This is a genomic window from Lactobacillus hominis DSM 23910 = CRBIP 24.179 (genome assembly GCF_000296835.1).
Lineage (GTDB): Bacteria > Bacillota > Bacilli > Lactobacillales > Lactobacillaceae > Lactobacillus > Lactobacillus hominis.
Genome location: NZ_CAKE01000002.1, coordinates 287017 through 344687, shown reverse-complemented (window position 1 = coordinate 344687; position 57671 = coordinate 287017). Strand labels below are relative to the sequence as shown.

The window sequence follows — 57671 nt, the reverse complement described above, 5'->3', positions numbered from 1 at the left end:
TTGCGACTTGGCACCAGCGATGGCGTTGTTTAATTGTGCATCACTGTAACCATTTTTATCTTTATTTTGCTGGGTAATTTTGCTCAAAGTATTCATTTCATTTTGAGCAGCGTTAATTTGATCTTGATTTAACTTATCGCCATTTTTAGCATATGCAGCATATACGCCAGCAAGTGCCCCTGATCCATCAATTGGAGTGGCACTAGTAACGTAGATATCGGCATCGCTAATACCAGCAGTTAAAGCGGCGTTTTTATACTGATTAGCTGTAATAGTGGTAATATTGTTGCGACCGTTGTAAGGTAAAATATGGACGTTGATACCACTGCCTGAAGATGCCTTTTGAATCATTGCGCTAGACCAAACGCCAGAATCGTTAGTAAAGTCAGCTCCAGATGGATTTAAATATTTTACTAAGTCGCTACCAGTAATAGTAATAGTTTGGTAATTACTTGAATTTAAAGAAGCAGTTAAAGTGTTAATGGTACCTTGTCTTTGAGAGCTAGTTAATGAAGTTCCCAAAGTTACAACTGGAGTATCATCAGCTTTGACCATTTGGGTATTAGGTAAAGCAAAAATACTAAAGATCCCACTGACAATAAATGCACTAAGTGCAGTCAATAATTTCTTCATTTACGCATTCTCCTTATATATTCCTATGTGGATGGAATATATTATAACCTAATTTTCACGAACTATTATGTAAATAAGTGTTAAGATGCTATAATCAATTGCAAAGGAGGCTAGAGCTTGTGTTACGCCAGCCATTATTAACTGTTATTATGCCGGTCTATAATATGGAAAAGTATCTAGGCCGTGCGCTTGATGCATTGATGAATCAAGAAGACAAAAATTTTAAGTTATTGATTATTAATGACGGTTCTAAAGATAAGACACGCGAGATTGCGGAATCTTATCGTGATAAATTTTTATACTTTACTTTAATAAATAAGAAAAATGGGGGACTTTCTGACGCACGTAATGTCGGAATGAATCATGTTGATACGCCATATTTCACTTTCCATGATGGGGATGACTGGGTTGATCCAGGCTACACTTCATTTTTTGTGAAAGCTTTTGCGAAGTATCCTAAAGTCGCTATGGTTTCATGTGGATTTTGGATTGACTCTCAGCGTCGTAATGAAAGTCATCCAGTTGATCCTAAAAAAGAAAGCGGCCTACTTGATAAACGGCAAGTTTATCAAAAAATGACCAATATTTTTACATCGCCAGTCAAAGGCTACACTTGGAATAAGGGCTATCGCACTGAAGTAGTGAGAAAACACCATATGGCTTTTGTTAAAGATTTAGCATTTATGGAAGATCAAATTTTTAACGTTAAGTATGTTTCTTTAACAGATGGTTTTTATTTTGACTCTGTTCCTTTATATCATTACTGGCAACGTAGCGACAGTATGGTTCACGATCTTAACCCAAAGAAGATTCCGGATAATTTTAGAGCTAATTATCGCGTTTGGCATCAAATTATAAAGAGTTTGATGGCTGAGCGTGCAAAGCAAAAACCAAATAAAAAAGCTGCCAAAAAAGCAGCTTTAGGTGATTTGGATATGAAGAATTAGAGACTATCTTTAATGTGATGAGGCGCACCAACACCAAGTGGTGTGCTTTTTGCGTCAGATGCATAGTAAATTGCAAATTCGCCGTTTTTATCATTTTCGGCAATGACGATTTTACCAGCAGTTGGCTTTTCAGCTTTGAAAATTTGCGCGCTGCGTCTTGCCTCTTTGAAGTCATGCGAAGAAGCAATTGCATCTCCGGGATTAAAAAATACGGATTCATTATTCATTGTTAACAGCTCCTTATTTAAAGATTTACTTTAATTTTAACAAGTAAATATGAATTTTATGCAAAGGAAAAGATATGAAAATAAAAGTTAATGGTGTTGAACTTTACTATCAAAAATTAGGTCAAGGCCATCCTTTAATATTGATTCATGGTCACCACCAAGATGGGGCTATTTTTGATAAATTAGTAGCGCCCCTGTCTCTTTATTACACAGTTTATGTACCAGATATGAGAGGACATGGCTTAAGTTCAGGTCAGCCAAGCGAGCATTATCAAACCGAAGTCCAAGATTTAGCAGCTTTTATTAGAAAGCTTGATCTAAAAAGACCTTATATTTTGGGATATGGTGCAGGCGGCGTTGATGCATTGTCTTTAGCTTATCAATATCCTAATTTAATTAAAAAATTAATTGTTGCGGGAACTTACGTTAATGGCAATGGCGTTAGCGCTAGTCACATTACCTTAAATAGTATGCGTAGCATTTTAATTGGTGATCGCGATAGTCGCGTTGCTTTAAAAGAAACGTACATTTCTCCTGAAAAACTAAAACAAATCAAAATTCCGACATTATGCGTAGTTGGAGAAAAAGATTGGGTAAAAGTGGCGCATGTACGCTGGTATAGCGAGATTTTACCTGATAGTAGGTTGATTATTATGCCGCGTCAAAGTCATGAAAGTTATGTGGAACATAGTTTGAAACTATTAGATTTAATTAAAGAGTTTTGCAAGGACTAATTTTTGCGATTACGAGCTTTTAAAACGTTTTTTAGTTATAATAGCTTTGGTATAAGCTAATTTTAAAGAAGGACAGGAAATAATGAATAAAGAAGAACTGCACGAAATGTTGCATCCAATGAAGTTAATTGGTCTTGGTGGCAATCAAGCTTTAGCAGAAAGAATTGCTGCTGCGTTAGATAAGCCATTGCTTGAAACTACAGTGCATCACTTTAGCGACGGAGAAATTCAGGTAAATATTACTGAAAGTGTTAGAGGATGCGACGTTTATGTCATTCAATCAATTCAAGATCCCGTGAATGAGAACTTCATGGAATTGATGATTGTTTTAGATGCTCTTCATAGAGCTTCTGCTCATTCAATTAATGTTGTTATTCCATATATGGCATATTCAAGACAAGATACTAAGAATCGTTCACGTGAGCCAATTACTGCTAAGTTAATTGCTAACTTATTGCAATTAAACAAGATTGATGACTTGATTGCTGTTGATTTGCATGCTTCACAAATTCAAGGCTTCTACAACATTCCAGTTGACCACTTGCATGCAATGCCAATTTTAGCTCAATATTTCTTAGATAACGGTATTGCAAGCAAGGATAGCGATGATGTTGTAGTAGTATCTCCAGATCACTCTGGTGCAAAATTAGCACGTAATTTTGGTTCATATTTCGACGCTCCAATTGCAATTGTTGATCAACGTGGAGAACGCTATGATACTGAAGTTCATGACATGATTGGGGATGTCAAAGATAAAACTGTCATTATCGTTGATGACTTAATTGACACTGGTTCTAGAATTGCATCTTCTACTAAGTCAGTTTTAGCTGCTGGTGCAAAGAAAGTTTATGTTGCAGCAACTCATGCTTTGCTTTCTCAAAATGCTACAGAAGTTTTAAATGAGCTTCCAGTTGAACAAATTGTAGTGACTGATACAATTAAGCATTCTAAGTATCCAGACAGAATGGTACGTTTATCTGTATCACGTTTACTTGCAAAGGGTATTGATTATATTTATAACGATAAGTCAATTCACAAAATTTTTGATGAACAAAATAGAATTCAAGGCTAAATATTAATTATATCTAGCGATATTTAATAAAAGATCTTTAAAAAGTTCTGAAACCTTTTAAAGATCTTTTTTATTTATTTGGTCTCATATGTAGCGCTAATCTAGGTCTTATTGCTATAATTAGAAAAAGCTAGACTTATGGTCATATATTTGCATTTTTTAATTTTTTTCGATAAGGTGTAAAAAGATTAAATATGCGTATAAGTATACAAACATATAATATGTTGTTATAATAGGTGTGCTTTGAGAGATAGGGGAGATCCTAAAAATGGCAAGACAAAAAAATATGCAAAGACGTAGAACAATTTTAAAGAATACATTCTTGCTTTTACGCGAAGATGGAATGGATAATGTCTCGTTGCAAATGATTGCTGATAAGTCAGGAATCTCAAAATCATTATTGCAATCATACTATCCACATAAAAACAAATTAATTATTGAGATTGTTTCTAATTTCATGACAACAATATTAAACGCTTTATCGCAAGATGAACTAAAAAATACCAACGAATATGCTCGAATGAAGGTGTTCATTTATTTAATTCTTGAAATGGGAATTATGGATGATGGTACTTCAAGGGTATTAGAGAGTATTTTAAAAGACAACGCATCCCTAGAAAAATGGGGCCAATTATTAGATGAATGGCTTAAAGATGAGGGTGTCAAAGATGAACTTGGCAGCAATCGTCAAGTTCAAACTGGTTTAACTTACATTATTGCTGGCGGTGGCAGTTTATATCTAAAACGTTACGATTTAGGTTTAGGTGCAGAGCAAATTTCTGATATAATGGTAAAAACCTTTATGTCAACATTCTTAGATCAACCTGCTGCAAAAGTTGAAGCAGCATTGCAAGAAGGTCATCAAGTTATTGAAGACTTTAGAATGGAAAAGATATTTGGTCTAGTTGAAACAATGTTTGACGAAAAGGGGCAAGGAAAGGATCAATAAAATTATGGTCGAAGGCTCCCGGACGACAATGCGACGCATTGATCAAGCCCAAACTACCCATTATAAACGTTCATTAACTTTTATAATTTTTACGGTTATAACTTTAACGTTCAGTTTATTCACTTTTATGAATCCTAGCTTTATGAAAAAGCAAATTGCCAAGGAAAGTAATAGTGTTGTAGCTGAACGTTTTGTTAACCAGCGTTTTGATAATTTTGCAGAAACTATCGGTGCTGAGCGCCAAGGAAGCGTCAGCAACTTATTAACTGTTAATCAAACTAAGCCAATTGCAGATGCAATGATTGATTATACACTTGGCCTGCATTGGTTTAGAGCTGAGAATGCAAGCTTAGCTAAGCAAATTAGAAAAGTTGTTTTAACTAAAATTGATGATAATTCTTCTGCAGAAGCGCAATCTGTTCAAACTAAGCTAAAAAAATATAGTCAAAGCGGTATCTATTCTGTGATTACTGGTTTTGAATTATCTAACACTACGCTAGCTGCTAATATTGAAACTTTATTTTTAGTAATTAATATTGTAGTAATTGCGATGTGCTTACTAGCTGCATATTCAATTCTGAGAGAAATGAATGAGCTAGTTACGCGCAGGCGTTTTATCCATCTATTAGCATCCAGCGGGATGTGGTCAGGCAGTTTGTTAATTATAATTTTTACGCTTTTAGCTTTAATTCCGTTAATCTTTAATGTTGAAGGATTAATTTTGAATATCGGTTATTTTCTAGAAATTGCCAGTGGAATTTTCTTAGAGTTAGTAATTATCGGTGCGATTGTATTTATTGTCAGTACCATTGTGTGGCAAATTACAGCTACTGAATAAATTAATTAAATAGTAAACAAAAGAGCTCTAGTTTTTTAACTAGAGCTCTTTTTTGTAGAAATGGCACCGGATTGGATGATCTTAATTGTATTCAAGTAAGTATAAAGTAGTTAGGGTATAAAATAATTGTGAAAACACACAAAATCAAGGGGTTTGTGTGTCATATCCTTTACCATTTCTCTGTACATATTCTTGCAGTCTTGATTATTAAAATCAAGGAGAAAATTACAAATATTCCATAATAATATAATTGTTTATTAGATCACAATCCGCGTATTGGCTTAGTATTTTTGAATGGATTTTTTACTGATGTGTTGGTGAATCCACTTGCCAGGTCCTAAGTAAAACCAACGATCTTTGCCAATTGTAACAGTTTGACCATAAGCATAGCTTTGTCCCTTCGATACTTTAGTAATAGTTGGTTTTTGTAATCTTAAATATGGACTAGAATAAATATTTGTGTCAACAGCGGTATCGCTAATATCGATCACGCCAGCATCTAATTCGGGATTTTGAACTACGTAGAAACTGTGGAACCATTGATCTGAGCCTAAATTATAAAAAGAATGACCATCTTGATAAGATCGACCAAAAATTAGTGGGTTTGTTAAACGATTTGATTTAAGAGAATCACGTAATTTTTCAGCTTGTAAAAGTAAAGCTGATTTTATTTTAACGTCTTTAGTTTCGCCAGCTGCATTATTAGATTCTGAAATATCTGTGCTACTAGTGACTTTTTGAGAATTGGTATTATCTTTCTTGGTTTCAGTTTGAAGGGCTACTTGGTTTGCAGCGATTTCGTTAAATAGTTTGAAACTGTAGTTAGTAATTCCTGCGATATCGACTATATATTGGTGACCAGAAACTAAGTTCAAGTTAGCTGGAGAGTATGTAATTACTGAGGCAAAATTACCGTAACCTTTGCTTGAGTAATTATGAACGTTAGTTGCGTTAACTTTTTGTCCAGTATCTAAGTCGGTAATAGTTATTTGCGGAGTAGAAGTTACGATTTGATCAGAAAGATAAATCGACCAAGCTACATTTCCTCCTTGCAATAGTTCAATTGGAAATACGCCGCTGCTTGGATAGGTTACACTAGCCTTGCTGGCGCTCTTAAAACTATCGCTTGGATAAGCGACTTGCTGTACAGAGTAGCGATAGCCATTTGCTCCATAAGCAGCCCCAATACCAGTTGTAGTTAAACGAGTAGATAAAAGCCATGCTCTATGTCCAGTGTCCGTGCCATCTAGGTTATAACGGTCAGTTAATAAGTCAGTGATTACATCACCAGCAGACTGATTAGCGACGTTAAAGTTTAAATTAGCACCAGCAGAAACGTTTTTAGCAATGCTCCAATACATGTCATTAATAAAATTGGGCCTAGTTTCACTTGGCAGACCGTGTTGGTTAACAAATGGGTTAGCTTTAATAGCGGCCATTACGCTGGCTGTGATTTGCGCATTATCATTATCCGTAGCATTAGCGCTAATAGACATTAAACCAAATAAGCGGCGATAATAATTGATATAAGCGAGCTGACTATTAATATAGTTATCGCTTAATTTTCCCACTGAAAATGGTTCAGTTAAATGGGGAGCGACGCTGTATAAATTAGCTTGACTATAAGATAATTTAGGTAAAGCCGCATATTCATTTTGGATGCGTTGCACTTCACTTATTTCACTACTAGTAAAAGTAGCAGCTTGAACTTGACTAGCTGCAAAGCTACACGGCAATATTAGTGTTAAACTTGCAACCAGTGTATTGATTTGGCGGTGAAAACGCATGTTATTCCTCCTTTTCATTGCTTATATTATAGCCAAACTTCCAGTGGATTTTTAGAGATTTTACTTATATTTTTACAAAATTTTTACAAAAATTACCCCATAGTTGCTGGCTTTGTTTATAATAAGGTTTCGAGGACTAAAAGGAGATAAAATAATGACTAAAAAAACGAGCGTGGGTTTGATTTTTGGTGGAAATTCATCTGAATATGAAGTTTCAATTATGTCAGCTCACAATATTTATAACGCTATTGATACTAACAAATTTGATGTTTATCCAATGTGGATTACTAATGACGGCTACTTAGCAAGCGATGAAGATTCGCGCAAGGTTTTAAACGACCCTAAGTTAGCTGTTTCTAACCCTCATAAAGTCGCTAACATCTCTAATATTATTGAATTAAAAGATCGTCCAGAAATCGACGTTTTCTTCCCAATCGTTCACGGAAATTTGGGTGAAGACGGTTGTTTACAAGGTTTGTTCAGAATCTTAGATAAGCCATTTGTTGGTGATGACGTTTTAGCTGCCGCTGTCACTATGGATAAAGAAATGACTAAGATTCTGGCACAACGTGCTGGCGTTTTAGTTGCTGATTGGATCTCAATTAAGCGCTTTGAATATGACGATGCAAATAATGAAAAACGCGATTATGAATTTGTTGCTAAAAAATTAGGCCACGACTTATTTGTAAAGCCATCTAACCAAGGATCTTCAGTTGGTGTTAGCCATGTAACTAACGCTCAGGAATATGAACAAGCTTTAAAAGAAGCCTTTAAATACGACGATAAAGTTTTAGTTGAAGAAACTGTTCATGGCTCAGAAGTTGAAACTGCAGTGCTAGGTAATGATAAGCCTATCGTTGCTGGCGTAGGTCAAATTACCAATGCTAAAGGTTCATTTTACACTTATGAAAATAAATACGACGATAATTCAACTTCTACGCTTCAAATTCCAGCTGACTTGCCGGAAGGTATTGTTGAAAAGGTTAGAAGTAATGCTTTGAAAGTTTACCAAGCTACTGAATGTTCTGGCTTAGCTAGAATTGACTCTATGCTTAGAGATGGGGATCATGAAATTGTTTTAACTGAAGTTAATGCTCTGCCAGGTTTCACTAACATCAGTATGTATCCAAAGCTTTTTGAAGAAGTAGGTATTCCTTATACTGATTTGATTACTAAGTTGATTGAATACGGTATGGAGCGTTACGACCACAAGAAGACTTTGCTTCATAAGCACGATTAAGTAGCGGGCTAGGAGTAAGTTAAATGGTGGAACGTGATTTTGAAGAATTAGTTTCAAGTACACAAGCTGCTAAAAAGTTGGATATTAGTGCAGCCACTCTTAGGAAATACTCAGTAATTGTTGAAAAAGTTACTGCTAATCCGAAGTATTATCAAAGAAATAAGCAAAAGGCACGTCTTTATTCTGAAAAAGATATTTCTGATTTAGAGAATTTTAGAAATCTTTTCAAAAAAGAAGAATTGACGCTAGACCAAGCGGCTCAGCGTATATTTGCAATTAGTAATGTGCAAGAAAAGACAGATGGTAAACAAATTGATGCAGCAGTAGTTAATCCTGATCAAGTAGTAAAATTACTTAATTTACTTCAGCAAACTATTGCCCATCAAAATGAAGCAATTGCTCAGCTGCAAGAGCAAGTGGCACGTGTCGAAGCACAAAATAAAGAATTAATTGATAATGCGCATCGATTAAAAGCGCCAGAAGATAAAAAAGTTGATCCTAAAATTGAATCGATGTCCGATATTTCAGAAATTGTGGCAGAAAGCAGTTTGACTGAAGAACAAAAAAAGCAAAAACTGGCTCAGCAAGTTGAATCTGATAAAAAGAAGTCTAGTCACCAGGTGCACGAGGAAATTTTAAACAAGGCTCGTGAAAACCAAGAAAAAAAGGCTCGGCAAAATATTCACCGTACTTTAGCTGATATGCAAATACCAACTAAGAAAAAACACTGGTGGAATAGATTTATTAAATAAAGCAAAAAGAGAATCTAACTCATTATCATAATGATAGTGAATAGATTCTCTTTTTTTACTTTTAGTCGTCGCTTTCTTCAGGTTCAATAATCAATGATTCAGCAAGCAAAACATCATTGTAAAGTGAAAGGATATATTTACGATAGCGTATTTCTTTTTGACCGATCATTTCTAAATATTCACGTTCAACTTCAAAAGCGCGGTAAAAAGCCATCCTTTGCAAATATTGTTCCTGTGGAGTAAACTCGGGATAATTAATTGTTTTGAGCAAAGTCTTGATTGACTCTTTAAAAGGAATAGCTTTCTTTTGCGTTAAGAGCATATAAATGACATATTTTTTAACTCTTTGTGGCAGATACATATAGTGAATTTCCTTGATAGCGCGCTTAACCATTTCTTGCCTAACGCGTTCAATCGTCTGCAGCGCTACTTGATCAGTAATTTGATGAGGCAAGATAAACTGAAAAACAATTGTTGGTACCATCATACTTAGTAAAATTAATGTCGCTTCAGACATGATAATCAAATTATAGTTGTCTCGTCCTAAAAATGTCCCAGATAATGTTAAAGCCAAAGATAAAGTAACAGCTCCGTGAATACCGCCTAAGGCAAATACGGTTGCTTCATGATGGTCATATTTTAAAGCTAATAAGCTATAAAGGTAGCGAACAATGACATTTGCCAGATAAATTGTGATACCCACTAAGATCCATTGCCAAGCAAAGTGATTGCCTAAACGATTGCGAGATATTCTAACCATTAGTATACCTAAAATTACGAAGACCATACTGTTGAAAATTTCCGAAATTAATGATTGCAAATCACGTCCCATATGTATTTGTCTTGAATTAAGCAAGATACTTTGTTGGGTTTCGGCATTGTGTAAAAGTCCGGCAACCACAACGGCAATAATGCCAGATAAATTAAATTCCTCAGCTAAGGCATAAATAATTAAAGGCGTTAAAACATAAAGCAAATTTTGCGCGTTTAAAGAATTCAAGGTTGAGCGCATTAAAAGCTGACGAAAGATAATAATTGCCCAGCCTAAGATTAATCCTAAAATGGCTCCGCCAACTGAAGAGTAAATAAAATCGCCTATTGTTTGCCCGTAATTGATATAGCCGTTTGTAAACCACAAAATGGCCATGTTGAGTAAGATAATACCGGAAGCGTCGTTGAATAAAGATTCAGCTTGCAAAGATGCATTAACTCGGCGCGGCATTTTTAAGCCATCAGTCACTGCACTAGTAGCTGTGGCATCAGTGGGAGTACTGATACTGGCGATAATAAAAGCTACTGGTAAACTGACATTGCCCACCCAGCTTGCACCAAATCCAGCCGCAATTAAAATTAAGACGATCATAACTACAGTGATGCTGATGATCTTTTTAAGATTGCTGCGGACATTGTGAAAGCGAGTTTTTTGTCCTTCAAAAAAGAGCAGCGGAGCTACGATTAGTTCCATAAAAATCTCAGAATCAAATGCCGCAACTTGCCTATTTAAAAACGGAATTAGAGCAATAATAATGCCGATAATCATACTGATGTAGTTGACTGAAACGCGGTTAAAAGCCTGGGCAATGATAATGCTTAAAGCAGAAGTAATTGCCAAGGTGAAAGTTGAAACCATTAATTCCATAAAATCATTCCTATACTTAAGTTAACTTTAAGATTTTGATGTTATTATAGTAACATATACTTTTAGAGAAAAAGGGTACGACATGCATATTAAAAATAAGACGATAGCTAGTTTAATAGTTCTACTATTGGGAATTATTATTTCAGTTTTTGTTTATTTTTCAACTTCATTTTCAGCTAATCCAATTGGAAAAGTCGAAGATACTCATATTAAAGATGTTTTAGTAAATAAAACACAAGATAGCTATGACAATAAAGATGAGGTACGCAAGCAAACTTTACATGTAAAAATGCTCTCGGGATCGCACAAGGGAAAAACATTTATTGTTAGAAATAGCTATTCCCCTTCTCAGGCAATGACGCAAAAATATTACCCTCATCAAAGAATAATTATGACCTTTATTAAGAAAAAAGCTAAGATTTTAAGTCCAAAAAGAGATTGGGTAGTAGTTTTCAGCCTTGCATTAGTTTTGAGTTTGTTAATTTATATTAGTGGTCCACATTCGATTTTATTAGTTTTGTCGATGCTTTTAAATTCTATCATCTTTTATTTTGTTATTCGCTTAGATATTGCTGAAAATGGAACGCAAATTTTTGCTATTTATGGGACAGCGGTAATTTTGTTTACGCTGGTTTCGCTGATAATCGTGCAAGGCTTTAATCAAAAGATGCTAATGACGGCGCTAGCGACTTTATTAGGAGTCTTTGTTTCATTTGGGATCTGCTATTTAATTATGCGCGTAACTCATGAAAGTGGCATAAAATATGAAGCAGTGGATTATGCGACACAGGATCCACGCTCATTATTTTTAGCGCAAACTTTATTAGGCGTCTTGGGAGCGGTCATGGACGAAGCAACGGACATTGTTTCAAGTTTGTATGCCTTGTGTGACCGCCACAAAGACCTGACTTTTAAGGAGCTTTTTATGAGCGGGCGGACTTTAGGCCAAGAAATTATGGGTCCATTAATTAATGTTTTAGTTTTAATTTTTATGGCAGAGGCTTTGCCGATGACGATTTTATATTTAAGAGACAATAATACTTTGGTTTATACATTTGAATTTGCTCTGTCTTTGGGCGTAATTCAAAGTTTAATTTCAGCTGTTGGCATTGTATTAACCGTGATTTTTGCGACGTTAGCTAGTAGCGTCTTTTTAACAAAAGTTACTAAGAAAGTAGGCGATTAACGTGAATACCTTGACTGCTTTACTGCTTTTATTATTCGTCTTAATGCTTTTAGTTGGTGGAAAAACTGGACTTAAATCTTACCTAAGCGTAGTAATCAATGCTTGTTTGGTTATTTTGGTAGCTTTGTTAATTTCTTGGGGCGTGAATATTATTGGCGTGGCTTTAGTATTTATTCCGTTGAAGTTATTGACCATTATTTACTTAGGAACGCATGACTATACAGTAGCGAGAAATTCATTTTTGACTGCTTTAATAGTTAGTGCGATTGTTATTTGCTTAATTGTACTAATTCAATTCTTTGCTCAAACAGGTGGTTTTGGCGATCAAGCTGGCGAAGAACTGGTTGGTTTATCGCTAGTAGCTGGGATTAGTTTCCCGCAGATTGCAATTGTTGTTGCAATTTTTTCTACTTTAGGTGCGATTGCTGAAGCAAGCGTTGCAATGACGGCGGGGCTATTAGAATTAAAGCACCACGATCCTTTAATTACTAAAAAGCAGCTTGAAGAAAGTGCCTTACAAATGGGGAGCGATATCTTAGGAACAGCTATGAATACGATTCTTTTTGGCTTTTTCGGCAGTTTTTTACCATTATTTATTTGGTATATGAGGTTACATTACTCACTTTTTGAGGTATTAAATGATAAACTTTTTGTAGGGGAATGTTTAATTATCATGTACTCATTTATTGGAGTACTATTGACAATACCACTGACTACTGTCTTTTTAACCCGTAGTTTGACCCATGAAAGCAAAAATATAAAAAATAAGAAAGAATGAGGAAATTCAAATGGATGTACGTCACTTAACATTAAAGAATTTCAACAATCGTGAATTTAAAGTTACATATTATGGGTTACAAGATAATCCTAACTTGGTAATGCAAAAGCGCCCATTGATTATCGTCTTTCCAGGTGGTAGTTTTGACCATTTAGCTTTACGTGAAGGCGAACCAGTTGCCTTAGCTTATGCAAGTCGGGGCTTTGATGCGGCAGTAGTAAGCTATAATTTAACTACTGATCCAGGTAAAATTTATCCCGATGCTTCTTTGTCAGGATTAACTGCCTTAAAATATTTCAGAGATAACAGTCAGCGTTTAGGAATAGATCCACAAAAGATAACTACTATCGGCTTTTCTGCTGGCGGTCACGTCGTTAGTGCGATGAATGTCATGGCAGAAAGCCGAAAGTGGCAAAAAGAATTTAACTTTAAGCATGATGAAGTTGCACCAAATGCGACAATTTTAGGCTATCCATTAATTGATATTACTAAAATTGGCTTTAGCTTAAATGAAGAAGATAAGTCAAAAATGCCGACTGAAACTGAATTGCTTAATACCGCAGCTGGCGTAACTGATCAAACGCCGCCAACTTTTATTTTCCAAACTGACGACGATCCAACAGTCTTGATTGATAATTCATTAGAATACTTGATGGCTCTGCGTAAGCATAAAATTGCTTTTGAAGCACACTTATTTGACCGTGGCGGTCATGGTTACTCTTTGGGGCTACCTGAATTAGTAACTAAGAACTGTGCTTGGCAATTAAACCCACACGTAGCTCATTGGTTCAATTTGAGTATTGAATGGTTAGAGCATTTAAAGATTGCTGCATAACGAATGAAATAAAAAAGAAAATGAGATAGTGATTTTGAATTTGAATCGCTATCTCATTTTTATATATTTATAAAATTATTTATTAATTAGTCTTTAGCAACAAAGAAAAGAATTTCTTTAGCAGAAGCTAAGTTATCGCTGCTTGCTAGAATCTTTAGCTTAATTGCTTTGGCGACCACATCTCTTAAGCCGATAACTTTGTTTTTGCTATCATTTGGCCAGTTGTAGTTATCAGAATATTCACTAAAGTTCTCACCATCTTTAGAAATAGCAATTTGCGCTCTTAAGATGTGACCCTTGCGATCTCGTGATCTTGGAACATAAACCATGCGGCTTAATTTATAAGCTTGATCAAAGGTGAAAGTTAAAACCAATTCTTTATCTTTACTAAATTCTTCTTTAGTAAGCCATTCTGAAGCTAAAGTATGATCAACTAAATTTTGTACCGGCATTTGGGCGTCACTTTTAAGCGTGCTGGTTACGTGAATATTGTTAATGGCATAATCCATTTGATCAGGTTTGGTCTTAGTGCCAAAATATTCTGACCAATCAGAAACTTTGTTGCCAACTTTATTTCTAATTCTAAAGCGATAACGCGTATTTGGCGTTAAATCGTGGAAGGTAAAACCGTAGCCATCAATATTAGTATGGATTAACCCATTTACTTCAATGTCGGCTTTAATGTTATGGTTAGCTAAAGCTACTGGATTAGTCCAGTTTACGGTAATGCTTCTAGAAGTTAAACGATCAGTTAAAATAGATGCACTTCTTGGTGAACTAATTGCGGAATCGGTAATTGAGTGCTTGGCAATTTGATCGCAGTAGTGATAGTTTTCAACGATAATTTCATACTTATTAGAATGAATTTCAGCTTTAGGCAATTTAATTTGCAAAGCTGGTTGAAGTTGACCAGTAAATTTGCCAAATTGTTGGGCAGGCATGAAGTCTTGGTTGAAGAAAAATCCTGCGTCAGCTTGTTCAAATTCATTGCGACTGCCAAATTCTGGCAAGCTTGCTACTTGATCGTTAATTTTCAAGGTTAATCTGCCTGGATATTGGTCAGACATGATGTTTAAAACTGTCTTTTGTTCATTTTCTAAGCCATGATAATTGCCGTTAGTTGGATGAACCGTGACTGATAATTTACCGTCATCTAAACTGGAAGTTATCTTGGTAGTAGCAGACTTGCCGCTTTCGTATTCATTGCTCTTGCCGTCATCACTGTATAAAACAGCGCTAGTTTTTCCTTGAGGGAAAATATCAGCTTTACGCAAGCCTTTTTCAATGATACTGCCGCTTCTGACATAAACAGGCAGGTGCCAAAGCGGGTATTGAAGGCGGTCGTAAACGCGGCCACCAATTAATTTTTGACCGGTGAATAAATCAATCCAAATTGTGCGATGGTCAGGCAAGTAAAGATTATCTTTAACGGAATTACCTTTTTGATCTTCACGTCCGTTAGTAATTGGTGCAACTAGGAGGCTATCGCCTAGCATGAATTCATGGTGAACTTGTTCAGTGTAGTTAACTTTTTCATGGGGAAAGGCTAAAAATAATGGTCGAATAATTGGTTCGCCTTTTTGAGCTCTTTGGGCTAGGCTATAAAGATATGGTGTCAGCTGGTGTCTCAGTTCAAGATAAGCGCGGTTAATGCGGCTGATTTTTGAGTTAAAGGCAAATGGAGTCTTTTGGCCTGCGCCAAAGCCATCAATTGAATATAGTAATGGTGTAAATGTCTTCCATTCAAAGTCACGTACGCTAAATTGGGCATTGCCACCACTTTCAAGTCCATCAACGCTAGAGCCAAAGTTGGCTTGACCGGATAAGGATAAACCTAAAAAGCTGGCTATTTGAGTGCCAATTTCGTCCCATTCACCGCCGACATTGCTAGTAGCAGTTGCGCTTAAAGTTTGAATTGCACTCCAGCCGTTAGCTGCGGTAGTCCAAGGACGCAGAGCTTTGTTTTTGCTTACTAAAGGATCGCTATCTGCAGCGATGTTTTTAATAATTTTGGCATTGCCGCTATTAGCAGGCAGAGTCTTATTAACTAAGAAATTAGCTGGTGCATTTTCAGGTAATTGTCCATAAAAACCAAGCTTGATGTTTTGTTCATCAGCAAAACTTGCCAAATTTTCTACTGAAGTAGGAGCTAATTGAGCGTCGCTGTTAAAGTTAGGTACCATCCAACTGAGTGGAAAATGATTCTTGTGGAAACGTTCGATCATTGCTCGTGCTGAGAATTGATATTTTTCTTCACCATTAAATGAAGATTTAGCGTAGACGTTTTCAGGATCATGAGTGATTTCATAGCTGTTGCCATCTTCAAACTTGATAGCTCTTGAATGCTGAGGATCAGCTTCTTTCCAAGAAGTATTGACAAAGTTTGCCATGTAGCCTAGACCTAAAGTATATTTTGGTAAAAATAGCGGCTGGCCAGTTAATTTGTAGTATTGGCTAATGATTGCGCTTGGAGAATCGCCAATTAAGTAGAAGTTGTCGAAAATCGGGCTTTCATGGCTGATGATAGTTTGACTTGGATCTTTACTACCAAAGTCGTAATTACCATTTTGCCAAGTGTTGCGCAATTCGCCAAAGCCAGCATTAGACCAAAAGAAACTAATTGGGCATGCAACTGCTCCTTGACCAGTTAAGTTGGTATTTTTAATTTCGATTTCTTGACCTTTATGGCTGAAGCGACCGTTTTGCTGGCCTCCACCATAGTAGAATTCGTTTTTATTTTGTACTAAAATTTCGCTACTGTGGCTAGCTCCTAATTCTAATGGGGCCTTTTGCATCATACGGTAGCGATGTAAGTTGTCATCAAAAATACTAAAAATTGCGGGATGGCGCTGCAGGCGAATTGAGTATTGACCGCTTTTAACTGTGAAAGTTTCGTCAGTAACTAAAAGTCGAGATTGCTCAAAAGTATCTAAGCTGAAGTTAGAAAGTGGAATGGTTAATTCGGGATTCAATGGTTCAAATAATCTGCTTGGATCCACAATCAAACGAAAGATACCATCAGCTACGATAAATAAACGTGCCCTTTCGCCACTCGCAAACTCTAATTCATAAAAGCGCGTGCCTTTAGCAACCTTGATTAAACGATTTAAATGATGTGTTTGTTGAGCATTTGTATTTTCTGTCATAATAATTCTCTATTTAATAAAACAATTTAAAAACTAGTTAATCTATTTTAACTTATTTTCTTCATTATAACGAAAAAAGAGGCCTCTTGTCTGTTTGTATTTGACAATAGATGGATTTCCACCATTTTATTTTGAATAAAATGATAGCGAAGAGCTCATAATGTAGTAAATTCATGAGATAATTATCATACAAAGCGCCTTGAAGTTATAAAAATATGACAATGAAGGAGATAAATCTGTATGGTTAAAATAAAAAATATTATTTCAGACGAAAAAAGAAGCAAATTTACCAATTAAAAAATGCAGTTATTACTCCAACTATTAATGATAAAGGCGTATTAGTCTTTTCGTGTGATGTTCCAGATGATGTTCCAGATGATGTAAAAGAATGGATTGAAAAAGGATAATTGGTTTGAGGTATAGTGGATAATAAAAAAGCAGAGAACATTTGGTTCTTTGCTTTTCTGAGTAGTATTTCAAAATTCGGAGCGGGATGTTTTATTTTTATAAAGATACTTATTAATTAAGTTGTAAATAAAAAATAGTCCGAAGCAATAGAGGGGCTATAAATATTAAACAATATTGAAAAAATGAATTAGCTCTTTGGCAGATTATGGCTAAAAAAATCATGGAAGATATATAGATTATTAATACTAAAGTTTCAACTAAGAATAAAGAGTAAGAAAGTGAGAAAAGTGATAGATGGACTGTTAAAATTAAATATAAAAAAACGTGGAATTGATGAAAATATGTCCGAAGTCTATTATGCCAATTGAGCTGACGTATGCCAATTTCATTTTTTAAGTGAAGAATATCAGATTTGAAAAATGTAAATCCACTAATATCATAAATTACGATTAACCACGATAATAATAAAGTTTTATAGCTATTACAATTCCAAGAAAAATTTGTTTTTATTAAAGAAATAGGAGATAATCTCCAGTTAAAACGAACATTAAAAATTAGAACAATAATTATTATTGAAAAAAGTGTAAAACTTTTCTTTTTATTCATGCACTAACAGTCCTTTTTCAAGCCTGTAGGTTGCATCGTATTTAAGATCTGGCAGAAGGTCATGACTAGCAATAATAATACTTTTATTTTGATTTCTTAGTTTATTAAGTAAATCAACAAACTGTTCAATGCTTTCTGGATCGAGACCTCGTGTAGGTTCGTCTAGGAGAATCAAATTTTGATCTTCCATAATTGCTTGAATAATACCTATTTTTTGTCTCATTCCGATAGAATATTTGGATACAGGCGAATTATCGTTAGGATTTAAATAGAAACTTTCCATCAAATTAGAAACAGTAGATAAATCAAAAGCATTGTTTAAATTTGCGAGAAATTTCAAATTAGTTAAGGCTGATTCATATTCAATAAAGCCAGGATTCTCAATTAGAGCTCCGATTTTTACATTAGAGTCTAAAGTGATGGTGCCAGATGTTGGCTTTATTAAGTGGGTAATTATTTTAAAAAGAGTTGATTTTCCAGAACCATTGCGGCCGGCAATATGTACAATCTGTCCTGGATAAATTTGAAATGAAATATTGTTTAATACCTGATTCTTTTTGAAATTTTTAGAGATATTTTTAACTTGTAACATAAGAACTCCTATCCATAAATATGATGTTTAGCACGCCATAGAGGATCAAAAAATTGACTATAAAGCGGTAATAATATTCTTTTTTCGATGCTAAAGTGGTATGTAGTAATAATTAAAATTACTAAGAATAATAAAAAGTATGGATTACTTGATTCATAAACTTTAATTAACAGCAAGCTTAAAATTAAAACGATGAAAATATGTATTAAGACTATAAATATACCGTCATTAATTTTGCCTAAGATAAAAAAAGGTTTATTTAAAAACATAAAGGGTAAAAGTAAAGAAGTATATAGCAATAGCCAATTTAGAATTATTAAGGCTATTAATTTTGTGAGTATTTTATGATTCTGGTTACGAATGATAGCGTAATTTCTAATAGGATTTAGCCATACTATTTCTGCAGTTGTTAAAATAAAGAAAAAAGGTTCTATATACAGAGATATCAGATTACTATCAAAGTAAAGATTAATAAAATCTGGAGTATGGGCATGTCGAATCAAAGAAAAGCCGCCCAATAGTCCTATTAGAATGATTAGAATTGAAATAAAAAGGATTCTATTTCGTGTTCTCATGCATAGCCGCCTTGCTTTCTTTTAGACCAACTAGTAATTAATAAAAGGGCAATCGAAATGTATAAAGCAATTCCTATAAAGTATGCAAAAATAAAGTTAATAGGAGGCGCCATGCTGTTAAAAGTCATTTGACCGGGTGCAATTATAGTTGGCAAAAACCAGATAAAGGATATTATTCTCCAAATAGAATTTTGCATATTTCCTACTAAGGGACTGATAATAAGAATTAAAGCGACTAAAACTCCCGTCAGCAGACAAATTATATTTTTGGGTATAAATAAAGAAATTGAAAATACTAAAATTGAAAAGATGCCCCAACCTATAGAAGATAAAAGGATAGAAGAAGCTAATTCCAATCCAGTATTTAAAGAAAAGTATTGTATTCCCATATCGGCTAAGTGTGGATCTACATAAAATACAATAGGTGCACAAAAGATGGTAATTAAGGCAAGTTGCAAAAGATAGGTTAATAACATAATTATTGCGCCACCGATAAAGGAAAAAAGTATGCCTGTTATAAGGAAGTTGCGATAACCAGTTCGTTGTTGGATAGCAATAAAACTGTTATTATTCTTTAAATAGATGAATAGACCGCTATTCAACAGTGGAATTAGTATAAATTGAATTATTTGAAGAATAATATTATTGTAAGCGCCACCTATTTGTAGGCTTAAAAATGTAGTTAGACCAGTACTAGGTCCTTTTTTTAGTTGGTTAACTTGTTGGATAGAAATAAGGGTAAAAATAGTTATTATTATAAAATAGATAACAAGAAGCGCTAAAATTATTTTTTTGGTGTTCTTGAACATAATTAAATCCTTTCCCAATTAAGTTGGATAAAGAAAAAAGAGGAGTGACCCTCTTTTTCTTTATTTATAGTCTGAACTGAAGTGTAATTTTACATAACTAGAATGAGGTTCATATGTTTGTGAACGTACATCAGCATAGTAATAATAATTTCTCTTACCAGTATTATTACCTGCATGAGTTGTTGTATCTTTAACTAAGCCTACATAATTAGAACGACCTGCAGCATTTCCGTTGATTAAACGAACGTTATATCCAAATGAATTAGGTAATACATCGCCGTTAAATGAGGCAGAGTTGGAGTTACTTTGTTTTACGTTAGCACTACCATATGAGCTCCAACGTCCACGCTCTGAAACTGATTCAGATGATACGGTCCAATAAGCCGCTGATGCCACTCCAGTTCCACCTAAGCCTAAAAGTGCACTTCCAATAATGGCACCTCTTTTTAAAAATTTAAACATTTATATTCCTCCTTAAATGAATTATGAAAATAATTATAGGGAAGAAATTCAGTGTATTTAAAAACGTTGCAAATATAAAAACAAAATCGCAAATAAGGTGGTTTTATCGGCTTCCTTTATAAGCTTGTTTCATTTTTGCAACGCATTGATAAATATTGGACAATTAATGATTTAATTTAGTTTGGATTTCGACAAATAAAGAATAGAAATCAGAGTAGTATTCTTCTAATCCTAAAATTTTAGTAGCTTCGATCATATTATATATACTTTCTTCACCAGTTTGGTTAATTTGGTATCTGAAAAGGGCTTCTAAAAATTTCTTTCTGAAACGAATAGATACTAAACTAGAAGAGATCGAAAGATTTTTAATCCTTTTATATAATTTTTTAACAAAAGGAGACTGGTCTTTCAGAAGTATAGCGAAGGAATTTAAAATAGTTGTCCAAGCTACTAATGTGAGCTCTAGTCCACTATCTTTTATTTCCTCTAGATCATTAATGATAAGATTAGTTAAACCAAATACTAATCGGTCTGATAACAATGGGATAGTATTTCCAAAAATACCTAGGTAGTAATGACTCCAATATGTGACTGAAGAAAGATAAGCTGCTAATTTATTTATATAAAGTTGGGGTAATAATTTAGTTTTTGTAAGTTCGAAGTAAAAACTCGAAGCAATTCCAGCTATAAAAAGATTATGAGGATTAGCTTTTTGCTTATATTGTTGGAAAAAATCATTGAAAAGAAGTTTTAACGTTATTATATCTTTTTTGAAATAAGCTTCATTCATTTTAACTATTTCAAGTGAGTATGACTGTATATGGGCATAATTAATAAATTCATATGGAGAAACATGGATTTGCTGAAGAAGTTTTACGATGATATTAAAATTAGGAGTAATTTCGTCATTTTCCCAACGTGATAGAGTTGAAGGCGATACTACATCGGTCGCGACTTGTCTAATAGACAAATTTCTTTTTTGCCGTAATTCTTTAAAATATTTACCATACATAGAAAGGCCTCCGAATAAGTATGAAAAGAAAATTTAAAAATAAAATTATAACGCTATTGATTGGTGGATTGATCCCAATATTAATCCCCACTGCGCAACAACTTGCTTGTTTATCAAAATGGGGATAGAACAATAGCTAGATGACTATCAATATAATGAATCATAACAAAAAGCGAAGTTCATTTGAACCTCGCTTTTTCTACACTTTAATATACAGCGCCTTCGTAGAAGCTAAACTTAGGTTGGTTGAAGTTAAAGTCCTTCAAATCGCTCATCTTAATTACGCTGTCAGCAACGCCCCAACTCATTAAGTTGATTGGCTGACCAAATTGTTCATCAGGAACAACCAATAAAACAAACTTACCTTGTGACATTGCGTAACCTAATTCCATCCCTAAACCAACGTCTTCTTCTTTAGGAACGTATACGCCGAGCATAATATCGCTTGTTTTAATGCCAATTAAATCGCCACTGTAAGTAGCTTGAGCCCATTCTTTGTCGTGCAAATATTCAGGATGTTCGTCAACGCGGATGCCTTTGTATTGGTTTTGAAGAGGAACATAGCTGTTTTCAAGATCAATAGTTGGATTTTGCTCTAAAGCTTTCATAGCATCTTTGTAAGCTTTGTTTTGAGTTTCAGTAAACCAGCCAGCACCAAAATAAACGGTTTTTTGTTTAGTCATAATCAAGGTCCTTTCATAAAAAATGATTACTTGTCTAACTTTAACAAAAAATGCTAAAACGTTACAGTAGCATCGGTGTTTTTGAAACCGGTTTTAAGATATAATTGATTTATGAATTCAACGACTAGGAAGGAATCGACGCGTATGTCAATTGATAAGAAAAAACTTTTTAATAAAAAAGCCGTATTTGTAACTGATAAAACAGATCGTAATGAAATCTTTAGGGACGTTTACCAAGAATTGCTTGATCTAGGCTATGTTAAAGGCGATTTTATTCAAAATATTATTGAACGTGAAGATAAATATCCTACTGGTATTTCAACTCGTCCTTTATCTCATGATTTACCCAATGTCGCTATTCCTCATACAGAAGGTAAGTTTGTAAACAAGCAAATGATTGTGCCCATTGCGTTAAAGCAACCTGTTAAATTTAATAACATGGTCAATCCGACTGAAACATTGGAAGTAAAATTCTTATTTATGATCTTGAATGACAATCCTGATCTGCACTCCAATATTTTAGCCAATATTATGGACTTTTTAGCTCAAACTGATGTTGAAGATTTAAATGATTTATTTAATGAAACTGATCCTGAGCAAATTTATGATTTTTTAGAAACTAATTTTTAATTGAGTGTAAAAAAACTAGCCTTTTGGGCTAGTTTTTTGTCTTAAATTTCTGGATAATCAGGAGTAGTGAAGGAAACTTCAGTGTAGTCAACTTTTTTGTAGTTAACCCTGTAAAGAAGTACTTCCGCATTTTTAGAAGAAACAATTTTCTTTTCTTGTTTAACAACGTAGGCATCATCGCTCAAGTTTAATGCGTTAGCAACTTCTTTTGGTGCATTTACTACGCTATCTTTTTCTTTAAATGGTTCATCTAAAAGATAGATGTTGGAGTCTTCGCGAATGCGTACATAAATATTTTGAAAGTTTGCTTGCAGGTCTTTGAGTTTACGATAATTAATAAATTTAGGTGCAAAGTAGGCTTGGTAATACAAAAATGGCTCATTGTTAACGCTGCGCACTTGAGTTAAGTGATAGTGGAATGTATTTTTGTTGATTCCAAGTTCACGGTTAATGTCCGCATCGTCTTCTTTTTCTAAGCTGAGAACTTTAATGCTTTCCTTATTTGCGCTTTCTTTGTTAGGGAAACGATTTAATTCTTGATAGCGAACTAAGCGTTGGTGAGGAGAGTGGGAAACGAAAGTACCTTTACCTTGATAACGAACAAGATAACCTGCTTTTACTAGATCTTTAACTGAACGAATAACAGTAATTGAAGAAACATTGAATTTGTCTTTTAATTCTTTTTCACTGTAAAATTTATCAGCGTATTGAAATTGTCCAGATAAAATTTCTTCTTTTAATTCATTTTCAATTTGTAAATATTTCGGTTCAACCATTTTTAACTCCCCTTATCCTTCAAGATATATTCTTCTTAAATCCATAATGTCACCAACTGATAAATGCATGCTATTACGCAAGTATTCGTTGATACCACCATATTCTTCATTAAGCACTTTAACTGCATGATCAAGATATTCTGGATAAACAGATTGAATATCTTTGATAGATTGTAAAACTCTGGCGCTAGCTCCGTCACTTGCAGCTTCTTTAAGCATGTTGTCTACAAAATCTTTTGTTGTAACGTTAGTTAAGACGTAATCGTATTTAATAGTTGAAAAAGGTACGCCAAGTGCTGATAAAACTAATAATGCACCATATCCTGTACGATCTTTTCCAGCTGTGCAGTGAAAAAGCAATGCTTCATGTTCATTACTGTTAGTTAAAAGTAAATCAAAAAATTTGCGATATGCTTTTTGAGCTGTTTCGCCTTTAATCATGTCTTCATAAGCAAAGTACATATGCTTAAAGCCATAGGTTGGATCTTTTTCCGCATTTTCTTCTAAAGCAAAGATGCCCTTAGATGCATTGGTTAAGTCATCGCTAAAAACTGGATCGAATTCATAAATAGCACCATCTGGCACACGATCAGGATGCTCTTGTTTTTCTTTAGCCGTTCTAAAGTCAACGTCATATTTAACGCCATAATTGTGCAGTAAGTCTAGATCTTGTCTTGAAAGATCTGCTAAGTTACCAGTTCGTAATAGTTTATTGTACTTTATTTTTTGACCACTAATTGTTTCATAGCCACCTAGTTCGCGGAAATTTCGGCCAGAGGTGACACCAATCAGTTTAGTCTTATAATTTTCGCTCATAAATGTAGTTCCTTATCTATATACTTGCAGCCGCTGTACAGCTGAGTGCATGGAGTAGTAGTTAATATAGTAATAAAATAGCATTTAGATTTTAACACTAATTACGTGCGTGTGCTAGATCATTTAGTTTTCTAAATACTAATTTTGCATAGAATTATGGTAAAATAATTATGTTAGAAATTCGCCGGAAAGCTGGAGATGATACAAATGATGGAAGATTACAATAATATTTTGGTACCTGTCGATGGATCAGAAACTGCCGAAAGAGCTTTTGATAAGGCTGTTCAAATTGCAATTGATAATAATGCCCATTTAGATGTTTTAAATGTCATTGATACTCGTCAATTTATGGGAGAAATGCAAGATACGCTTATTTCAGGTGATACTATTTATCAAATGACTCAAGATTCAGAAGAGTATTTAAAGAGCCTTAAGAAATGGGCTCAAGAAAAGATGGACTTTTCTGATGTTAGTTATCATATTCGCTATGGCTCGCCTAAGAGAATTATTGCTGTTGATTTCATTAATGACCACCACAATGATTTAATCGTGATGGGAGCTACTGGAATGAACGCAGTTGAAAGAATGTTAATGGGTAGTGTCACTGAATACGTTAACCAACATGCTTTGTCTGATGTTTTGATCGTTAAGACAGATTTAGAAAACAAAGAAGTTCCTAAGAAAAAGAAAAGAAGATTTTAGTTAAATCCGAACATTTTCAGGCTGGCCTAAATAATCAAAAGATCGGCTTTTTTGTTTGTAATTGGACCGCTCCAATTAGTACTTTTTAGAAAAAAATGGTTTTTTTGGCAAAATATATGTTCAACTCCGAATATTTCTGGTATTATACTTAAGAACAAACGCCAGTTGATATTGAAAGGAGTCATAGATGTTTTTGTTACACTTAAGTAAATCTTGTCGTATTACATCCGTGGCTCGTTTAAAGGCTGTTTCTGACATAGAAGCAGTCTTAGTTCGCGTTTTTGTTTTAATTTCATCGTGGTTTTTAAAGGCTTAATTAGTCGTCGCCTTTTTGACGTCTGATTAAGCTTTTTTTGTACCATGAAGTATGTGTATGTTGTGTTGTTATCGTTGTTTTACTTTTTGATGTCGTAGGAGGACACAAGATGAAAAAGTTCAAAAAAGTGCTGTTTGGCCTTTTTACAATCTTGCTTGCAGTAGCAGCTACTGCCTGCTCAAATAAAAAATCAAACTCAAGTGCGGGTTATACCCCAAAAGAATTAAACGTGCAATTTGTACCAAGTCAAGCTGCCGACAAGCTTGAAGGGCGCGCAAAACCATTAGAAAAAATGCTTTCTAAAAAGCTGGGTATCCCTGTTAAAGTTACAATGTCAACTGACTACAACACAGTTGTCGAAGCTATGAAGTCAAAGAAAGTTGATGTTGGCTTTTTGCCACCAGATGGATATGTCTTAGCTCATAAGCAAGGTGCTGCTGATGTGTTGCTGCAAGCTCAGCGTTACGGCGTCAAGCAACCAAACGGTGAGGCTACTAAGGATTTAGTGGATTCATATCGCGCTGAAATCGTTGTTAAAAAAGGTTCTAAGATTAAGAACTGGAAAGATTTAAAAGGTAAGAGCATTTCAGTTCAAAACCCAACTTCTTCAGCCGGTTACGTTTTCCCAATTGCGGAATTAAAGCAAAAAGGCTTAGATGTGCCAAAGAGCTGTAAGTTAGTTACTGTTACTGGACATGACCAAGCTATCTTGAACGTCTTAAATGGTGATACTGATGCAGCCTTTGTCTTTGAAGATGCACGTAACATTGTGAAGAAAGATCAACCTAACATTATGAAGAAGGTTGTGCCAATTTACTTCACTAAGCCAATTCCAAACGATACTGTTTCTGTAAGAAGCGATATGTCAAAAGCATTCCAAAAGAAACTTGCTAAGGCATTTATTGAAGTAGGCGAATCTAAGAAGGGTAAGAAGTTGATTGAATCAATTTACAGCCATGAAGGTTACGTTCGTTCAAATGACAGTAAATTTGCTATTGTACGTAAGTACGATAAGATTATTGAATCTACCAAAAAATAAAAAATGAATAAATATTAAACGTGTGCTAAATAATCTAGATAATTGAGTATTAATGGAGATAAAAATGAAATATATAAAAAAGGTTTTCGTTGCTGCCTTTTTGTTCCTAATTGCAATTGCTAGTGTGGCTTGCTCAAATAAGAGTGCCAAAGATAAATCAGGCTATACACCGAAGTCTTTGTCAATTCAGTTTGTACCAAGTCAAAATGCTCAGACACTTGAAACTCGCGCAAAACCATTAGAAAAAATGCTTTCTAAACGTTTAGGTATTCCGGTAAAAGTTACAACTTCGACTAGTTTTAATGCTCCAATTGAAGCATTGTCTTCTAAAAAAATTGATGTAGCCTTTCTGCCACCTGATGGCTATGTTTTAGCTCACAAACGCGGCGTAGCTGATGTATTATTGCAAGCTGAGCGTTACGGCGTAAAACAGCCAAATGGTGAGGCTACTAAGAACTTAGTTAAGTCTTATCGTGCAGAAATTTTAGTTAAAAAGGGCTCTAAGATTAAGAGCTGGAAAGACTTAAAAGGTAAGAGCATTTCGATTCAAGACCCCACTTCTTCTTCTGGTTACTTATTCCCGGTAGCTGAATTAAAGCAAAAGGGTTTAGATGTAACTAAAGATAGTAAGCTTGTAACAGTTACTGGACATGATCAAGCTGTCTTGAATGTTTTAAATGGTGATACTGATGCAGCTTTTGTATTTGAAGATGCACGTAATGCCGTTAAAAAGGATAAGCCAAATATCATGAGTAAGGTTGTGCCAATTTACTTTACTCACGAAATTCCAAACGACACTATTTCTGTAAGAAGCGATATGTCAAAGGCCTTTCGTAAGAAGTTAGCCAAAGCATTTATTGATATTGCTCATACTAAAAACGGACGTAAAGTTATCGAACAAGTTTATACCCATGAAGGTTACGCCTATGCAAAAGATAGCGACTTTAACGTAATTCGTCGCTACCAAAAGATTGTAGGTCAAAATAGTAAATAAAAGTTAGGAGTATTATTAATGGCAAATCAGCCAATGATCCAATTAAAGGACGTTACCAAGGTCTATGACAATGGTACTGTAGGTTTAAAAGATATTAATTTAGAAATCGATAAGGGCGAATTCGTTGTAGTTGTTGGTTTATCTGGTGCTGGAAAATCAACTTTGCTTCGTTCAATTAATCGCTTGCAAGATATTTCTGAAGGAGATATTTTGATTGATGGCAAGTCTATTACTAAGGCAAAAGGTAAGGACTTACGCTTGATTCGCCGCGATATTGGAATGATTTTCCAAAGCTTTAACTTGGTTAAGCGCTCTAGCGTATTGCGTAACGTTTTAACTGGTAGAGTTGCTTATTATCCAACTTGGAAGACAACTTTCAATTTGTTTTCTAAAGAAGATAAGCAGAAAGCTTATGAAGCTTTGCAAAGGGTTGACTTGGCAGACAAGGTTTATACGCGTGCTGATCAATTATCTGGTGGTCAGCAGCAACGTGTGGCTATTGCCCGCGTTTTAACTCAAAATCCTAAGATTATTTTGGCTGATGAACCAACTGCTTCGCTTGACCCGCAAACTTCACGCCGTGTAATGCATGACTTGAAGATGCTTAATGAAGAATATGGCATGACCGTTCTTGCTAACTTGCACAGCGTGGAATTGGCCCGTGAATTCGGTGATCGCGTTATTGGTGTTCGCGCAGGTCAAATTGTTTACGACGGCAAGATGAGCGAAACTCCACAATCAGTCTTTGATGATATTTATGGTGGTAAAAAAGATGTAGAGATGGGGGCTGAAAATGAGTAATTCACAAACTCCCAATCATGAATTGCCTAAGAAAAAGTTAAAGGTAATGAATATCGTTTGGGTGTTAGTGTTAGTTATTGGCTTTTTCTTATCTGTAAATACAACTAATGCCCATATTAGCGTTTTGCTTGCTCCGCAAAACTTTAGCCAATTTGCCGACATCTTTGTGCAAATGTGTCACCCAGATTGGTCTTATGCATCAACTGCAATTCCTTTAGTTATTGAAACTATCAAGATGGCAGTTTTAGGAACTGTAATTGGTTCAATTGTGGCATTTATTTATTCTTTATTAATTGCTCGCAACATCATTAAAAATAAAGCTGTTACTGGTGTGCTTCGTTTTATCATGAACATCATCAGAACTTTGCCTGACCTTCTTTTGGGTGCAATCTTTGTGGCTATTGTTGGTATTGGTCCGGTAGCTGGTGTGTTTGCCTTATCAGTCTTTACTTTTGGTGTAGTTGTAAAACTATTTTATGAAGCAATTGAAACGATTGATCCAGGTCCAATTGAGGCTCTAACTGCAGTAGGTGCAAACAAATTCCAAATTATTTGTTTTGCCGTATTGCCACAAATTATCACTTACTTCATTTCTTATGTTTTATATGCATTTGAAATAAATGTCAGAGCATCAACAGTTCTTGGTTATATCGGTGCTGGTGGTATTGGTCTTTACTTACAACAAACTTTGCAGGTCTTTGCTTACGACAAGACTGGAACCATCATTATCGTAATTATTATTGTGGTTGTCTTAATTGACTACATTTCATCTAAATCACGGGAGGCGTTAATGAAATAATGGATAATACTATGAAACAATTACCTGCTAAACCCGTCGATTTAAAAAAACGTATCTATCACTGGGCAATTGCAATCGTTACTGTCGCTGTGATTGTTTGGTCATGTACCGGAATTAACTTTGGCGGAATTAAAGATAGTGCAGCTCAAATTACTGGCGCTATTTTCGCCGGAATTTTTCACCCAGATTGGTCTTATGTTTATAACGGTACAGGCGAAGACTTGATCTCTCAATTATGGGAAACTATCTGTATTGCCTTCTTAGGTACATTTATTTCAGCTATTATTTCTTTACCATTTGCCTTTTGGGCAGCTCATACTAAACATAAGAAATGGTATGTTTCGAGAACTGGAAAATTGGTTTTGGCAATTATCCGTTCATTCCCAGAAATTGTTTTAGCATTGATGTTTATTAAAGCAGTCGGCCCTGGATCGGCAGCCGGTGTGTTTGCCTTAGGTTTTCACTCTGTTGGGATGCTGGCTAAGCTGTTTTCTGAAGCAATTGAAAACTTGGAAACTGGTGCAAACGAAGCTGTTGCTTCTGCTGGTGGTTCTAAGTGGAACATTATCACTTTTGCGACAATGCCAAACTTAATGCCAGAATTGATTTCTAATACCTTATATCGTTTTGATGTTTCAATTCGTTCCGCATCAATTCTTGGTTTGGTTGGTGCCGGAGGTATCGGTTACCCATTGATTATTGCCTTGCAGTATCGTCAATGGAATCGTGTTGGTATTATCTTATTAGGTATTATCATCATGGTGGTTATTATCGATTGGATTTCTGGCTGGATCAGAAAGAAATTAGTTTAATTAAAAAAATAAAACGAACAGTGATTTTTCCTGAAAGAAATTTTACTGTTCGTTTTTTTGTATTGTAATTAGTATTTTATCTAAGTAAATTTGCCAAATTGCGAAGTTACTGGCATCTTTACTCAATTTTTTAGACATTTGATGGCCGCGTCGATACATTAAAGTAGCAACAATAATTAAGATAATGCCTAAAATGATGTATAAAAATCGTGGGATTTGCGGATTGGTAATTCCCATTAAAAATAAGACAGGAACGATAATAAATATGCCACTAAAGAATGTTCCAAAATAAATCACATAAGGAGCTGCAGCAATTGATTTGGATTTTTTATCGTATTTATAGAATCTAAAAGTTCTATATAATTCAAAAAATCCAGCTCCCATAGCAATCAGACAACTAATAGTTAGAGGCCAATCTTGCATTTTAATCACGCTTTCTGATATTTACATTATTTATTTAATTATGAAGAAAGTTATCTCATTTGTAGCAATTATATTATCCCGTTTTTGGAAAAATAAAATCATTTTATTAGAATGAATATTTATCAAAAAAGTCAGCTTCTGAAAGCTGATCTTTTCTTTTTCAAAAGAAAGTTTTAATATCCTATTAAATAGAGCCCAAAATCGCAATAAATACAACTTTTTTGCTATAATGGAACATGTATTTCGAGGAGGAAATTATGGAAAACTTAACAACCATGACTCTGGCCGATGATTTGGCTTTATCACAAGATCAAATTATTAGTGGTCAACAAGACCTAGATACTGAAAAAATTCATAAGGAAATTGATAGCTTGGGTGTTTTAGATAAGCCAATTAAGGACTATTTCTCAATGACTCAAGATGAATACTACAACAGTGAATCTGATGGTAAGTTAACTTTGCTTCATTTAAATGAGCCAATGAGCGCACTTCATGATCGTATTTTGACTAATCATGTGGATGGCTACGTTGATAAAGATGAAATTAATTTAACTTACAACCACGAAGATCCATTTGAAGATGACAATTATGATCGTACAACAGATGTGCACGTTTTGCTTTACAGTTTAAAGGTAATTGGTGCAGTTCGTGCGATTGATGCGAGTGATTTGAAAAAGGTTTTATCTAAAGATGCTGTTGTATCTTTAGGCTTAGCTGCAAACGCTTTGGCAAATAATTAATTCTTAGGGGCCAGACGAGCAATTGGTCCCTTTTGTATTGAAATAGAAGTGATTCTAACCATGAATATAATTAAGAAGACTCAAGGGGTATTAGATCAGCTTTCAGGGATGAGTAAAAAATGGCGTCAAAAAAGGCGCGATATACCTTTTGATGAGATGCAGCAATACATGACTGTTGGCGAGTATCAAGTGGGATCTGCGCAAGATACTCCTAATGGTGAAGATTATGACTTAATTGTTTATAAAGATGATGAGGGAACTCTTCATCAAGCTTTGCGTCCAGTAGATGCTTCAGATTTAGCTCCTGAATATGTGAGAAAATTTGATAAACGTTTGGATCGATATCAAGCCTTTGTTAACAAAAAGACAGGTCGACGCTATATTGTTGAAAGGCAATTAGATGATTTTGTCGATTATGTAAATAGACATATACGTAAAGGCAATAATTCCGTTAATATCGGAGTCTTAACCGATACCCACTACAAAGAAAGCGACAGTATCGATTTTTATGGTCATAATGGACTCACTCATGTTAAAGAATTTAATTATTTAGAAGATAAGAATATCCTCGATCTTAAAGCTCACTTGGGCGATTGGATGGATCTGATCCAGGATTAGTTGATGAACAAGAATTAATTTCTTTAAGAAAAGCCTTCAGGTCAAATAAGACTAATTTTGCGATTATCAAGGGCAATCATGATGAAAATGATAAATTCGACGAGCACCATGATTTAAAAGCCTCGTTTCCTGAAAACGAATTTGAAGATATCATGTGGCCAACCATGTATTTTCAAAAAGGAATCCATTACATTTCTCGTAAACATGGCGTAGCTTACTTTGACAAAGATAATATCCGCGTGATTACGGTTAATACATCTGACGTACCTTATATTTTGGATAAACAAGGTAAAAAGAAGTACGACACTAAGATCACGCTGGCAATTCGCGAAGATCAGATGCAAGAAATTATCGAAATTTTGGAGCAATCTAGCGATAAGAAAATTATCTTTATGAGTCACGCTAATCCAATTAACCGTAAAGGCGGTAACGCCCTGAAGTATAATGGACGTTCGCTGCATGAATTATTAGTGGCCTTTAACCAACGAGAAAAAGGCTACTTGAATTCGCGCGATGTTCCAGCGGAATTTTCATTAGCCAATAGTTTTGACTTTACTAAGATTCAAAACGCCAAAGTGGTCGCATACTTTTGCGGACACCGTCATACTGAAGATCAATATCGCATTAACGGTATTCAGTATGTACTATTTAATTGCTCGGCTTTAATGGGACCAAATCATGCTTTGACTACTCAATACAATAAACGTTGGAACCGTAAATATGACCATCCTAATGAATCAGCTGGTTATATTGTAAATATTGATCCTAATCGTCATTTGATGCAGGTATTTGGCTATGGTGCAAGTTCACGCCGACGCTTATATCGTATCTAGTAATTAAAAATAAAAATTAAGGAGAAAGCTTTTTATGTGTGGAATCTGTGCAATTGTAGATCCGAAATTAAAGGATAAAGATCATGCAATTCAATCAATGATGGATACTATTAAACACCGTGGACCTTCTTCAGATGGAAAATTTGTTAATGATGAAGTAGCGCTCGGATTTAGAAGATTATCAATCATTGACTTAAGAGGCGGCGCTCAACCAATTTGGAATGAAGATCACAGCCGCGCAATTATTTTTAATGGTGAAATTTATAATTTTAAGCCATTAAGAAAGGAATTAATTGAAAAAGGTCATACTTTTTCTACGAAGGCCGATACTGAAGTTTTGCTTCATGGATATGAAGAGTGGGGCATGGATGGCTTATTAAAGCGTGTCCGTGGAATGTTTGGTTTTGCAATTTGGGATGATAATAACAAGACCTTATACGGAGCACGCGATTTCTTTGGAATTAAGCCATTATATTATTCAGACCACGATGGTCAATTAATTTTAGGCTCAGAATTAAAGAGTTTCTTAGCTGTTCCTGGATTTAAAAAAGAGCTTAACACTCGTGCTGTTAAGCCATACCTCATGAACCAATACAACGACTTAAAAGAAACATTCTTTAAGGGCGTTTATCGCTTCCCAGCAGGACACTGGTTCGAATATAAAGATGGCAAGATGAATATCCACAAGTACTGGGATGCAGAATACATTGAAAATAGCCTTAGCTTTGAAGAAACTTTGGATAAGATCAACGAAGATCTTAAAGAAACTGTTGACTTGTACCGTAATGCGGACGTGCCAGTTGGGGCCTTCTTATCTGAAGGAATCGATTCATCTTACTTAACTAGTTTGCTTCAACCAGAAGATGTTTTCTCAGTAAGTTTTGACGATTCAACTTATAACGAAGCATCAAAAGCAAAAGCCTTATCTGATTTAAATGGTTGGAAATTCTTTGCTGATAAGGTTGATGCCGATGAAGCAATGCGTGATTTTCCAGAAATGCAATACCATATGGACGAACCTGATGCCAATCCATCAATTATTCCATTATGGTACTTATGTAAGTTAGCTCGTAAGCACGTTACGGTTGCACTTTCTGGTGAAGGTGCCGACGAATTGTTTGCCGGATACGTTAACTACGGCATGCATACGCACAACAACGTTATTAAGGTCTTTACTGCAGGACTTAAGAAGCTTCCTAAAGGCGCTCGCGTGAAATTAGCCCACGGCATTAAGAAGATGCCAAACTTTCCAGGTAAAGTTCACATGTACACTAACTTAGCTAAGCCAAGCGAATTTTACGTAGGTCAATCAGTTATTTACGACATGGATTATCCAACAATCTTTTCTTCAAAAGATGCTAACGGTATTTTGAAAGAAAAATATCAAAACGACTTAACTGTTAACGGCAACTACCAAGAAGATTTCAAGAAAGTTGAAAACTTAGATAGCGTTAAGCAAATGCAATACATCGACTTGCACCACTTCATGCTTAACGATATTGAACAAAAAGCTGACAAGATTTCAATGGCTCACTCATTAGAGTTGCGTGTTCCATATCTTGATAAGAAGATTGCTGAACTTGCAAATTCAATTCCTACTAAGTACTTAGTCAACCGTCATGATACCAAGTATGCTTTACGTAAAGCATCTGAAAAAGTCTTGCCTAAAGAATGGGCTCAAAGACCTAAGTTAGGTTTCCCAACTCCGATTAAGCAATGGCTTAAAGAACCACGTTTTTACAAGCAAGTACGTGAAGTCTTTAGTGAAGACTTTGTAAATGAAATTTTTGACCAAGAAAAAATCCTCAAGTTGCTAGATGACAACTACAAAGGTGATGGTAGCGCAAGACGTCAAATTTGGGCTATTTACACATTTTTAGTTTGGTATAAACTTTTCTTTGTGGATTATGACAATACCGTCAAAAAGTACCAACATGTTCAACCTGAAGTTGCCAGTTTGATTGCATCTGGTAAGTTAGTTTAAAAGATAAGATAGACAGAAAGAAGTTATTGTTTTGCAAAAATTTACGCCAATTCTTTTAGGTAGTGATATTAACGTATATGGGATGGCTCGTTCATTTAACGAAGCTTACGGAATCAAGGTTAAGGCTTGGGCTGCTAGTCATTTAGCTGCTACGCGTTATTCTAAGATCGTCGATGTTGAAGTTCATGAGGGATTTGCGGAAGATCCTGGTTTTATGAACGTTATGAAACAAAAGATCCAAGAATACAAAAACCACGAAGAACCAGTTATCTTGATTGCTTGTGGGGATGGATATGCAGAGCTTCTTGCTAAGCACAAGGAAGAATTACAAGAGGCATTTATTGTACCTTATATTCAATACGATTTACTTGAAAAGTTGATTTCAAAAGAAGGTTTTTATGAAATCGCTGAAAAGTACGGCTTGCCATATCCTAAGACTAAGATCATCACTATGGCTGACTACAAGGCAGAAAACTATTTAACTATCCCATTTGATTATCCAGTTGAATTAAAGCCTGAAGATCCTGTTTCTTGGCTTGATTGCCAATTCGAAGGTCGTAAAAAAGCTTTCACTATTCATGATGAAGCTGAATTGGCTGATATCGTGGGTAAGATTTATACTCACGGCTATAAAGAAGACTTGATTTTGCAAGACTTTATCCCTGGCGATGACTCTAACATGCGTGTACTTAACGCTTATGTGGATAAAAACCATAAAGTTAAGATGATGTGCTTGGGACACCCATTACTTGAAGATCCAACTCCACAATCAATCGGAAACTATATGGCAATTTTGCCAGCATTTAGTCAAAAGTTGTACGATACAGTGCAAGCATTCCTTGAAAAGTTAAATTATACAGGTATGGCTAACTTTGACATCAAATATGATGCTCGTGATGGTGAATACAAGTTCTTTGAAATTAACTTACGTCAAGGTCGTTCAAGTTTCTACGTAACTTTAAATGGTTATAATTTAGCTAAATGGTACATTGATGACTACGTAGAAGATAGTTTAAAAGATAAGCCAACTGTTTACGGTAATAAAGATGGTAAAGACTATGTCTTATGGCTTGGTGTTCCAGTGAAGGTCTTTAAGAAATATGCCTATGATAATGGTGCCAAGCGTTTAGCTGAACGCTTGATTAAAGAAGGTCGCTACGGCACAACTGTCTTTTACAAGAAAGACGAAAGCTTCAAACGCTGGTTGCTTATGCATTATATGTTCCACAACTACATTGGCCGCTACAAGAAGTACTACCAAGTAAATAAAGGACAATACTTCGAAAAGGCTGCCCAAAGTATTAAAAAGCAAGCTGAAGGAATTGGCGAAGAGCAAAATCACGAAAACGAACTTTAATTAAATAACCCCACTAAGCTAAAGAGCTTGGTGGGGCTTTTTTTATTAACATAATAAATAATATAGTATATATTGCTTAGCCAAGAATAGAAAACATTGTTGCACTTTCAATAACATGTGTTATTATTAATTGGTAAAGAATGATAAATCAAAAAATGCTATTTAGAAGAGATGGATGAGCAATGAAACAAGATCAACAACCTCGTTTTTCAATTAGAAAATTAACAATTGGTGCTGTTAGTGTGATGTTTGGTTTGGTGATGTTGGGTGCCAACAATCAAGTTCACGCAGCTACTACTGACGAAGGTAGTCAAACTCAGGCAAACACTGAAGATAGTCAAACTCAGGCAAAAACTGACGAGAGTACTACTGATTCTGAAAAAATTTTAGATACTAAGCCTGCTAAAAAGAGTGTAACTTTACGTGTAGCTAGTCAAGCTCCTAGCTCAGACAACACAACTGTAACTAGTCAAGCTGCTACTAAGTCAATTCCTCCTCAAGCAGGTGAAGATTACACTGCTCAAAGTAAAGCTGAATCACCAGCATTGCTTTTTCCATCTGATAAAAAGCAAGATAATTCAAAGCCGACTTTTGTCGATAAAAATGGTGTAGTAACTAATATTGAATTTAATGCCAAAAATAAGGAAGGTCAAATTACTACCATTGGCTTGAATGACGACACTAAAGATAGCAAATTAATTTATAATACATCTACTGCTAGTGACGCCAATTTTAAAATTACTATCACTAACCCAACTGATAAAACTCAAGACATTACAGGTTTTGGCGATTACGCTTATCAATTTCCAGCATGGGATGGAACTAATGCTAACATCGTTGTAGATGCTAGTCGAACTAAGACAGATGCTGCAGGCAATATTGTCTTTGATGGAAATTATAGTGAGCAAGGCTTAAGCTTGACCAATTTTGGTATGGCAGCAGTCGTTGGTTCATCAGGCTATAGTAAATCTGCAGCTGATGCTGCTAAAGATCCAAGTAAGATTGCAGGCTTTACTGTTGTTGGTAAGCTGCAAGCAGGTAAGAGTGCGACAATCGTCGTTCCGTTTACTGTTAAAGATGTTAATAGGAATTACCCAGTTACTACTTCAAGTCCTATTGGTATTTTCTATAAGACTGGGTTTAACATTGCAGATACTGCATTTGAAACTAACTTGAGTGATCAGGTTGGTAAAGATTACTTCTTAGTAGATATGACTGGTGTTAACGCTAATACTAGAGAATTACACTCAGTACCTCAAAGCGTCATTGATGCATTAGTGAAGGATAATAAATATCCAACTTATGAAGATGGTGATGCGTCAGTTAATAACTTCTCATTTAATTACTATAAGCCTGGAAAAGATGATTTCTTAACTAAAGAAGCTCAAGTTAACCTTAATGGAGCTATGAAACGCTTGGATTCTACTTTAAGAAGCTTCGGTTATAAACTATTAAACTTTGGTTCTGCTACCGATGTTCAAAATGGCTACTTCTATAGATCAGAGTATAAGTTTTACGATGCTCAAGGTAAGCCAATTCAATTAGGAACTGGCAATATTTCAAGTTTATTTCTTCCGGTTGAACGAGTAATTTATCAAAAAGCCGATGCGCCAACTTTGCTTGAAGCTCAAGGACCGGACGACAATGATCAAACTTATATCCAAACTGTAAAGAATATGTTTACTGATGATGCAAGTGTTGATACTTCACAAATTGATATTCATAAAGCAGGTGTATATCCAGTTAAGGTTTCAAAAGATAATACTAGTCGCGTCTTTAACGTGGTTGTCTTTAATACTGTAACGCCACATGCATATAAGAGTAGTGATGCAAATCATGTTGATTTAATGCCAGACAGCATTATTAATGATGACAGTAAAAATCTTTTAAAAGATAATGGTTATACCGTTTCATGGGTCAAAGCACCAAGTTATGATGCTGCAACCAATGAAGTCCCAGTTGAGATCGTTATTACTGATGCTGATGGTCGTACATTTAATGTAAAGGACCACATTAGTGTATTGCAAAAGATTACTGTTAACTTTAAAGATGGTGATCAAACTGTTGCAATTTTCCCACTTTACAGTTATGCAAATAACTCCAATACTTTTGGTGACCAAGTAAGTTGGGCTGATAGTAGTGCTAAGGCAAAATGGAATGATACTTTGAATAACTTGAAAGAAAAGTATGTCATTGATTCTGATAGTGTCAAAAATGCCTTAAATACAGTCTTTGAATCTCAAAAAGACGATCAAACTGTAGATGTTAAATTATTAACCGATACTACAGAAAGTAAGATTTACACTAGAACTATTGAATACGTTGGAACTGATAAAAACGATTCAACCAAAAACATTCCTGTAAATGGAGCACCAGATGGTAAGAGTAGATATGTTCAAACAGTTACATTTACGCGTCATATTATTAAAGATGGCGATAAAGTTGTAAAGACTACTGATTGGACATCAGATCAACCGGCATTTGCTGATGTAGTTTCTAAAGCACCAAAAGATCTTGGCTATGATTTGGTTGATAAGGCTACTGTCGCAGGGATGAGCGTTGATTCTAAGTCTGATGAGACTGATTTAGGTACCATAATAGTTACTTATTCTATGAAGAAAACAGCAACTGGTGATCCAACTACTCAACCAAGTAAGCCAATTTTGCCAATTGACCACGAAGCTACTAGTTACACTAGAACAATTAGATATGTAGATGAAAACAACAAGTTGTTACAAGATCCAGTTGTTCAAGTCGTTACACAAACTAGACCATTCGTTGTGGATAAAAATGGTAATAAGCACTATGGATCTTGGTCTGACAATAAATATGAAGCAGTAAAGAATCCGGTAGTTGATGGCTACTTTACTAATGAAAAAGACGTCGATGCTGAAAATGCAGTAAAAGATGAAACCATCACCATCCACTACACTAAAAAGCAAAGTCAAACCGACGATCCAACCACTAATACTAAGCCAGCTTTAGAGCAAAGAAGTAAGACTTACACTAGAACTATCAACTATGTAGATGAAAATGGTGCAGCCCTTCAAACTCCATTTAAGCAAGAAGTCACTATAACTAAGTGGGTATCAGTAGATCCAGAAACCAAAAAAGAAACAGACGTCACTAATTGGACAAAGGCAGACTTTGAAGCAGTAAAGAATCCAGTAATTGATGGCTACTTTACTAATGAAAAAGATGTCAGCGCTGAAAATGCAACTAAGGATGAAACTATCACCATTCACTACACTAAAAAGCAAAGTCAAACTGACGATCCAATCATTCAGCCAGATAATCCAGTTTACCCATTACCACAACCAGAACCACAACCTGATGTTCCAAACGATAATGGTGATAACAATAATTCTGACAATAATGATGTGCCAGCACCTCATGGTGAAGATCAACCAACTAATCCAAATACTGATAATACTTCTAATGATGAAGAAACAGTTAAGCCTCACGCAAGTGAAACGCCAGCTATTTCAGAAAAGGTTGTTGCCACTAATGATGTAAATAATGGAAAGACCAATTTTGCACATTCGAGTGCTCAAAATACAACTAAAAAGCACGATGATACGGTTAGACCACTTCCACAAACTGGTGCTAAACAAAATTCTGCTTCAATCATGGGCTTAGTAGTTGCATCAATTGCAGGTTTATTTGGAATTGCTGCAGATCGTAAAAAGAAAAACTAAATAATTCTTCCTTATCAAAGATAAAATAGTGGATTCGAGATTGCGAACCCACTATTTTTTTGTCTATTGAATCCTATACAAAATTTGAAAAATATTTTTAAAAGTGTGTATTACTATCCCAGTAGGCTTTTTGCACCTACAAAATGTATTGTTCGGATTCTGCAGCATACAATATGTTGTGTTTTCTGTTAGAATAGACATATGCTATCTAACGAAAGAAGAATTAACTATGCTAAAACAACGCCGCGAAATTCAAAAAGCCAATGACTTAAATATCCCTGAAAAAGTTACTAAACGTGACGGTAGCGTCTACGACTTTGGACTTTATAAATTACAAATGATCTTAGAAAAAATGGGCTTAAAGGATCAAGAAGGTCAATTATTGCCCTTGATTTTGAAAAAGATCAGCAATAAAGATAATGTGCGTGCCCAAGATATTGCGGCAAGCTTTGTGGCAGTTTTGCGTGAAGAAGGCTACGTTAAACAGGCCCAAGCTTATATTGACTATAGAAGACAAGATGAACTTAACTTTAAAGAGCAAACTAAGACTACTAACCGTTTGCAACGTTTAGTCCACCATGATCCAACTATCGTTAATGAAAATGCTAATAAGGATTCACGAGTTTTTTCAACCCAGCGTGATTTAACAGCTGGTGTGGTGGGTAAAACTATCGGTCTAACTATGATGCCTGAACATATTGCAAAAGCGCACTTGCGTGGTGATATTCACTGGCACGACTTAGACTACACTCCACTCAGTCCGTTGACTAACTGCTGCTTGATTGATTTTAAAGAAATGCTGGCTCATGGTTTTACCATCGGTAATGCAAATATTGAAAGTCCACATTCAATTGAAACCGCAACAGCTCAAATGTCACAAATCATCGCTAATGTCGCTTCTAGTCAATACGGTGGCTGTAGTGCTGATCGCGTTGACGAGGTCTTAGCTCCATATGCTGAAAAGAACTACCACAAGAATATTAAAGAAGCCAGTGAGTTCTTTGATGATGAAGAAAAGATCGAAGCTTTTGCCAAAAAGCGCACTAAAAAAGATATCTACGATGCTATGCAAGCACTTGAATATGAGATTAATACCTTGTTTTCAAGTCAGGGTCAAACACCATTTACCACTTTAGGCTTTGGACTGGGTACGAGCTGGATTGAGCGTGAAATTCAAAAATCTATCCTTAAGATCCGAATTGAAGGATTAGGTAAAGATAAGCGAACTGCAATCTTTCCTAAATTAGTTTTCACCTTAAAAAAAGGCCTTAACTTGCATCCTGGTGATCCTAACTATGACATCAAAGAATTAGCCTTAGAATGTTCAACTAAGAGAATGTACCCAGATGTTGTCATGTATGACACTCTTAAAAAGATCACTGGATCCTTTAAGGCGCCAATGGGTTGTCGCTCATTTTTACAAGGCTGGGAAGATCCTGAAACTGGCAAGGAAGTTAACTCGGGTCGAATGAACTTGGGAGTTGTCACTTTAAATCTACCGAGAATTGCAATGGAATCAAAGGGTGACAAGGACTTGTTCTGGAAGATCTTTAAAGAAAAAGTTCAAACTGCTCACGAAGCACTCCAAGTCAAAGCAGCGCGCTGTCGCCAAGCCGTGCCTGATAATGCTCCAATTTTGTATGAATATGGTGCGTTTGGTAAACGTTTAAAGGCAACTGATGACGTCAACCAGCTCTTTATCAATGGTCGCTGCACCGTTTCACTTGGCTACATCGGACTTTATGAAGTCGGCACTGTCTTTTATGGTCCTAATTGGGAGCATAATGAGCAAGCTCACCAATTTACAATTAATATTGTTAAGCAGCTTCACGACTACTGCGCTAAGTGGGAAAAACAAGATCCTAACCACTACCACTACAGCGTTTACTCAACTCCTAGTGAGAGCTTAACTGATAGATTCTGCAGATTAGATACTGAAAAATTTGGCAAGGTCAAAGACATCACCGATAAGGAATACTACACTAACTCTTTCCACTACGATGTTAGAAAACACCCAACCCCATTTGAAAAGTTAGCTTTTGAAGCACCATACCCATATTATGCTGCTGGTGGCTTTATCCATTACTGTGAATACCCTAACTTAAAGCAAAATCCTAAGGCCTTAGAAGCTGTTTGGGACTGGGCTTATGATAAGGTGGGATATTTAGGAACAAACACTCCAATTGACCACTGCTTCAAGTGCGGCTTTGCCGGTGAATTTAAGGCAACTGCTAAGGGATTTGAATGTCCGAAGTGTGGCAATCACGATCCAGAAACCTGTGATTGTGTAAAACGTACTTGTGGCTATTTAGGAAATCCACTTAAGCGTCCAATGGTTCATGGCCGTCACGAAGAAATTGTCCACCGGGTAAAGCACATGAACTTAGGTATGGAGCAACAAGTAGCAAGTAAAGAAATTAGAAAGAACAAGGAATATTAATGCCTGAAAAGGATAAAAATAACCAAGAAGGACCTGACGTCCGTGGTAATTTAATCAAAGTAAATATTGGCGGCGATACCGTTTTTGTCGATGCTAACCAATATAAGCCCCAAGTCCAGCATGCTAAACTCCTCAAGCGTCAGCACAAAATGCCTAAAAATCCTAAGCCAGGTGAGTGGGTTTCAGAAGAATATTCTAAACATAAGATTGCAGACTATAAGCCGTTTAACTTCGTTGATGGTGAAGGAGTGCGGTGCAGTCTTTATGTGAGTGGCTGCTTGTTTGACTGTCCGGGATGCTATAACTTAGCTGCTCAGAATTTTAATTATGGTCGACCTTATACCCAAGAACTAGAAGATAAGATCATTGAAGATATGTCTCAATCTTATGTTCAGGGCTTAACGCTACTTGGTGGCGAACCATTTTTGAATACCTGGGTTTGTCTAAAAATTATAAATCGCGTCCGCAAGGAGTTTGGTCATAGTAAAGATATTTGGTCTTGGTCTGGCTATGCCTGGGATGAATTGCAAAAAGAAACCCCCGATAAAAAAGAGATGCTATCTAAGATTGATATTTTAGTTGATGGTCGCTTTATGGATGATTTGAAGGACTTAACCCTACAATTTAGAGGTTCAAGCAATCAAAGAATTATTGACGTTCAAAAATCGCTCAAAGCTAATAAAGTTATAATTTGGGACAAATTAGTCCGATAGGTTATGTAGAATATAAGAGAGACAATTTTGTTTCTCTTATTTTTTTGAGGTAAAGCAATGAAAGAAAAGAACTTACAATTGGTTGATCAAATTATGACTCAGCTGCAAAAGGTCCAAGATCCTGAATTATTAGTTGATGTAGTTAATTTGGGGTTAATTTATGGTATTGATATTGAAGGCTCGCATGCCACGGTGAAGATGACACTTACTATTTCAGGTTGCCCGCTTTCTTCATATTTGCAAGATCAAATTGAAAAAGCCGTCTTGCAAGTTGATGGTATTGATAAAGTTGACGTTAAGCTTGTTTGGTATCCGGTTTGGAGTCCAGAAAAAATGACTCAGGCAGCTAAAAAGCAATTGGGAATGTTAGATAATGAGCAAGCAATTGATCAAGAAGAGGAAATTGAAGCAACTGAAGAAAAAGAAAAAATTATTGACTTTAGTGTTCCAATTAAAAAACTAGCCAGCCAATATCCTGATTTTATTCAGATTATGTATGATTGTGGTTTTACTAGAATTAAGATCCCAGGACTGCTTTCAACAGTAGGAAGGGTAATGACGATCCCACTAGGTGCACAAGCTATGCATTTAGATTTAGCTAAAATAAAAAAAGCCTTTGAAGATAAGGGCTATAAAGTAATTGATGGATAATAGTGAAATTGCAATTTTACGTAGGTTTTGATGAGCCACTCTCAATTGACTTTGAAAATATAATATAAATTTTTAGTTTAGGAAGCAAAATGAAGCAAGATAACAAAAGACAAGCAGCGATTTTAAAGATTCTACACTATATTCAAGATGGCGGCGACTTAGCAAACGCTAAAAAAATGTTTCAAGAAAATTTTGACCAAGTCGACGTCAGCGAGATCACTAAAGCTGAACGTGCACTAATTGCAGGCGGGCTAGATCCGCGCCAAATTCAGTATTTGTGTAATGTACATGTGGACTTGTTCAAAGATAATATTAAGCAAAATAAAGAAAATCCCGATTTTTCAATTCCTGGTCATCCAGTCCACACTATCAAGTTAGAAAATCTCGTCATTAAGTCCTTGATTGAAGATGCTTTACTGCCAGATCTTGAAAAGTTTAAAAATGGTGATCAGGCAGCCTTAAATAAGCTTCAAACAGAATTGCGTGATTTAGCCACGATCCACAAGCACTATGCTAGAAAAGAAACATCGATTTTTCCGCTAATGAATAAATACGGGATTACAGCGCCGCCGCAAGTGATGTGGGGCGTTGATGATAAGATCAGAAAATTGATCGCGCAAGCAAATGAAGCTGTCGATGCACCAAAACCTGACATGAATTATGTAGAGTCGACCATTAAACAAGCCAGCCATGAAGTACTTGAGATGATCGTTAAAGAAGAAAAAATCATGATCCCAATGATAGACGAAGTCGCAAATGAGCAGGATTGGTATAACGTTAAAAAAGAAGAAGACCAGATTGGTTATACCTTGATTCAAAAGCCAATGAACTGGCAAGCAAGCCATAATTCGACTGCTAATACAAATTCAGGTGCAGTATCATTAGAAAAACTATCTGGTTTAATACTTAACTTTAAAGAAGGGAGTCTGAATTTAAGGCAGCTCAATGCTATTTTGGACTTGTTGCCGTTTGCTTTAACTTTTATTGATGAAAATGATAAGGTAGTTTATTTTGGAGGCGGTGCTTCAATTTTTCCTCATTCAAGCAATGCACTGGGAAACTCTGTTTACTCTTGTCATCTTCCAGAAAGTGTACCGGTAGTTAAAAAGATATTTGATGCTTTTCATACAGGTGAAAAGGATAAGTATGAATTTTGGTTTGAACCTAGACATATGAAGCGATATTTATATTTGCAATATTTTGCAGTGCGTGATGAGTCAGGCAAGTATTTGGGATGCTTAGAAGTTGCCCAAGATGTTACTAAGATTCGCAGCTTTAAAAAAGAAAAGAAAACTTTATAAAGTATCGTAAAAGAATATACAAGCTCAGCTCCGATTATCTAATTACTTAATAATGATTAACTTATTACCTTCTAAATAGCGTTATGTTATGCTTAGCGGTATAATAAAACTGGTTTATAGTATTAAATTAAACATATTATTAATAGAAATTACTACAGGAGTATGAGGCTACATGTTATTCAATAAACGTGACTTAGATGCAAAACAAAGATTCGGGATAAGAAAGTTAACTATTGGAACTTGTTCTGTTCTTTTGTCAACTTTATTTTTAGGATTAAGTAACAATGAAGTGGTTCATGCAGATACTTTACCTAATAATATACAAGAGCAGAATTCTCAAACTAATAAAAAAGATCAAGAAACTGAGGCTAATCCAGTTCAAAAGGATGTTACAAATAATGATTCACAAAAGAGTGTAGTTCACAAGTCTGATGAACTTACAAAGGATGATAGCGCGGCAGCTACTCCTTCAAATAATAATCAAGCTAGTGCAACTGCGCAGTCTACAGAAACTCCTTCTACTATTCAAAAATCTGAAACTTCAAAGCCTAATTCTTCTACTTCTCAAACCAAAAACGAAACAAATTCTGCAACTCAAGAAAATACTGCTAAGAATGCAGATCAAAAGACAAATAAACTTAATGTAAGCAAGGCTGCTGCTAATGTAGCAAATGTTAAAGCTCTTCAAGAAAATAAAGCTGCAGCAAAAGCAGCCACAACTAACGGCGGATATGATTCTGCTACTTGGGGGACATTAGATACCTCTAAATGGACAGGGCAGAACACGACATTTGATGGAAACAATTATTACCAATTAACTGGCTACACCGGCGATCAAACTCACATTATTGTGCCTAATGAGGCTGACTTTACGGCTGCTGATAAATCAACTAATAATCTTCAAGTATCAATATCTAATGATTTAATTAAAAGCTGGCAAAATGCTGCTACTATTGCCTTTAGTAAAACTGATGATAAGAAAATTAAGCTTGCAAGCACTAACTTAGATAATACTTTCCAAAAGAACACTACTTTGACCAATTTAGATGCCAACAGTTTAGACACAAGTAGCGTTACTTCGATGCAAAGTACTTTTGAAGGTGCTTCTAACCTATCATCTTTGACTGGAATCAGTGACTGGGATGTTTCCAATGTAACTAATATGTCCCTTTTATTCCAAAATGCGACTGGCTTGACTAGCTTAACTGGTTTGGAAAACTGGGATGTTCAAAAAGTTACGAATATGACCCGGATTTTTAACAATGTTAACAAAGTTACAGATCTTTCTCCTTTAAGCAATTGGAAGACTGATAGTTTACAAAAACTTAACACTGCATTTGCTAATAATAGTTTTACGAACTTACAAGGTCTAGAAAATTGGAATGTAAGTCATGTAACTGATCTGGGCGTCATTTTTATGAGTGATGCTAATTTGACTGACATTAGTGCCTTAGCTAAGTGGGATACTAGCAATGTGACTGATCTGAATCGGGCATTTAATGTTAACCAGGCTCTAACGAGCCTGCATGGTTTGGAAAACTGGAATACCAGTAAGGTAACTAATCTTGAAGCAACTTTTGCCAATGAAGGATCATTGGTTGATGCAAGTGCGATTGCTAACTGGAACACGAGCAATGTTACCAATATGTCAGTTTTGTTTGCTGGGTCAAATGCTCAATATGTTGATCTTTCTAACTGGGACTTTAGTAAGGTAACCAGTGCATCTAATGTCATAAATAATACTCAGTCAGTCGTTTATCTCGGTAATAACTCCACACTTACTGCTGATAAGTTAAACACTTTGGGTATTGCCAATGGTGGCTTTACTCAACCAATCATTTTAGCTAGTGGTAGTCTCTACACTCTTTTATCCAATAAAAACAATAATACACACAATATCACTATTAATAATGCCAGTGGTAGCCAACTTACTACTATTTCTGTACCTGTTGTTTATGATGCAGCTGGTGCAAGTAACATGACGGATGCCATTAATAGTTACAAAGACATGGTTGATCAAAAGCTTGAGGATTATGTTACTGAGCATAACTATGTACTAAAGAGAGTTTCAACTGCCCCTGTTGATGATGTAACGGGTCACAATAATCATCTAGTTAACTATGCGAATGCTACATACCAAGTTGTTACTATCCCTGCAGATCAAAAGAAAAACCTTCAGATTCAAGATAAGACTACCTATAAGGGGAAGACTTTAACAGCTAAAGATTTAGTCACTAATGTTGCTGATTTCCCATCAGGTACTACATTTGAATTTGCTGATAATAGTGAACCAAATTGGGATCAAGTAGGGACATATAATGTTAAAGTTATTGCAACTTATCCGGTTTCTGTGAATGGCCAGCAATACACTGCCGTAACTGCTCCAGCTACTGCTAAGGTTACTGTTACTCAACAAATGCAGTTTACAATCACTTACTGGGATGATACGGAAAATAAGGAAATTATTCAATTTGATATAAAAAATGCTGGTAATGGTGGCTATAGTAATGATCTTAAGTTTCCAGATGGCGTAAATCCAGCTAAGTATCAATCTGTTAGTGTCTCTGGAGTACCTGCAGGAGCAACAGTTGCTGGAGATCAGTGGAGATCATTTACAGATCCAAGTTGTAATTGGACAATACCAAATTATAAATGGACGACTGAGGCTGCTCCTTCATTCTATGGTGCAAATGTTGTTGTTCACTTAGTTCATAAAACTCAAGACGTAACTAATACTGATCCAGCTGCACAAGAAACACGCACTGTTACCGTAAATTACGTTAAGACAAAGGTTAATGAAGACGGTACTTACACCGAGGATGGTAATGCCTTTACTTCTGCAGTTTTAGATGTTTACTATATTCGGCAAGCTACAAAAGATTTGGTAACTGGAACTGTTACGTATGGTCCATGGCAATGGAATACTAAAAAAGGTGATAGTAATACACCTGGTTACCATGTAGTATCCGGGACTTGGACTAATTTACCGCAAAAGTGGGCTACAGTAACTGCCGATGTACCAACCTTAGATGGATATACAGCTTACACTGGTGGTCCTGCTACAAATACTAGTAAAGTTCCTGCTAATCAATTTGTTTTCCCTACTTGGAATGGTAGTGATGGCGATACCAGCGATATTTCTAAAGGCTCAACTGCATATACTACGGCTGCATCTCTTTATGAAGCTCAACCTGTTCATACTATTTTCTATGTTCCAAATAAAACTGAAGCTAGAACAATAACCGCTAAATTTGTGTATGCAGGTGGTGATAAGAATGGCCAATCAGTTGCACCCGATGCGCAGATTCAAGTTTTCTTCAAACAAGCTGGGACCATTAATGCTTCAACCAATAAAGTGGTTTATGGAGATTGGACTTGGGATAAGACTGAGGATAACTTAGGTTTCCATGTGATTTCTGGAAACTGGAATATAGCACAAGATGGACAATTTACTGTTACTCCTCCTGATGCTGGCAATGACTATGTAGTAGCAAACCTCAATTCTACAGGCACATATACTACTGTAAATTTTGCTAATCCAAATTATAATTCCAATACAGTATTTACTACTAATAATGCTCCTCAATGGTATGTTCGTAACGAATTGACAACTTACTATGTACCTAAATCATTGACGCAAAAAACTATTAACCGTGTAATTAACTTCACGCCAGTTAACCAACCAGGAACTCCTTCAGTTACCCAAACTACGACTCAATCAGCAACAATTACTAGACCTGTACGCGTAAATGCTGATGATAGCGGAGTAGTATTTGATGGCTTTGATGGTAGTGGCTGGACTACAGGTGAATGGGACCGCTATAACAATATACCGGTTCCTAATAATTATACGAAAGTCATTAAACAAATAGTTACGCATCCTGATGGGACAACTACTGAAACAACATTAAATATTCCAAACTGGAGACCTATTCCAGCTCAAACTGTCACTATCGATACACTTCCGACTGTAATTAATATAACCTATACGGCAACTGCAACAGCATTTTTGGCAGGTACTAATGAGTCAACTTACACTGGCAGTCCAATCACTCTTGATGACCTTAATAATGGGGATGGTGACAATCCAATTTATGCTGGAGTTACAGGGCCCACTGGGGATGTCTATACTTTACAGGCCGGGGATGTTGAATTTTCATCTAATAATGGTCAAACTTGGACGACTGAAATGCCAACTAATGCAGGTACCTATGAGTTACGTTGGTCAGAACATGGCAAGCAGAATATTATAAAAGAATTTGGTAATAACAGTATTAAATGGGTAGATGCTCAGGGTAATTCAACCTTTACCAGTACTGCAACCTATATTATTAATCCGGCCCCAGCTACTTTCACTTTAAGCAACCAGACATCTGGAAATTATAGTAAGATCTATGATGCCCAACCTGCGACTAGTATCGATCCTTCAAAATTAACAATTACTACTAACTTTAACAATGCCAAAGTAGTTTTAGATACGACTGGCCTCACCAGTGATAGTTATGAGTGGGTAGATGCTCAGGGTAATTCGATCAGTAATCCTGAAAATGTTGGAACTTACTACATAAAACTTAAGGACGCTGCACTATCTACTCTACAGAAGGATAATCCTAACTTTACTTTGATTAATGGTGGTGGCTTAGCTACTTACACTATTACAGCTGCTGAAAATACTGTAAGTGTCGATGGTACACAAACCGAAACTTACACTGGCCAACCAATTAGCGTTAAATACAATGCTAATGGAAATAACAGTGTTCAAGTAAGCATTAGCTCTAAAGATGGAGCAACAGCTAGCTTGAGCAATGTACAATTAGATTCTGGTGACTTCCAAATTGTTGATGTCAGCGGTAAGCCTATCACTGCAACGAATGCTGGTGGTGTTTACCATATTGTCTTAACTGATGCCGGTGCCAATAAGATTCAACAAGCCGTTGGTGATAATTACAAGATTAGCCAAGGTACAAGTTTCGGTACTTTAGTTATTAACAAGGCCCAAGCATCTGCAGAATTTAGTGGCAATCCTTCATACACTTACACTGGTAGTCCTAATAGTGATTACTTAAACGGCTTCTCAATTAAGCTGAATGAACCAAATAATCCAACTTATAACTTAGTTGCTGGTGATATTGAATTTAATATCGATGGGACTTGGACTACTACTGTTCCAATTAATGTTGGAAAATATGCAGTTCGTTTATCCCAAACTGGTTGGGATCATATCAAAGAGATTAATAGTGATAATGTAACTTGGTCTGCCACCGCATCTAGTGGAACTGGCACTTACAACATTACTCCTGCTAGCGCTAATACTGAACTTAGCGGTCACAATTCTATGGTTTACAATGGCAATTCAGTAACAACAGCTGATTTGTATACTGATGGTTCAACCATTAATGTAGTTATTAGTGGTAATAATGTTGTTAACTTGCCAACTAGTTTCACTCTTGCAGAGGGAGACTACGCTTGGAATACTCAAGATGGTAAAGCACCTGTTAATGCTGGTCCCTATACTCTGACTCTTTCTAGTGCAGGTCTTGATAAAATTCAAGCTGCAATTGATGAAGCGGTTGGTAAAGGTAATGTAATCTTATCTAAGGACAATACAGGGAGTGCCACTTTCCAAATTGAACAAGCTGTTTCACCAAACGTTCAGTTAGATGGTAGTGAAAAGAGTGAATACAATGGTCAAGCGGTCAGCTTTGATCCAAGTAATGAAGAAACCAAGAAAAACTTTGGCTTCAATAATGTTCAAGGCTTGACTATTCCAGATTTAACTGCTGATGACTTTGAATGGGTCGATCAAGATGGCAAACCGATTGCTGCTCCAACTGATGCTGGTTACTACTACTTGCAATTGAATGAAAAAGGTAAGACCGCTTTTGCGAATGCTAACCCTAACTACACATTTGTTAAGGACGGAAATAGCACGATTTCAGGCCGCATTACTTACCACATTTATCCAGCAAGTTTGATTATCGGCGTAAGTGGAACTGCATCACAAGTTTATAATGGTCAAAATGCAGCTATTACCCAAGCTCAGCTTGATAATGGTGATATTAAATTAATGTGGGGTAACTCAAATAATGAGCCAATTGGATTGGGAAGCTTCACTTTAATCCCAGAAGATTTAGAAGTAGTTGATAGTGCTGGTAATCCAGTCAGCCATGCTAACGCCCAAGAAAACGATAAAATAGGTAATCCAGCTTATTATGTTCGTTTGACAAGTGCTGCACTTAATAAGATTAAGAATCTAACAGGTGCAAGTAATTATGACATTAGTTTAGGTAAGGCAACTGGTGATTTCTTGATCTATGCCCGCAAGGCTCAGGTTACCTTAAATGGTAATCAAACGACCCCTTACGGGACTGATTTACCACTCGATCCAAGTGCATATCATATTGAATTAACTAATTGGAATAGCAGTGTTCCTGGGCCAACCGAGGCTGAAATTATTCAAAAAATTGGTGGTTTGAAAGCTGGCGATGTCTATATTAATGGCTTTACTAACGGGCAAATGCCAGTTAATGTCGGCTCTTACCAAGTTAAGATTACTGATCAACTATTGCAAAAACTCCAAGCAGCTTTTCCAGATTATGATTGGGATGCTGTTAGCGGAAATAATGGCACTGCTAGAAGCGGTTCATCTAATTCAGATCCTATTGATGCTAGACATGAACCAGCTACATATGTAATTACGCCGGCTGATACTACCGTTACGATTAGTGGCGCAGAGCATATTAAATATGGCGAAACTGCCACGATTCAATATGGCGGCGATAATGGCTACAGTATAACTATTACTGCACCTGTTAAGAATGCGACAACTGACAATGAACATGAGCCAATTTATACAGATTTGAAGCTTGAAACAGGCGATTTAGAGTTTGTAACTACTCCAGATAATGTTGGCACTTATCAAGTCAAATTATCTGCTCAAGGATTGAAGAAGCTCCAAGATTTAACTGGTTCAACTAACTATAATTGGACTCAAGGTTCTGCAGCACGGGCCAACTTCTTTGTTGATCAAATGCCAGTGACAATTACTGTTGGTGGTAATGAGCGAAACGTAACTTATGGTTCCAATGATTGGTTAAAGGCTATTAAGGAGAATCCTCAAGGTTATACCTTAACTGTAAAGACTGAAAATGGTACTACTTTAAACTACCAAGCTAAAGATGGAGATTTGATTTTTAGTCAAACGCCAGGAGATGTTGGTAGTTACCAAGTTGTCTTATCATCTCAAGGTCTGGATAATCTCAAGACTGTATTGGGTACTAACTATGCTTATCCACAGGATGCGAGCGATGTAACTACTTATGGCATCTTTAAGGTGAACCAAGGCGAAGTCACGATTAGCTTAGATGGTAGCGATAGTAAGACCTATGATGGAAACGCTACAACACCAGCTGATTTAAATACTGGTAAGTATAATTTAACTTATTCAGCAACTGTTTATGCTCCCGACGGTACTGCACAAACGATTAAGTTAACTAGTGATGATTTGCAGTTTGCTAATGGTGATCCTATTAATGCTGGAACTTATACGGTTGAATTATCACCAGCCGGTGAAGCTAAGTTGAAGAATTTAACTGGCAACAATGGCGATAACTACAAGTGGACATTTAATACTAAGGCCACTTACACGATTAATGCAGCCACTGAGGCTAGTGCAAGCTTGTCAGGTTCTAACCAAATGACATTTAATGGATCAGCAGTAACTACCGCTGAACTTAACAATGGTGGTGACATTATTGTTAACTTGACCTTCCCTGGTAGTACTGAAAATAGTATTTACCACTTGCAAGATGGTGATTACATTTGGACAGATGGTGAGGCACCAACTAATGTAGGTACTTACACTATTAAGTTGACCCAAGCTGGTTTGGCTCATTTGCAGGCTGCAATTGATCAATATGCTGGTTCAGGGAATGTAAAAATTAGTGCGGATAGCTTAACTGGTTCAGCTACTTTTGAAATCGTTCCTCAGTCAATTACCGATGTAACTATTTCTGGTAAAGATCAAGAAAAGACTTACGATGGTCAGCCTGCTAGTTTAGATGTAAAAGACTTAACGATTAACGCTAATGATCTTGTTACTGATAACCCATTATCAATGAAAGGTATTACTATCAGTGATTTTGATTGGTATAATGCCCAAGGTGAGAAGCTAGATGCGATCCCAACTGATTCTGGCACTTATGAAGCCTGTTTGAAACCTTCTGCTCTGCAAACATTGCAAAAGGATAATCCTAACTACAGCTTTAATGCTGCAAGTGGCACGATTAAGTACACAATTAATCAAAAAGCAGCTACTGATACTTTAGGTGGAAATGGCAATAAGATTTACAATGGTCAGGAAACTTCAGTTAGTGATGTCTTTAATTCAATTACTTGGACGCCAAGTGGCTTAGTTGCTGGCCAAAGCTTAGATCTTTCTAAGCTAAGCGAAGCTGACTATGCTTGGTATACCAAGAATTCAGACGGTACTTATACTGAAATGACTGGCTTACCAACTAATGCTGGTACTTACTATTTGAAGCTTAAGGATAGTTCAATTGCTAAAATTCAGGCAGCTAACCCTAACTACAGTTTTGCCACTGGTGCAATTAGCGGTGAGTATACTTATATTATTAGCCAAGCTAAGGCTGAGATTACTTTGCCAAGTACTAGTGATCAAACTATTACTTGGACTGGTAATCCAGCAACAATTGATCCAGCTAACTTTATTCCAGAAATCACTACTGATAATCCAAATGAAAAGACCATTGCTTTGCCAAGTACTTTGCAATTAACTACAAGTGATTATGAATTCTTACAAAATGGAAAAGTGATTTCTGCACCAAGCGAAGTTGGAACTTATCAAGTTCGTTTAACTGAAGCTGGCTGGCAAAAAGTTCAAAATGCGATTACTGGAAATACTAACTATACTTGGAGTTACCAAGGCGAAGGTAATTATCATATTCAAAAGGCAACTGCAAGCATTACTCTTGACGGTTCAGCTTCAACAATTTACACAGGAAATCCAGTAGTTATTCCAGCTACTGATGGAGTTGTTAACGGCATTAATGTGAAGTTATCAAATGGCCAAACTTATGTCTTAAAGCCGGCAGATCTTGAATTTGTAAATAATCAAGGCAATCCAATTCCTGCACCAACTAATGCAGGTACTTACAAGGTTAGATTAACCGAAGCAGCATTAGGTCAAATTCGAAATCTTGAAAGTAATCATTATAACTATACTTATAATAATGATGCGGTAGACTTTACAATTGAAAAAGCTAACGCTGATGTAACCACTTCAGGTTCATATGATGTAGTTTACAACGGCCAAACTCCAGAAATTAATGTTGATAAGATTACTAACGCTATTGCTACTAACAATGGTGTAGATCTTACCGTCCCAACTCTATCTGCTGACGACTATGAATGGGTTGATGAAACTGGTAAGGTAATTGCTGCCCCAGTAAATGTGGGTACTTACTACTTGAAGCTCAAGGATTCTAGTCAAAGTAAGATTGCTACTAATAATAATTACGACTGGAGTTTTGATGGTTTAGCCAGTGTCACAATTAGTAAAGCTACTGCAACAATTAGCTTTAATGGTAGTCAAGAATCTTCTTACACTGGAAGCGTTATAGCATTAGAGCCTGATAAATTTGAAGTTAAACTTTCTAATGGTCAAACTTATAAGTTAACTGACAAAGATATTCAAGTTATTGGTAACCCAGTAAATGTTGGTACTTACCAAGTTGAGCTCAGTCAAGCTGGAATTGATGCAATTAAGGCAGCTGATAGTAACTACGACTACAGTTATGATGGTAGTCAAGGATTATTGGTAATTACTCCAGCTGAAGCTACTGCAACTATTAGTGGCTCTCAAACTACTAAGGACTTAGAAGTAGATCCTCGTAATTATTCTGTTGTTGTGGTAATCAATGGCGACAAGCAAGTTATCTCAGGCTTAACTGCTAATGATTTTGTCTTTAGTAAAGATGGTCATCCAGCTCAATTAACTGAAGCAGGAACTTATGATGTTGAACTTAGTGGGGATGCAATTAATAAGATCCGTCAAGAATATCCAAACTACAATATTAGCTTTAGTTCAACTGCAACATTTATTCTAGAAAATAGTAGTCAAACTATTAACTATGTAGATGCTGATAACAAGGTAATTAGTTCAATTGTTATTGATGGTCACATTAAGGGCACTAAGCTTCCATTTAAGCCAGAAATTCCAGCTGGTTGGGTCGCAAGTGATCCAAGCAAGTTACCAACGGAAATCACCCTTAATAATGGAATTACTTCAATTGCAATCAAGAAGCAGACTACTCCACAACCACCAATTCCACAAAGTGCTGATCAGTTAGTTAAATTTGTGGATAGTGAGGGAAATGTAATTGATTCTAAGACCTATACTGGTGCATATGATTCGACTGTTTCGGCAGATCTTAAGATTCCAGCAGGCTACAAGTTAGCTGAAGGTGAAAGTTTGCCAACCACCATTACTATCCTTAATGGAGTAACAATTATTAATATTGTTAAAGATAATGGTGATAATAAACCAGATAACAAGCCAGATGATCATCCACATATTAAACCAGATGATAATAACGATAAGCCAAATAACAAACCTGCAGTCCCAGATAAGCCACATACTGACAATCATGGTCATCTCGTAGCTCCAGATGGCAAGATCTTTCCTAAGGGAAGCCATATTGCTGCTAACGGTGACGTGATTGGACCAAATGGACGTATTCTATATCACGCAGGGATGCTTACACGTATTGGTGAAAGAGTTGTTAAGAAGCATCTTCCTCAAACTGGAGCTGCTTCTGACAATCCTGTTGTGGCAGGTTTGGCAATTTTAGGTGCAAGTTTAGGACTCTTTGGTTTAGCTGATAGACGTAAAAAGAGAAAAGAAGATAAGTAATTGAACTTACTTCTTTAAACGAAAAGACATGGAAATATCCATGTCTTTTTTGTTAGACTAGGTTAGAGAATGGGAGGGATTGCATGAAGACTGCACATGGTAAACAACCAGCAGATGAGATTAAGTTGCATTGGTTATTACTAGGTGAATTGTTAACTTGGATTGGAGCTAGTTTTATTTGGCCACTAACATCGGTTTATTTAAATAAGCGTCTACACGTTTCATTAGCGATGATTGGGGTAGTACTGCTTTTTAACTGTTTGGCTAATATGCTGGGCTCATTTGTCGCAGGATGGGCTTATGACCACTTAGATCCATATTATTTACTGATCGCTGGTGGAAGTTTAGATGCACTAGTTTTGTTTTTAATGGCTGCTTTTCATGGCTGGCCAATTTATTGGGTATGGATGACACTAACTGGATTACTCGGCGGCTGGAATGGAGCATTAATTAATTCAATTGCTACTAGTATCAAGTCTAAACCTGGGCGCTACGTCTTTAATGTGATTTATTTTGCCCAAAATTTAGGTGTTGTATTAGGTACGCTAACGGTCGGCTACTTGTATGATTACTCGGTGACGTTGCTATTTATCATTGCAGCGTGCTTATTTGTGGCAGTTAGTGTTAACACGATTTTTAATTACCGCCCAATTATTCAATTTCATAAAGAAAGAATGGCTAACAAAGATAAGCAAGTTAAGCAAAAGATTCAGCCAATGCCAAAGGCTAACTTGATCTTAACGATTGGCTTTTATACTACTTTAGCTGTGATTTGGTTGATGTATATGAATTGGGAGTCGAACTTATCAGTTTATATGGTTTCACTAGGCATTCCATTTCATTTATACAGTTTGCTGTGGACGATCAATGCAGGAATTATCGTCTGTGTTCAAGCGCTACTTAGCAAATTTCCTAATATTTTTAAGAACATTTTTCACCAGATGATATTTGGTGTGACGATGTTTGCGATTTCTTTTGTGACGCTAATTTTTGCCAAAGATTATGCTCACTTTGTCTTTTCGATGGTGACTTTAACCATCGGAGAATCTACTGCTATGCCAGCTATCCCAGCTTATGTAAATGATTTATCGCCAATGTCGAGCAAGGGAAAATACCAGGGCTTGACGCTATCGACTTCAGCTATTGGTAGAGCGTTAGGGCCGTTATTTGGCGGACTTGTGATTGATAGATTTGGTTATATCGACTTCTTTATTGTTGCTGCAATTGGAATCTTTTTAATGATCGTAGTTTTAGTACCAATGCATGCGAAATTGAAGCAGCAGTTAGAATTATTTAAGTAAAATAGGGAACTTTTTGAAGGCAACTAAATATAGTTAGCTCCTTTTTAATTTTAATAATAGACTAACAATTTTAAGAATGATATCATTTAGATAGTTACTTATAAATTCAAAGGAGGATTTTTATTTGATGACTCATTTTAACGTTCGCGGTGGAGCTGGCGATATCACCAAGCCCGACACCAATGCTCGTGTTCAAGATAACTTATATTTAGCGGTTAACTCTAAGTGGTTGGAAAATGCGAAGATTCCATCAGATCGTTCACGCACTAGTAGTTTTGACGGAATTGATCTTAATATTGAAAAAAACTTAATGCAAGATTTTGCTGATTTTGCATCCGGTGACAAAGAATTACCTAAGGTTCCTAACTTCGGTAAGGCTGTAGCACTTTACAGAATCGCCAATAACTTTGAAAAGAGAAATGCTGACGGTGCACAACCAATTAAGGCAGACTTGTCAGTTTTGACTGATTTGAAGAATTTTGCTGATTTCAACTTAAAAGCAGCTGATTTATTCAAAAACGGCTTTGGTCTTCCATTTAGCTTCTATGTTGAAGCCGACATGAAGAATACCAAGATTCACGCACTTCACTTTGGTGGAGCAGGTTTAATTTTGCCTGATACTACTACTTACGACAATCCAGCTGCTAAGGACTTGCTTGACGTTTGGTCAAAACAAACTATTAACTTATTAACCATGGCTGGCATTGACGAAGCTCAAGCTAATGCTTATGTTGCTGGAGCTTTGAAGTTTGATGAAAAGCTTTCTAAGATTGTTAAGTCAACTGAAGAATGGGCAGATTACCCAGCAATGTACAATCCAGTTTCACTTGCTGACTTTGAAGCTAAGATCAAGAACTTCAAGATCGATTACTTCTTAGGCGAAATCTTTGATAAAAAGCCTGATCGCGTAATCGTTACTGAACCACGCTATTTAGATCATTTTGACGAATTAGTTAATGAGGATAATTTCTCAGAAATCAAGGGCTGGATGATTACTGGATTTATCAACAGTGTGGCTAGTTACTTGTCACAAGACTTCCGTGAGGCTGCTTTCCCATTCCACAAGGCACTTTCAGGTCAACCA

The 57671-nt window shown here is 35.9% G+C and carries 42 protein-coding genes and 1 pseudogene (2 of these 43 only partly in view); 29 read left to right on the top strand and 14 right to left on the bottom strand.

Annotation, left to right across the window (positions count from 1 at the left end):
* Positions 1–633 carry the 5' portion of a DUF1002 domain-containing protein gene (locus tag BN55_RS02745; RefSeq protein ID WP_008470181.1) on the bottom strand. It extends 333 nt beyond the left edge of the window, so 633 of the gene's 966 nt are visible here — the first part of the coding sequence; its start codon is at positions 631–633; the stop codon falls past the left edge of the window.
* Positions 634–752: 119 nt separating this feature from the next.
* Here BN55_RS02745 and BN55_RS02740 point away from each other — a divergent pair, with 119 nt between their 5' ends.
* Positions 753–1580, top strand: coding sequence for a glycosyltransferase family A protein (locus BN55_RS02740; RefSeq protein WP_008470180.1), 828 nt, complete (start codon positions 753–755; stop codon positions 1578–1580).
* On the opposite strand, the gene BN55_RS02735 is transcribed toward BN55_RS02740, so the two are convergent.
* The gene (locus tag BN55_RS02735; RefSeq protein ID WP_008470179.1) at positions 1577–1807 is read right to left on the bottom strand and encodes a hypothetical protein; all 231 of its coding nucleotides are present in this window, start codon (positions 1805–1807) and stop codon (positions 1577–1579) included. The genes BN55_RS02740 and BN55_RS02735 overlap by 4 nt on opposite strands.
* A 74-nt stretch (positions 1808–1881) precedes the next feature.
* Here BN55_RS02735 and BN55_RS02730 point away from each other — a divergent pair, with 74 nt between their 5' ends.
* The 4 genes from BN55_RS02730 to BN55_RS02715 all read left to right on the top strand — a co-directional run bounded on the left by BN55_RS02730 (position 1882) and on the right by BN55_RS02715 (position 5400).
* Positions 1882–2541, top strand: coding sequence for an alpha/beta fold hydrolase (locus BN55_RS02730; RefSeq protein ID WP_008470175.1), 660 nt, complete (start codon positions 1882–1884; stop codon positions 2539–2541).
* 82 nt (positions 2542–2623) lie between these two features.
* The gene (locus BN55_RS02725; RefSeq protein ID WP_008470174.1) at positions 2624–3613 is read left to right on the top strand and encodes a ribose-phosphate diphosphokinase; all 990 of its coding nucleotides are present in this window, start codon (positions 2624–2626) and stop codon (positions 3611–3613) included.
* A 268-nt stretch (positions 3614–3881) separates the two neighbouring features.
* Positions 3882–4562 (top strand): TetR/AcrR family transcriptional regulator, encoded by a 681-nt coding sequence (locus BN55_RS02720; RefSeq protein WP_008470173.1) that lies wholly within the window; start codon positions 3882–3884, stop codon positions 4560–4562.
* 4 nt (positions 4563–4566) lie between these two features.
* The gene (locus tag BN55_RS02715; protein ID WP_008470172.1) at positions 4567–5400 is read left to right on the top strand and encodes a hypothetical protein; all 834 of its coding nucleotides are present in this window, start codon (positions 4567–4569) and stop codon (positions 5398–5400) included.
* A 281-nt stretch (positions 5401–5681) separates the two neighbouring features.
* On the opposite strand, the gene BN55_RS02710 is transcribed toward BN55_RS02715, so the two are convergent.
* Positions 5682–7187 carry a CAP domain-containing protein gene (locus BN55_RS02710; protein WP_008470171.1) on the bottom strand — a complete coding sequence of 502 codons (1506 nt, stop codon included), beginning with the start codon at positions 7185–7187 and terminating at the stop codon, positions 5682–5684.
* A 154-nt stretch (positions 7188–7341) separates the two neighbouring features.
* On the opposite strand from BN55_RS02710, the gene BN55_RS02705 reads away from it, so the two are divergent.
* Complete coding sequence (locus BN55_RS02705; protein WP_008470170.1) at positions 7342–8427, top strand: D-alanine--D-alanine ligase family protein; 1086 nt, start codon at positions 7342–7344, stop codon at positions 8425–8427.
* A gap of 23 nt (positions 8428–8450) precedes the next feature.
* The gene (locus BN55_RS02700; protein ID WP_008470168.1) at positions 8451–9179 is read left to right on the top strand and encodes a MerR family transcriptional regulator; all 729 of its coding nucleotides are present in this window, start codon (positions 8451–8453) and stop codon (positions 9177–9179) included.
* Between the two features lie 61 nt (positions 9180–9240).
* Here the strand turns inward: BN55_RS02700 and BN55_RS02695 are convergent, their stop codons facing one another.
* A complete protein-coding gene (locus BN55_RS02695) occupies positions 9241–10818 on the bottom strand; it encodes a cation:proton antiporter (RefSeq protein ID WP_008470166.1) in 1578 nt (525 codons plus the stop codon).
* Between the two features lie 82 nt (positions 10819–10900).
* Between BN55_RS02695 and BN55_RS02690 the strand changes: the two genes are divergently transcribed.
* Genes BN55_RS02690 through BN55_RS02680 form a run of 3 tightly spaced genes read left to right on the top strand, consistent with a single transcriptional unit; the run spans position 10901 to position 13617 of the window.
* Positions 10901–12004 carry a YibE/F family protein gene (locus BN55_RS02690; RefSeq protein WP_008470165.1) on the top strand — a complete coding sequence of 368 codons (1104 nt, stop codon included), beginning with the start codon at positions 10901–10903 and terminating at the stop codon, positions 12002–12004.
* 1 nt (position 12005) lies between these two features.
* Entirely contained in the window at positions 12006–12782 is a 777-nt protein-coding gene (locus BN55_RS02685) for a YibE/F family protein (protein ID WP_008470164.1), read from the top strand.
* Between the two features lie 10 nt (positions 12783–12792).
* The gene (locus BN55_RS02680) at positions 12793–13617 is read left to right on the top strand and encodes an alpha/beta hydrolase (protein WP_008470163.1); all 825 of its coding nucleotides are present in this window, start codon (positions 12793–12795) and stop codon (positions 13615–13617) included.
* A gap of 86 nt (positions 13618–13703) precedes the next feature.
* On the opposite strand, the gene BN55_RS02675 is transcribed toward BN55_RS02680, so the two are convergent.
* The 7 genes from BN55_RS02675 to BN55_RS02645 form a co-directional block, all read right to left on the bottom strand.
* Complete coding sequence (locus BN55_RS02675; protein WP_008470162.1) at positions 13704–16763, bottom strand: DUF5110 domain-containing protein; 3060 nt, start codon at positions 16761–16763, stop codon at positions 13704–13706.
* 1006 nt (positions 16764–17769) lie between these two features.
* Positions 17770–18369, bottom strand: coding sequence for an ATP-binding cassette domain-containing protein (locus BN55_RS02670; RefSeq protein WP_008470161.1), 600 nt, complete (start codon positions 18367–18369; stop codon positions 17770–17772).
* Positions 18370–18377: 8 nt separating this feature from the next.
* Positions 18378–18944 (bottom strand): hypothetical protein, encoded by a 567-nt coding sequence (locus BN55_RS02665; RefSeq protein WP_008470159.1) that lies wholly within the window; start codon positions 18942–18944, stop codon positions 18378–18380.
* Positions 18941–19753 (bottom strand): hypothetical protein, encoded by an 813-nt coding sequence (locus tag BN55_RS02660; RefSeq protein ID WP_008470156.1) that lies wholly within the window; start codon positions 19751–19753, stop codon positions 18941–18943. The genes BN55_RS02665 and BN55_RS02660 overlap by 4 nt, the downstream gene beginning before the upstream one ends.
* Positions 19754–19813: 60 nt before the next feature.
* Positions 19814–20215 (bottom strand): hypothetical protein, encoded by a 402-nt coding sequence (locus tag BN55_RS02655; protein WP_008470155.1) that lies wholly within the window; start codon positions 20213–20215, stop codon positions 19814–19816.
* 163 nt (positions 20216–20378) lie between these two features.
* Positions 20379–21227: an Rgg/GadR/MutR family transcriptional regulator gene (locus BN55_RS02650; RefSeq protein WP_008470154.1), complete on the bottom strand. Its 849-nt coding sequence runs from the start codon at positions 21225–21227 to the stop codon at positions 20379–20381.
* A gap of 206 nt (positions 21228–21433) precedes the next feature.
* Positions 21434–21910 carry a nucleoside 2-deoxyribosyltransferase gene (locus BN55_RS02645; RefSeq protein WP_008470153.1) on the bottom strand — a complete coding sequence of 159 codons (477 nt, stop codon included), beginning with the start codon at positions 21908–21910 and terminating at the stop codon, positions 21434–21436.
* 144 nt (positions 21911–22054) lie between these two features.
* Between BN55_RS02645 and BN55_RS02640 the strand changes: the two genes are divergently transcribed.
* Positions 22055–22540 carry a PTS sugar transporter subunit IIA gene (locus BN55_RS02640; protein WP_008470152.1) on the top strand — a complete coding sequence of 162 codons (486 nt, stop codon included), beginning with the start codon at positions 22055–22057 and terminating at the stop codon, positions 22538–22540.
* 41 nt (positions 22541–22581) lie between these two features.
* Here BN55_RS02640 and BN55_RS02635 read toward each other — a convergent pair whose 3' ends face one another.
* Both BN55_RS02635 and BN55_RS02630 read right to left on the bottom strand, forming a co-directional pair.
* Positions 22582–23316, bottom strand: coding sequence for a GntR family transcriptional regulator (locus tag BN55_RS02635; protein WP_008470150.1), 735 nt, complete (start codon positions 23314–23316; stop codon positions 22582–22584).
* A 12-nt stretch (positions 23317–23328) separates the two neighbouring features.
* Complete coding sequence (locus BN55_RS02630; protein ID WP_008470149.1) at positions 23329–24132, bottom strand: tyrosine-protein phosphatase; 804 nt, start codon at positions 24130–24132, stop codon at positions 23329–23331.
* Positions 24133–24339: 207 nt separating this feature from the next.
* On the opposite strand from BN55_RS02630, the gene BN55_RS02625 reads away from it, so the two are divergent.
* The 6 genes from BN55_RS02625 to phnE (BN55_RS02600) all read left to right on the top strand — a co-directional run bounded on the left by BN55_RS02625 (position 24340) and on the right by phnE (BN55_RS02600) (position 29595).
* Complete coding sequence (locus tag BN55_RS02625; protein WP_008470148.1) at positions 24340–24834, top strand: universal stress protein; 495 nt, start codon at positions 24340–24342, stop codon at positions 24832–24834.
* A gap of 425 nt (positions 24835–25259) precedes the next feature.
* Positions 25260–26189: a phosphate/phosphite/phosphonate ABC transporter substrate-binding protein gene (locus tag BN55_RS02620; RefSeq protein ID WP_008470146.1), complete on the top strand. Its 930-nt coding sequence runs from the start codon at positions 25260–25262 to the stop codon at positions 26187–26189.
* 64 nt (positions 26190–26253) lie between these two features.
* Complete coding sequence (locus BN55_RS02615) at positions 26254–27183, top strand: phosphate/phosphite/phosphonate ABC transporter substrate-binding protein (protein ID WP_008470145.1); 930 nt, start codon at positions 26254–26256, stop codon at positions 27181–27183.
* 18 nt (positions 27184–27201) lie between these two features.
* Complete coding sequence (phnC, locus tag BN55_RS02610) at positions 27202–27984, top strand: phosphonate ABC transporter ATP-binding protein (RefSeq protein ID WP_008470143.1); 783 nt, start codon at positions 27202–27204, stop codon at positions 27982–27984.
* Complete coding sequence (gene phnE, locus BN55_RS02605) at positions 27977–28783, top strand: phosphonate ABC transporter, permease protein PhnE (protein WP_008470142.1); 807 nt, start codon at positions 27977–27979, stop codon at positions 28781–28783. Before phnC ends, phnE (BN55_RS02605) begins: the two co-directional genes overlap by 8 nt.
* Positions 28783–29595, top strand: a complete 813-nt coding sequence (phnE, locus tag BN55_RS02600; RefSeq protein ID WP_008470141.1) for a phosphonate ABC transporter, permease protein PhnE — start codon at positions 28783–28785, stop codon at positions 29593–29595. Before phnE (BN55_RS02605) ends, phnE (BN55_RS02600) begins: the two co-directional genes overlap by 1 nt.
* A gap of 42 nt (positions 29596–29637) precedes the next feature.
* Here the strand turns inward: phnE (BN55_RS02600) and BN55_RS02595 are convergent, their stop codons facing one another.
* On the bottom strand, positions 29638–30018 hold the full coding sequence (locus BN55_RS02595; protein WP_008470140.1) for a hypothetical protein: 381 nt from the start codon (positions 30016–30018) through the stop codon (positions 29638–29640).
* A gap of 257 nt (positions 30019–30275) precedes the next feature.
* Between BN55_RS02595 and BN55_RS02590 the strand changes: the two genes are divergently transcribed.
* From BN55_RS02590 to BN55_RS02535, 12 genes and pseudogenes are all read left to right on the top strand, one after another.
* Entirely contained in the window at positions 30276–30758 is a 483-nt protein-coding gene (locus tag BN55_RS02590) for a hypothetical protein (RefSeq protein WP_008470139.1), read from the top strand.
* Between the two features lie 60 nt (positions 30759–30818).
* Positions 30819–32209: pseudogene (locus BN55_RS02585) on the top strand (metallophosphoesterase family protein).
* 34 nt (positions 32210–32243) lie between these two features.
* Complete coding sequence (gene asnB / locus BN55_RS02580; RefSeq protein ID WP_008470133.1) at positions 32244–34193, top strand: asparagine synthase (glutamine-hydrolyzing); 1950 nt, start codon at positions 32244–32246, stop codon at positions 34191–34193.
* 25 nt (positions 34194–34218) lie between these two features.
* On the top strand, positions 34219–35550 hold the full coding sequence (locus BN55_RS02575) for a carboxylate--amine ligase (RefSeq protein ID WP_040469144.1): 1332 nt from the start codon (positions 34219–34221) through the stop codon (positions 35548–35550).
* A 182-nt stretch (positions 35551–35732) separates the two neighbouring features.
* Positions 35733–39248, top strand: a complete 3516-nt coding sequence (locus tag BN55_RS09515; protein WP_008470130.1) for a mucin-binding protein — start codon at positions 35733–35735, stop codon at positions 39246–39248.
* A 229-nt stretch (positions 39249–39477) separates the two neighbouring features.
* The gene (nrdD, locus tag BN55_RS02565) at positions 39478–41688 is read left to right on the top strand and encodes an anaerobic ribonucleoside-triphosphate reductase (protein ID WP_008470125.1); all 2211 of its coding nucleotides are present in this window, start codon (positions 39478–39480) and stop codon (positions 41686–41688) included.
* Entirely contained in the window at positions 41688–42401 is a 714-nt protein-coding gene (gene nrdG / locus BN55_RS02560) for an anaerobic ribonucleoside-triphosphate reductase activating protein (RefSeq protein ID WP_008470123.1), read from the top strand. The genes nrdD and nrdG overlap by 1 nt, the downstream gene beginning before the upstream one ends.
* Before the next feature lie 57 nt (positions 42402–42458).
* Positions 42459–43052, top strand: coding sequence for an iron-sulfur cluster assembly protein (locus tag BN55_RS02555; protein WP_008470121.1), 594 nt, complete (start codon positions 42459–42461; stop codon positions 43050–43052).
* Positions 43053–43141: 89 nt separating this feature from the next.
* Positions 43142–44353, top strand: coding sequence for a DUF438 domain-containing protein (locus BN55_RS02550; protein WP_008470119.1), 1212 nt, complete (start codon positions 43142–43144; stop codon positions 44351–44353).
* 172 nt (positions 44354–44525) lie between these two features.
* Complete coding sequence (locus tag BN55_RS02545) at positions 44526–55286, top strand: MBG domain-containing protein (RefSeq protein ID WP_008470117.1); 10761 nt, start codon at positions 44526–44528, stop codon at positions 55284–55286.
* A gap of 83 nt (positions 55287–55369) precedes the next feature.
* Positions 55370–56587 (top strand): MDR family MFS transporter, encoded by a 1218-nt coding sequence (locus tag BN55_RS02540; RefSeq protein ID WP_008470116.1) that lies wholly within the window; start codon positions 55370–55372, stop codon positions 56585–56587.
* A 127-nt stretch (positions 56588–56714) separates the two neighbouring features.
* Positions 56715–57671 carry the beginning of a M13 family metallopeptidase gene (locus tag BN55_RS02535; RefSeq protein ID WP_008470115.1) on the top strand. 993 nt of this gene lie beyond the right edge of the window, so 957 of the gene's 1950 nt are visible here — the first part of the coding sequence; it begins with the start codon at positions 56715–56717; the stop codon falls past the right edge of the window.

Bases quoted from the DNA above. Each gene is read 5' to 3' on its own strand.
- BN55_RS02735 (WP_008470179.1), bottom strand. From the start codon at position 1,807: ATGAATAATGAATCCGTATTTTTTAATCCCGGAGATGCAATTGCTTCT.
- BN55_RS02730 (WP_008470175.1), top strand. From the start codon at position 1,882: ATGAAAATAAAAGTTAATGGTGTTGAACTTTACTATCAAAAATTAGGT.
- BN55_RS02725 (WP_008470174.1), top strand. From the start codon at position 2,624: ATGAATAAAGAAGAACTGCACGAAATGTTGCATCCAATGAAGTTAATT.
- BN55_RS02720 (WP_008470173.1), top strand. From the start codon at position 3,882: ATGGCAAGACAAAAAAATATGCAAAGACGTAGAACAATTTTAAAGAAT.
- BN55_RS02715 (WP_008470172.1), top strand. From the start codon at position 4,567: ATGGTCGAAGGCTCCCGGACGACAATGCGACGCATTGATCAAGCCCAA.
- BN55_RS02710 (WP_008470171.1), bottom strand. From the start codon at position 7,187: ATGCGTTTTCACCGCCAAATCAATACACTGGTTGCAAGTTTAACACTA.
- BN55_RS02705 (WP_008470170.1), top strand. From the start codon at position 7,342: ATGACTAAAAAAACGAGCGTGGGTTTGATTTTTGGTGGAAATTCATCT.
- BN55_RS02700 (WP_008470168.1), top strand. From the start codon at position 8,451: ATGGTGGAACGTGATTTTGAAGAATTAGTTTCAAGTACACAAGCTGCT.
- BN55_RS02695 (WP_008470166.1), bottom strand. From the start codon at position 10,818: ATGGAATTAATGGTTTCAACTTTCACCTTGGCAATTACTTCTGCTTTA.
- BN55_RS02690 (WP_008470165.1), top strand. From the start codon at position 10,901: ATGCATATTAAAAATAAGACGATAGCTAGTTTAATAGTTCTACTATTG.
- BN55_RS02680 (WP_008470163.1), top strand. From the start codon at position 12,793: ATGGATGTACGTCACTTAACATTAAAGAATTTCAACAATCGTGAATTT.
- BN55_RS02675 (WP_008470162.1), bottom strand. From the start codon at position 16,763: ATGACAGAAAATACAAATGCTCAACAAACACATCATTTAAATCGTTTA.
- BN55_RS02670 (WP_008470161.1), bottom strand. From the start codon at position 18,369: ATGTTACAAGTTAAAAATATCTCTAAAAATTTCAAAAAGAATCAGGTA.
- BN55_RS02665 (WP_008470159.1), bottom strand. From the start codon at position 18,944: ATGAGAACACGAAATAGAATCCTTTTTATTTCAATTCTAATCATTCTA.
- BN55_RS02660 (WP_008470156.1), bottom strand. From the start codon at position 19,753: ATGTTCAAGAACACCAAAAAAATAATTTTAGCGCTTCTTGTTATCTAT.
- BN55_RS02655 (WP_008470155.1), bottom strand. From the start codon at position 20,215: ATGTTTAAATTTTTAAAAAGAGGTGCCATTATTGGAAGTGCACTTTTA.
- BN55_RS02650 (WP_008470154.1), bottom strand. From the start codon at position 21,227: ATGTATGGTAAATATTTTAAAGAATTACGGCAAAAAAGAAATTTGTCT.
- BN55_RS02645 (WP_008470153.1), bottom strand. From the start codon at position 21,910: ATGACTAAACAAAAAACCGTTTATTTTGGTGCTGGCTGGTTTACTGAA.
- BN55_RS02640 (WP_008470152.1), top strand. From the start codon at position 22,055: ATGTCAATTGATAAGAAAAAACTTTTTAATAAAAAAGCCGTATTTGTA.
- BN55_RS02635 (WP_008470150.1), bottom strand. From the start codon at position 23,316: ATGGTTGAACCGAAATATTTACAAATTGAAAATGAATTAAAAGAAGAA.
- BN55_RS02630 (WP_008470149.1), bottom strand. From the start codon at position 24,132: ATGAGCGAAAATTATAAGACTAAACTGATTGGTGTCACCTCTGGCCGA.
- BN55_RS02625 (WP_008470148.1), top strand. From the start codon at position 24,340: ATGATGGAAGATTACAATAATATTTTGGTACCTGTCGATGGATCAGAA.
- BN55_RS02620 (WP_008470146.1), top strand. From the start codon at position 25,260: ATGAAAAAGTTCAAAAAAGTGCTGTTTGGCCTTTTTACAATCTTGCTT.
- BN55_RS02615 (WP_008470145.1), top strand. From the start codon at position 26,254: ATGAAATATATAAAAAAGGTTTTCGTTGCTGCCTTTTTGTTCCTAATT.
- phnC (WP_008470143.1), top strand. From the start codon at position 27,202: ATGGCAAATCAGCCAATGATCCAATTAAAGGACGTTACCAAGGTCTAT.
- phnE (WP_008470142.1), top strand. From the start codon at position 27,977: ATGAGTAATTCACAAACTCCCAATCATGAATTGCCTAAGAAAAAGTTA.
- phnE (WP_008470141.1), top strand. From the start codon at position 28,783: ATGGATAATACTATGAAACAATTACCTGCTAAACCCGTCGATTTAAAA.
- BN55_RS02595 (WP_008470140.1), bottom strand. From the start codon at position 30,018: ATGCAAGATTGGCCTCTAACTATTAGTTGTCTGATTGCTATGGGAGCT.
- BN55_RS02590 (WP_008470139.1), top strand. From the start codon at position 30,276: ATGGAAAACTTAACAACCATGACTCTGGCCGATGATTTGGCTTTATCA.
- asnB (WP_008470133.1), top strand. From the start codon at position 32,244: ATGTGTGGAATCTGTGCAATTGTAGATCCGAAATTAAAGGATAAAGAT.
- BN55_RS09515 (WP_008470130.1), top strand. From the start codon at position 35,733: ATGAAACAAGATCAACAACCTCGTTTTTCAATTAGAAAATTAACAATT.
- nrdD (WP_008470125.1), top strand. From the start codon at position 39,478: ATGCTAAAACAACGCCGCGAAATTCAAAAAGCCAATGACTTAAATATC.
- nrdG (WP_008470123.1), top strand. From the start codon at position 41,688: ATGCCTGAAAAGGATAAAAATAACCAAGAAGGACCTGACGTCCGTGGT.
- BN55_RS02555 (WP_008470121.1), top strand. From the start codon at position 42,459: ATGAAAGAAAAGAACTTACAATTGGTTGATCAAATTATGACTCAGCTG.
- BN55_RS02550 (WP_008470119.1), top strand. From the start codon at position 43,142: ATGAAGCAAGATAACAAAAGACAAGCAGCGATTTTAAAGATTCTACAC.
- BN55_RS02545 (WP_008470117.1), top strand. From the start codon at position 44,526: ATGTTATTCAATAAACGTGACTTAGATGCAAAACAAAGATTCGGGATA.
- BN55_RS02540 (WP_008470116.1), top strand. From the start codon at position 55,370: ATGAAGACTGCACATGGTAAACAACCAGCAGATGAGATTAAGTTGCAT.